59 protein-coding genes, 2 pseudogenes and 1 riboswitch (2 of these 62 cut by a window edge) are annotated in these 54,582 nt (G+C 69.9%); of the genes and pseudogenes, 44 read left to right on the top strand and 17 right to left on the bottom strand.

Going from position 1 to position 54,582, the window contains the following annotated elements:
* On the top strand, positions 1-74 hold the 3' end of the coding sequence (locus ABOD76_RS17085; protein WP_350243162.1) for a phosphotransferase enzyme family protein. Its footprint begins 892 nt before the window's first position; the window shows 74 of its 966 coding nt (coding positions 893-966); the start codon falls outside the window, past its left edge; it ends in the stop codon at positions 72-74.
* Here ABOD76_RS17085 and ABOD76_RS17080 read toward each other — a convergent pair.
* Positions 71-301, bottom strand: a complete 231-nt coding sequence (locus tag ABOD76_RS17080; protein ID WP_350243161.1) for a hypothetical protein — start codon at positions 299-301, stop codon at positions 71-73. The two genes, ABOD76_RS17085 and ABOD76_RS17080, sit on opposite strands and share 4 nt — an antisense overlap.
* Positions 302-446: 145 nt before the next feature.
* On the bottom strand, positions 447-1,595 hold the full coding sequence (locus ABOD76_RS17075; RefSeq protein ID WP_350243160.1) for a MalY/PatB family protein: 1,149 nt from the start codon (positions 1,593-1,595) through the stop codon (positions 447-449).
* Between the two features lie 47 nt (positions 1,596-1,642).
* Here ABOD76_RS17075 and ABOD76_RS17070 point away from each other — a divergent pair, with 47 nt between their 5' ends.
* The 7 genes and pseudogenes from ABOD76_RS17070 to ABOD76_RS17040 all read left to right on the top strand — a co-directional run bounded on the left by ABOD76_RS17070 (position 1,643) and on the right by ABOD76_RS17040 (position 7,123).
* Entirely contained in the window at positions 1,643-2,317 is a 675-nt protein-coding gene (locus ABOD76_RS17070) for an HAD family hydrolase (protein WP_350243159.1), read from the top strand.
* Positions 2,314-3,309 (top strand): dipeptidase, encoded by a 996-nt coding sequence (locus tag ABOD76_RS17065; protein WP_350243158.1) that lies wholly within the window; start codon positions 2,314-2,316, stop codon positions 3,307-3,309. Before ABOD76_RS17070 ends, ABOD76_RS17065 begins: the two co-directional genes overlap by 4 nt.
* Positions 3,306-4,196 (top strand): SH3 domain-containing protein, encoded by an 891-nt coding sequence (locus ABOD76_RS17060; protein WP_350243157.1) that lies wholly within the window; start codon positions 3,306-3,308, stop codon positions 4,194-4,196. Before ABOD76_RS17065 ends, ABOD76_RS17060 begins: the two co-directional genes overlap by 4 nt.
* Positions 4,193-5,218, top strand: a complete 1,026-nt coding sequence (locus ABOD76_RS17055; protein ID WP_350243156.1) for a dipeptide epimerase — start codon at positions 4,193-4,195, stop codon at positions 5,216-5,218. Before ABOD76_RS17060 ends, ABOD76_RS17055 begins: the two co-directional genes overlap by 4 nt.
* Positions 5,215-6,477, top strand: a complete 1,263-nt coding sequence (locus ABOD76_RS17050; RefSeq protein ID WP_350243155.1) for a Gfo/Idh/MocA family protein — start codon at positions 5,215-5,217, stop codon at positions 6,475-6,477. Before ABOD76_RS17055 ends, ABOD76_RS17050 begins: the two co-directional genes overlap by 4 nt.
* A gap of 9 nt (positions 6,478-6,486) precedes the next feature.
* Positions 6,487-6,909 (top strand): annotated as a pseudogene (locus tag ABOD76_RS17045) (NAD(P)H-binding protein); the annotation flags it as partial.
* 76 nt (positions 6,910-6,985) lie between these two features.
* Positions 6,986-7,123, top strand: coding sequence for a hypothetical protein (locus ABOD76_RS17040; protein ID WP_350243154.1), 138 nt, complete (start codon positions 6,986-6,988; stop codon positions 7,121-7,123).
* Between the two features lie 6 nt (positions 7,124-7,129).
* Here ABOD76_RS17040 and ABOD76_RS17035 read toward each other — a convergent pair whose 3' ends face one another.
* Together ABOD76_RS17035 and ABOD76_RS17030 are read right to left on the bottom strand one after the other, a co-directional pair.
* A complete protein-coding gene (locus tag ABOD76_RS17035) occupies positions 7,130-7,876 on the bottom strand; it encodes a hypothetical protein (protein WP_350243153.1) in 747 nt (248 codons plus the stop codon).
* 128 nt (positions 7,877-8,004) lie between these two features.
* Positions 8,005-9,603, bottom strand: a complete 1,599-nt coding sequence (locus ABOD76_RS17030) for a S8 family peptidase (RefSeq protein ID WP_380129698.1) — start codon at positions 9,601-9,603, stop codon at positions 8,005-8,007.
* A gap of 390 nt (positions 9,604-9,993) precedes the next feature.
* On the opposite strand from ABOD76_RS17030, the gene hisB reads away from it, so the two are divergent.
* From hisB to ABOD76_RS17005, 5 genes are all read left to right on the top strand, one after another.
* A complete protein-coding gene (gene hisB, locus ABOD76_RS17025; RefSeq protein ID WP_350243152.1) occupies positions 9,994-10,620 on the top strand; it encodes an imidazoleglycerol-phosphate dehydratase HisB in 627 nt (208 codons plus the stop codon).
* Entirely contained in the window at positions 10,617-11,276 is a 660-nt protein-coding gene (hisH, locus tag ABOD76_RS17020) for an imidazole glycerol phosphate synthase subunit HisH (protein ID WP_350243151.1), read from the top strand. The genes hisB and hisH overlap by 4 nt, the downstream gene beginning before the upstream one ends.
* A gap of 58 nt (positions 11,277-11,334) precedes the next feature.
* Positions 11,335-13,206, top strand: coding sequence for a 1,4-alpha-glucan branching protein GlgB (glgB, locus tag ABOD76_RS17015; protein WP_350243150.1), 1,872 nt, complete (start codon positions 11,335-11,337; stop codon positions 13,204-13,206).
* Complete coding sequence (locus ABOD76_RS17010; protein WP_350243149.1) at positions 13,203-13,472, top strand: hypothetical protein; 270 nt, start codon at positions 13,203-13,205, stop codon at positions 13,470-13,472. Before glgB ends, ABOD76_RS17010 begins: the two co-directional genes overlap by 4 nt.
* A 254-nt stretch (positions 13,473-13,726) precedes the next feature.
* Positions 13,727-13,921: a hypothetical protein gene (locus tag ABOD76_RS17005; protein ID WP_350243148.1), complete on the top strand. Its 195-nt coding sequence runs from the start codon at positions 13,727-13,729 to the stop codon at positions 13,919-13,921.
* Positions 13,922-14,370: 449 nt separating this feature from the next.
* Here ABOD76_RS17005 and ABOD76_RS17000 read toward each other — a convergent pair whose 3' ends face one another.
* On the bottom strand, positions 14,371-16,011 hold the full coding sequence (locus ABOD76_RS17000) for a PQQ-binding-like beta-propeller repeat protein (RefSeq protein WP_350243147.1): 1,641 nt from the start codon (positions 16,009-16,011) through the stop codon (positions 14,371-14,373).
* A gap of 164 nt (positions 16,012-16,175) precedes the next feature.
* On the opposite strand from ABOD76_RS17000, the gene ABOD76_RS16995 reads away from it, so the two are divergent.
* The 3 genes from ABOD76_RS16995 to ABOD76_RS16985 all read left to right on the top strand — a co-directional run bounded on the left by ABOD76_RS16995 (position 16,176) and on the right by ABOD76_RS16985 (position 18,665).
* Positions 16,176-16,988, top strand: a complete 813-nt coding sequence (locus tag ABOD76_RS16995) for a hypothetical protein (protein WP_350243146.1) — start codon at positions 16,176-16,178, stop codon at positions 16,986-16,988.
* 258 nt (positions 16,989-17,246) lie between these two features.
* Positions 17,247-17,456, top strand: a complete 210-nt coding sequence (locus tag ABOD76_RS16990; RefSeq protein WP_350243145.1) for a hypothetical protein — start codon at positions 17,247-17,249, stop codon at positions 17,454-17,456.
* A gap of 171 nt (positions 17,457-17,627) precedes the next feature.
* Positions 17,628-18,665, top strand: a complete 1,038-nt coding sequence (locus tag ABOD76_RS16985; protein WP_350243144.1) for an aspartate-semialdehyde dehydrogenase — start codon at positions 17,628-17,630, stop codon at positions 18,663-18,665.
* A gap of 1 nt (position 18,666) precedes the next feature.
* Here ABOD76_RS16985 and ABOD76_RS16980 read toward each other — a convergent pair whose 3' ends face one another.
* The 5 genes from ABOD76_RS16980 to ABOD76_RS16960 all read right to left on the bottom strand — a co-directional run bounded on the left by ABOD76_RS16980 (position 18,667) and on the right by ABOD76_RS16960 (position 23,420).
* Positions 18,667-19,320, bottom strand: coding sequence for a VOC family protein (locus ABOD76_RS16980; RefSeq protein ID WP_350243143.1), 654 nt, complete (start codon positions 19,318-19,320; stop codon positions 18,667-18,669).
* A 63-nt stretch (positions 19,321-19,383) separates the two neighbouring features.
* Positions 19,384-20,646, bottom strand: a complete 1,263-nt coding sequence (locus tag ABOD76_RS16975; RefSeq protein WP_350243142.1) for an NAD(P)/FAD-dependent oxidoreductase — start codon at positions 20,644-20,646, stop codon at positions 19,384-19,386.
* Between the two features lie 175 nt (positions 20,647-20,821).
* Entirely contained in the window at positions 20,822-22,462 is a 1,641-nt protein-coding gene (locus tag ABOD76_RS16970) for an MDR family MFS transporter (RefSeq protein WP_350243141.1), read from the bottom strand.
* Complete coding sequence (locus ABOD76_RS16965; protein WP_350243140.1) at positions 22,459-22,950, bottom strand: MarR family winged helix-turn-helix transcriptional regulator; 492 nt, start codon at positions 22,948-22,950, stop codon at positions 22,459-22,461. Before ABOD76_RS16965 ends, ABOD76_RS16970 begins: the two co-directional genes overlap by 4 nt.
* Positions 22,951-22,979: 29 nt before the next feature.
* Entirely contained in the window at positions 22,980-23,420 is a 441-nt protein-coding gene (locus tag ABOD76_RS16960; RefSeq protein ID WP_350243139.1) for an NUDIX domain-containing protein, read from the bottom strand.
* A gap of 61 nt (positions 23,421-23,481) precedes the next feature.
* Positions 23,482-23,580, top strand: a riboswitch (TPP riboswitch).
* Positions 23,581-23,633: 53 nt separating this feature from the next.
* Here ABOD76_RS16960 and ABOD76_RS16955 point away from each other — a divergent pair.
* From ABOD76_RS16955 to ABOD76_RS16920, 8 genes are read left to right on the top strand one after another with little or no spacing between them, the layout of a single operon-like run.
* Entirely contained in the window at positions 23,634-24,644 is a 1,011-nt protein-coding gene (locus ABOD76_RS16955; RefSeq protein ID WP_380129697.1) for a thiamine ABC transporter substrate-binding protein, read from the top strand.
* On the top strand, positions 24,641-26,188 hold the full coding sequence (locus ABOD76_RS16950) for an ABC transporter permease (protein ID WP_350243137.1): 1,548 nt from the start codon (positions 24,641-24,643) through the stop codon (positions 26,186-26,188). Before ABOD76_RS16955 ends, ABOD76_RS16950 begins: the two co-directional genes overlap by 4 nt.
* A complete protein-coding gene (locus ABOD76_RS16945) occupies positions 26,185-27,156 on the top strand; it encodes an ABC transporter ATP-binding protein (protein WP_350243136.1) in 972 nt (323 codons plus the stop codon). The genes ABOD76_RS16950 and ABOD76_RS16945 overlap by 4 nt, the downstream gene beginning before the upstream one ends.
* Positions 27,153-27,812: a thiamine diphosphokinase gene (locus tag ABOD76_RS16940; protein ID WP_350243135.1), complete on the top strand. Its 660-nt coding sequence runs from the start codon at positions 27,153-27,155 to the stop codon at positions 27,810-27,812. The genes ABOD76_RS16945 and ABOD76_RS16940 overlap by 4 nt, the downstream gene beginning before the upstream one ends.
* Positions 27,809-28,435 carry a hypothetical protein gene (locus ABOD76_RS16935; RefSeq protein WP_350243134.1) on the top strand — a complete coding sequence of 209 codons (627 nt, stop codon included), beginning with the start codon at positions 27,809-27,811 and terminating at the stop codon, positions 28,433-28,435. The genes ABOD76_RS16940 and ABOD76_RS16935 overlap by 4 nt, the downstream gene beginning before the upstream one ends.
* A 26-nt stretch (positions 28,436-28,461) precedes the next feature.
* On the top strand, positions 28,462-30,342 hold the full coding sequence (locus tag ABOD76_RS16930) for a chorismate-binding protein (protein ID WP_350245298.1): 1,881 nt from the start codon (positions 28,462-28,464) through the stop codon (positions 30,340-30,342).
* Positions 30,339-31,061, top strand: a complete 723-nt coding sequence (locus ABOD76_RS16925; protein WP_350243133.1) for an aminotransferase class IV — start codon at positions 30,339-30,341, stop codon at positions 31,059-31,061. Before ABOD76_RS16930 ends, ABOD76_RS16925 begins: the two co-directional genes overlap by 4 nt.
* Positions 31,062-31,083: 22 nt before the next feature.
* Positions 31,084-32,073, top strand: a complete 990-nt coding sequence (locus ABOD76_RS16920) for a polyprenyl synthetase family protein (protein ID WP_350243132.1) — start codon at positions 31,084-31,086, stop codon at positions 32,071-32,073.
* 59 nt (positions 32,074-32,132) lie between these two features.
* Here ABOD76_RS16920 and ABOD76_RS16915 read toward each other — a convergent pair whose 3' ends face one another.
* Positions 32,133-32,609 (bottom strand): GreA/GreB family elongation factor, encoded by a 477-nt coding sequence (locus ABOD76_RS16915; protein ID WP_350243131.1) that lies wholly within the window; start codon positions 32,607-32,609, stop codon positions 32,133-32,135.
* Between the two features lie 69 nt (positions 32,610-32,678).
* Positions 32,679-33,812, bottom strand: coding sequence for an MFS transporter (locus ABOD76_RS16910; RefSeq protein ID WP_350243130.1), 1,134 nt, complete (start codon positions 33,810-33,812; stop codon positions 32,679-32,681).
* A 79-nt stretch (positions 33,813-33,891) separates the two neighbouring features.
* Between ABOD76_RS16910 and ABOD76_RS16905 the strand changes: the two genes are divergently transcribed.
* Together ABOD76_RS16905 and ABOD76_RS16900 are read left to right on the top strand one after the other, a co-directional pair.
* Positions 33,892-34,056 (top strand): hypothetical protein, encoded by a 165-nt coding sequence (locus tag ABOD76_RS16905; RefSeq protein ID WP_350243129.1) that lies wholly within the window; start codon positions 33,892-33,894, stop codon positions 34,054-34,056.
* A gap of 56 nt (positions 34,057-34,112) precedes the next feature.
* Positions 34,113-34,436, top strand: a complete 324-nt coding sequence (locus ABOD76_RS16900; RefSeq protein ID WP_350243128.1) for a hypothetical protein — start codon at positions 34,113-34,115, stop codon at positions 34,434-34,436.
* A gap of 61 nt (positions 34,437-34,497) precedes the next feature.
* On the opposite strand, the gene ABOD76_RS16895 is transcribed toward ABOD76_RS16900, so the two are convergent.
* Complete coding sequence (locus ABOD76_RS16895) at positions 34,498-35,490, bottom strand: aldo/keto reductase (protein ID WP_350243127.1); 993 nt, start codon at positions 35,488-35,490, stop codon at positions 34,498-34,500.
* Between the two features lie 185 nt (positions 35,491-35,675).
* Here ABOD76_RS16895 and lysS point away from each other — a divergent pair.
* The 9 genes and pseudogenes from lysS (at position 35,676) to argC (ending at position 43,485) form a co-directional block, all read left to right on the top strand.
* Positions 35,676-36,828: pseudogene (lysS, locus tag ABOD76_RS16890) on the top strand (homocitrate synthase).
* A 36-nt stretch (positions 36,829-36,864) separates the two neighbouring features.
* Positions 36,865-37,737 carry a PhzF family phenazine biosynthesis protein gene (locus ABOD76_RS16885; RefSeq protein ID WP_350243126.1) on the top strand — a complete coding sequence of 291 codons (873 nt, stop codon included), beginning with the start codon at positions 36,865-36,867 and terminating at the stop codon, positions 37,735-37,737.
* On the top strand, positions 37,734-38,927 hold the full coding sequence (locus ABOD76_RS16880) for a benzoate/H(+) symporter BenE family transporter (RefSeq protein ID WP_350243125.1): 1,194 nt from the start codon (positions 37,734-37,736) through the stop codon (positions 38,925-38,927). Before ABOD76_RS16885 ends, ABOD76_RS16880 begins: the two co-directional genes overlap by 4 nt.
* 53 nt (positions 38,928-38,980) lie before the next feature.
* The gene (locus tag ABOD76_RS16875) at positions 38,981-40,261 is read left to right on the top strand and encodes a homoaconitate hydratase family protein (protein ID WP_350243124.1); all 1,281 of its coding nucleotides are present in this window, start codon (positions 38,981-38,983) and stop codon (positions 40,259-40,261) included.
* A gap of 19 nt (positions 40,262-40,280) precedes the next feature.
* Positions 40,281-40,784 carry a homoaconitate hydratase gene (locus ABOD76_RS16870; protein ID WP_350243123.1) on the top strand — a complete coding sequence of 168 codons (504 nt, stop codon included), beginning with the start codon at positions 40,281-40,283 and terminating at the stop codon, positions 40,782-40,784.
* 36 nt (positions 40,785-40,820) lie between these two features.
* Positions 40,821-41,132 carry a hypothetical protein gene (locus ABOD76_RS16865; protein ID WP_350243122.1) on the top strand — a complete coding sequence of 104 codons (312 nt, stop codon included), beginning with the start codon at positions 40,821-40,823 and terminating at the stop codon, positions 41,130-41,132.
* Positions 41,133-41,185: 53 nt separating this feature from the next.
* Positions 41,186-41,368 (top strand): lysine biosynthesis protein LysW, encoded by a 183-nt coding sequence (gene lysW, locus ABOD76_RS16860; RefSeq protein ID WP_350243121.1) that lies wholly within the window; start codon positions 41,186-41,188, stop codon positions 41,366-41,368.
* Positions 41,369-41,437: 69 nt separating this feature from the next.
* Positions 41,438-42,307, top strand: a complete 870-nt coding sequence (lysX, locus tag ABOD76_RS16855) for a lysine biosynthesis protein LysX (protein ID WP_350243120.1) — start codon at positions 41,438-41,440, stop codon at positions 42,305-42,307.
* 128 nt (positions 42,308-42,435) lie between these two features.
* Complete coding sequence (argC, locus tag ABOD76_RS16850; protein ID WP_350243119.1) at positions 42,436-43,485, top strand: N-acetyl-gamma-glutamyl-phosphate reductase; 1,050 nt, start codon at positions 42,436-42,438, stop codon at positions 43,483-43,485.
* Positions 43,486-43,493: 8 nt separating this feature from the next.
* Here the strand turns inward: argC and ABOD76_RS16845 are convergent, their stop codons facing one another.
* Positions 43,494-43,826, bottom strand: a complete 333-nt coding sequence (locus ABOD76_RS16845; RefSeq protein WP_350243118.1) for a response regulator — start codon at positions 43,824-43,826, stop codon at positions 43,494-43,496.
* Between the two features lie 207 nt (positions 43,827-44,033).
* Here ABOD76_RS16845 and yjjX point away from each other — a divergent pair, with 207 nt between their 5' ends.
* From yjjX to ABOD76_RS16830, 3 genes are read left to right on the top strand one after another with little or no spacing between them, the layout of a single operon-like run.
* On the top strand, positions 44,034-44,555 hold the full coding sequence (gene yjjX / locus ABOD76_RS16840) for an inosine/xanthosine triphosphatase (protein WP_350243117.1): 522 nt from the start codon (positions 44,034-44,036) through the stop codon (positions 44,553-44,555).
* Positions 44,552-44,863 carry a DUF1294 domain-containing protein gene (locus ABOD76_RS16835; protein WP_350243116.1) on the top strand — a complete coding sequence of 104 codons (312 nt, stop codon included), beginning with the start codon at positions 44,552-44,554 and terminating at the stop codon, positions 44,861-44,863. The genes yjjX and ABOD76_RS16835 overlap by 4 nt, the downstream gene beginning before the upstream one ends.
* 23 nt (positions 44,864-44,886) lie before the next feature.
* Positions 44,887-45,690 carry a [LysW]-aminoadipate kinase gene (locus tag ABOD76_RS16830; RefSeq protein ID WP_350245296.1) on the top strand — a complete coding sequence of 268 codons (804 nt, stop codon included), beginning with the start codon at positions 44,887-44,889 and terminating at the stop codon, positions 45,688-45,690.
* On the opposite strand, the gene ABOD76_RS16825 is transcribed toward ABOD76_RS16830, so the two are convergent.
* A complete protein-coding gene (locus ABOD76_RS16825; RefSeq protein ID WP_350243115.1) occupies positions 45,683-46,459 on the bottom strand; it encodes a phosphotransferase enzyme family protein in 777 nt (258 codons plus the stop codon). The genes ABOD76_RS16830 and ABOD76_RS16825 overlap by 8 nt on opposite strands.
* Positions 46,460-46,490: 31 nt before the next feature.
* On the opposite strand from ABOD76_RS16825, the gene ABOD76_RS16820 reads away from it, so the two are divergent.
* Both ABOD76_RS16820 and ABOD76_RS16815 read left to right on the top strand, forming a co-directional pair.
* A complete protein-coding gene (locus ABOD76_RS16820; RefSeq protein WP_350243114.1) occupies positions 46,491-46,805 on the top strand; it encodes a hypothetical protein in 315 nt (104 codons plus the stop codon).
* 36 nt (positions 46,806-46,841) lie between these two features.
* Positions 46,842-47,423 (top strand): GNAT family N-acetyltransferase, encoded by a 582-nt coding sequence (locus tag ABOD76_RS16815; RefSeq protein WP_350243113.1) that lies wholly within the window; start codon positions 46,842-46,844, stop codon positions 47,421-47,423.
* Positions 47,424-47,475: 52 nt separating this feature from the next.
* Here ABOD76_RS16815 and ABOD76_RS16810 read toward each other — a convergent pair whose 3' ends face one another.
* On the bottom strand, positions 47,476-48,588 hold the full coding sequence (locus tag ABOD76_RS16810) for a BMP family lipoprotein (RefSeq protein WP_417323547.1): 1,113 nt from the start codon (positions 48,586-48,588) through the stop codon (positions 47,476-47,478).
* A 232-nt stretch (positions 48,589-48,820) separates the two neighbouring features.
* On the opposite strand from ABOD76_RS16810, the gene uvrA reads away from it, so the two are divergent.
* The 4 genes from uvrA to ABOD76_RS16790 are packed head-to-tail and all read left to right on the top strand — an operon-like array spanning position 48,821 to position 53,637.
* Positions 48,821-51,832 (top strand): excinuclease ABC subunit UvrA, encoded by a 3,012-nt coding sequence (uvrA, locus tag ABOD76_RS16805; RefSeq protein WP_350245295.1) that lies wholly within the window; start codon positions 48,821-48,823, stop codon positions 51,830-51,832.
* A 60-nt stretch (positions 51,833-51,892) separates the two neighbouring features.
* A complete protein-coding gene (locus tag ABOD76_RS16800) occupies positions 51,893-52,483 on the top strand; it encodes a hypothetical protein (RefSeq protein ID WP_350243111.1) in 591 nt (196 codons plus the stop codon).
* 43 nt (positions 52,484-52,526) lie between these two features.
* On the top strand, positions 52,527-53,195 hold the full coding sequence (locus ABOD76_RS16795; RefSeq protein ID WP_350243110.1) for a DsbA family protein: 669 nt from the start codon (positions 52,527-52,529) through the stop codon (positions 53,193-53,195).
* 1 nt (position 53,196) lies between these two features.
* Positions 53,197-53,637: a disulfide bond formation protein B gene (locus ABOD76_RS16790; protein WP_350243109.1), complete on the top strand. Its 441-nt coding sequence runs from the start codon at positions 53,197-53,199 to the stop codon at positions 53,635-53,637.
* 61 nt (positions 53,638-53,698) lie between these two features.
* Here ABOD76_RS16790 and ABOD76_RS16785 read toward each other — a convergent pair whose 3' ends face one another.
* Positions 53,699-54,582 carry the 3' portion of a carbohydrate kinase family protein gene (locus tag ABOD76_RS16785; RefSeq protein ID WP_350243108.1) on the bottom strand. Its footprint extends 46 nt past the window's final position, so the window shows 884 of its 930 coding nt (coding positions 47-930); the start codon falls outside the window, past its right edge; the stop codon is at positions 53,699-53,701.

The following is a 54,582-nucleotide window of genomic DNA, read 5'->3' as shown; positions in this document are numbered from 1 at the left end:
GTGCGGTGGTGTCGGTGGACCGGCTGGTCCAGCGGCTGGAGCGCTGGCTGACCGGGTCGCCGGACCGGGCCTAGGCGGCCTTCACTTCCTTGTCCTCAAGGTCGGCTGCCGCGCTGTACTTGTTGGCCAGCACGAAGAAGGTGGGCGCCCACAGCCCCACAAAGATGCCGAAACGCTCGCCGTGCGCCTGACGGTCCGGGTCGGCGTCCTGCCCGCCGCTGGCCGCCCAGATGCCGATGGAAGCGAAAATCGAGCTGAATCCCAGCACGGTCAGCAGGTTGGAAAGGGTCCGGTTGTTCATGTGCAGCTCCCTCGCCCGTGACCGCGCCGGCGCGTGCCCGCTGCACGCGCCCGCCGGCCTGCCGGGTCTGGAGTCAGGGTGACCTGCCCGCTGGAACAACTCTGAATGGTTCGCTACCGTGTGCGTCCAAAGAGCAGCCCAGCCCTCATTCCTGCGCCAGCGCCCGCCCGATGCGCGTGAGCGCCTCCTCCAGAATCTCGGGGCTGGTCGCGAAATTCAGGCGCACGAACCCCTGATACCCGTCTCCAAAGGGCGGCCCGTCGTTGAGCGCCACCTTCGCCTCGCTCAGCAGGAAGGCCTGCATGTCGGCGGCGCGCGGATGGCGGGTCAGGTCCAGCCACGCCAGATAGGTCGCCTCCGGCGGGCTGTAGCGCAGCAGCGGCACGGTGGCGGCCCAGGCGGTCACCCGGTCGCGGTTCTGACGCAGCTGATCCAGCACCGCCGCCAGCCAGGCGCCGTCGTCCTGCAGGGCGGCCCGCCACATCGTGACGCTCATCGCCGAGGGGTGGCCCATCACGCCCGCCGAGGCCTGCGTGACCCGGTCCAGCAGCGCCAGGTTGTGGCTGTACATCGCGCCGATGCCCAGCCCCGCCGTGTTGTACGCCTTGCACGGCCCGGTCACGGTCAGCGTGCGCTGCTCCAGCTCCGGGCTGATGGTCACGAACGGCGTGTGCGGGCCCTGGAACGACAGGTCGGCGTGCAGCTCATCCGAGACCACCCACAGCCGGTGACGCAGCGCGAAGGCCGCCAGCCCGGCCAGTTCCTCGCGGGTCCAGACCCGCCCGGTGGGGTTGTGCGGGTGGCACAGCATCAGCAGCCGGGTGGCCGGCGTGACCGCCTGCTCCAGCGCCGCCCAGTCGATGTCCCAGCCGAGCTCGCCCTGCAGGAGCGGCACCGTCCGGGCGGTGCGCCCGTGGTCACGGATGGCCGACAGGAACGGCGGATAGATCGGGGTGAAGCTCAGCACGTCGTCGCCCGGCGCGGTCAGGCCCAGCACCGCCGCGTACAGCCCCGGCACCACGCCCGGCAGGAAACGCATGCCGCCTTCCGGCAGTGGCGGCACGCCCTGCTGCTCCAGCCGCGCCCCCAGCAGCCGGGTCAGGTCCGGGTCGCCGCGCAGCAGGTGATAACCCAGACCGTGTTCCAGCCGGTCTTTCAGGGCCGCCACGATGGACGGCGCCGGCGCGAAGTCCATGTCGGCCACCCACAGCGGCAGCACCTCCTGCGGGTAGAGCGTCCATTTGTAGCTGTCGGGGTGGCGCAGCACCTCGGGCGTCAGCGTGAAGGAGGTCATGGCGGCAGTCTAAACCGGCGCCGCCGGACGGGGGTACCATGGGGCCCATGCCCATCCGAGCTGTGCTGTTTGACCGAGATGACACCATCGCCGTGACCGACCGCGGCGTCTTCCGCGAGGCGGCGCAGTGGACCGCCCAGCGCGTGGGGCAGGACCCGCGCGAGGTGGGCGAGGCGCTGCAGCAGCTGTGGGCCGACACGCCCAGCTGGTGGGACCTGCGCACTGAAGCCGACGAGACGCGCTACTGGCAGGCCTACCTGGAGCGGCTGGCCCAGCAGCTGAACGTGCCGGTCTCGCGGCTGGACGGCTACCTGGACGCCTGGCCGTATCACCGCTACTTCCGCCCGGTCCCGGAGGCCCGCGAGGTGCTCACGGCCCTGAGACGGCGCGGCCTGAAGACCGGGGTGCTGAGCAACACCTTTCCGTCCATCCGGGCCTCGCTGGAGGCCACGCAGCTGGACGACCTGATCGACGTGGCCATCAGCACCTGCGCGGCGGGCGTTCACAAGCCGGAGGCCGGGGCCTTCCTGTACGCGGCGGCCCAGCTGCAGCTGCCCCCGGCCGACATCCTGTTCATCGACGACCGGCTGGAGAACGTGGAAGCGGCCCGGCAGGTGGGCATGGCGGCCGAGCTGATCGACCTGAAGCGGCAGACGCCCGGCGCGCTGCACCAGCTGAGCGACGTGCTGCAGGTTGTCGAGACGGAGCTGGCCGGCGCATGAGGGTCTTCGACGCGCATCTGGATCTGGCGTACAACGCGGGGCTGGGCCGCGACCTGACGCTCAGCCTCTCCGACCTGCGGGCCCAGGACCCGGTGGCGGGTGAAACGGCCTGCGTCACCTTTTCGGAACTGCAGCGTGCGGGCGTGGCCGCCTGCTTCGCCACCCTGTTCGCCGCGCCCGCCGGCCCCGAGACCCCACTCGGCTACGAAACGTGGCAGGGCGCGCGGCGGCAGGCGGTGGCGCAGCTGGACCAGTACCGGCGCTGGGAGGACCAGGGCCATGTGCGGCTGCTGCGCTCCGGCACCGAGGTGCGCGAGCACGTGCGCGACTGGGACGACACCCGGCCGCTGGGCGTGGTGCTGCTGATGGAGGGCGCCGATCCGCTGCGCGACGCGGGCGACCTGCCGGAGTGGGTGGACGCGGGCGTGCGGCTGATCGGCCCGGCGTGGCGGCGCACCCGCTACGCCGGCGGCACCGACGAGCCCGGACCGCTGACCGACCGGGGCGAGGACCTGCTAGTGGCGATGCGTGAACTGGGGGTGGCGCTGGACGCCTCGCACCTGGACGACGCGTCGTTCTGGCAGGCCATCGAACTGCAGCCGCTGGTGATGGCCAGCCACAGCAACAGCCGGGCGCTGGTGCCGGGCAACCGCCACCTCTCGGACGACATGGCCCGCGCCATCTTCGAGCGCGGGGGGGTGGTGGGGCTGGTGGCGCCGAGCATGTTCATCCGGGCCGGCTGGGCCGTGGGCGACACGCGGGCCAGCGCGTCAGAGTGGGCCGCCCACGCCGAACACTACGCGCAGCTCGGCTCGTGGCGGCAGGTGGGGCTGGGCACCGACCTGGACGGCGGCTTCGGCATCGAGAAGGGGCCTGACTTCCTGAACCGCTACGCCGACGTGCTGAACGTGCTGGACGCCCTGCCTGAAGCGGAGCGGCCGAGGGTGGCCGGGGGCAACTGGCTGCGCTGGATCGAGAGGAACCTGAAATGACCGACACCGTCTCCCCCCTGGACCGACGAATTCATGCCCATCATCCGGAGCGCCGCACCGCCGACGCGGCCCTGATTCCGCAGCTGGAGGGCGAGTGGACCGCCCTGTCTCCCACGCCCGCTTGGGCGGACGACCTGCTGAGCCTGCGTGCCTCACCCGACGAGACCGCCGCTCAGGTGAGCGAGGCGCTGCCCGGCGAGCGCATGGAACTGCTGGAAGTGCTGCCGGGCGGCTGGAGCTGGGTGCGGACCACCCACGACAGCTACCTGGGCTATGCCCGCAGCAGCGGCCTGAGCACCACCCCGCCGACGCTGAGCGTGCCGGTCACGGTGCTGCGCGGCCACGTGTACGCCGCGCCGCGTATTCAGGCGCAGGTGCTGGGCCGGCTCGGGTACGGCGCGGTGCTCTCGGTGCAGCAGCCGGAGCCGGAGCAGCACGGCGCGTACCGCTGGTGGCGGGTGCGGTACGGCGGCACGGACGGCTATGTCCGCACCAGTGTCACCGAGCCGCAGCAGACGCCGGGCGCGGACCTGCTGCACAAGTTCCTGGGCGTGCCGTACCTGTGGGGCGGGCGCAGCGCCTGGGGCATCGACTGCAGCGGCCTGATGCAGCTGGCCAGCGGCTACCCGCTCCCCCGCGACGCCGACCAGCAGCAGGCGTACCTGAGCCCGGTGGACACCCCGCAGGCCGGCGATCTGGTGTTCTTTCCCGGGCACGTGGGCTACATGCTGGATGAGCGCCGGGTGCTGCACGCCAACGCCACGCACATGGCCGTGAGCATCGAGACGCTGGGCGAGGGCGAGTACGGTCGGCAGCTGGCTGACTCCGTCTCCGGCTACGGCCGCATGACGCCGGAGCTGTGGGCCGCGCAGCTGGAGCAGGCATGACCCTCCACACCGAGACGCTGGAACTGCACACCCGGCAGCCGTTCGGCATCGCGCGCTGGACCCACAGCGCCTACCCGCGCACCTTCGTGACGTTTGAACAGGACGGCCTGACCGGGCGCGGCGAGGCGGCGCCCAACGCCTTCTACGGCGAGACCCGCACCACACTTGAAGCGGTGCTACCGTCCCTGACTGCCGCGCTCACCGACCCCTGGGACTGGGACGGCCTGAAGGCCCGCATGGACGCCACCTTTCCCCACGATCACCCCAGCGCCAAGTGCGCGGTCTCGATGGCGGCGCTGGAGTGGTGCGCGCGGGCGTCGGGCGTCCCGGTCTGGCGACTGCTGGGCCTGTCGCCCAGCCGGGTGCCGGAGAGCAGCTACACCGTCAGCCTCGCGGAGCTGCCGGACATGCGCCAGCAGGCCCGAGACGCGGTGGAGCGCGGGCACCGCGTGCTGAAGGTCAAGCTCGGCACCGACCGGGACGTGCAGATCATCGAGGCGCTGCGCGAGGAGGCGCCCGGCACGGCCCTCCGGGTGGACGCCAACGCCGCCTGGACCCGGCCGCAGGCGCGCCGGATGCTGGCGGTGCTGGACGCGGCGGGCGTGGAGCTGGTGGAGCAGCCGCTGGCCGCCCACGACCTGGAGGGCCACCGGGAGCTGCGCCGGCACAGCCGGGTGCCGATCATGGCCGACGAGAGCCTGCATCACGTCTCGGACGTGCCGGCGCTGGCCGAGTGCTTCGACGCCGTGAACCTGAAGCTGGCCAAGCTGGGCGGCCCGCTGCGGACCCTGGAGGCGCTACGCACCGCCCGCGCGCTGGGCATGAGCGTGATGATGGGCTGCATGATCGAGAGCAGCCTGGGCATCGCGGCGGGGGTGGCGCTGGCGGGCCTGTGCGACTGGGCTGACCTGGACGGCGCGCTGCTGCTGGCCGACGATCCGTATCACGGCCTGCACTGGGAAGCCGGACACGTGACGCGGCCCCAGGCCCCCGGCTGGGGCGTCGAGCGGACCGGCGCGTGACCCGCCCGCGCCCGGAGGTGGCCATCCTGGGCGCCGGCAACCGGGGCGGCCAGGTCTACGCCCAGCACATCACGGCACTGGGGGGGCAGGTCCGCTACCTGGTGGAGCCGGACAAGGCGCGCCGGGAGCAGATCGCGGCGCGGTACGGCGTGCCGGCCGACCAGTGCCTGAGCGACTGGACCCGCTTCTTTGCCCTGGGTCGGGTGGCCGACGCGGTGGTGATCGCCACCCCCGACACCCAGCATGTGGAGCCGGCGCTGCTGGCGCTGGCGCTCGGCTACCACGTGCTGCTGGAAAAACCCATCGCCCTGAGCGAGCCGGACCTGGACCGGCTGCTGGACGCCGAGCGGCACTCCAGCGGCTCGGTGACGGTCTGTCACGTGCTGCGCCACACGCCGTTTTTTCAGACGGTGCGGATGGTGCTGGACTCGGGCCGGCTCGGTCAGCTGGTGGGCATCACCCACGCCGAGAACGTGGCGCACTGGCACTACGCGCACAGCTTCGTGCGCGGCAACTGGCGCAGTTCGCCGCCGTCCGCGCCGTTCATTCTGGCCAAGAGCAGCCATGACCTGGACCTGCTGTGCTGGTTCGCCGGGGCCGCCCCAGCCTGGATCATGTCGGACGGGGCGCTGCATCATTTCCGGCCAGAGCATCGCCCGGAGAACGCGACCGACCGCTGCGTGGACTGCCCGGTGATGGCCTGTCCGTCGGACGCGCGGCTAATCTATCTGAAGCGCCCGGCCAATACCTGGCCCAACACGGCTGTCAGCCACCGCGGCGACATGCTGGGCGTGCTGAACGCCCTGCGTGAAGGCCCGTACGGCGAATGCGCCTACCTGGGCCGCAACAACCAGCCGGACCATCAGACGGCCTTGATTCACTTCCACAACGGGGTACAGGCCAGCCTGACGGTCAGCGCCTTCACCCACAACAACACCCGCACCCTGAAGCTGCTGGGCAGCAAGGGCGAGCTGCGCGGCCAGATGGAACTGGGCGAGCTGGAGTTTCACGACTTCGGCACCGGGACGGTCCAGCAGCTGTCGGCCAGCGCGGAGGGAAACCACGGCGGCGGCGACCTGGGACTGGTGGAACGCTGGCTGGCCTTCGTGCGCGGCGCGGCGGCGCAGCCCACGCCGCTGGCCGAGTCGCTGGCGTCCCACCGGCTGGCCTTCGCCGCCGAGCGCTCCCGGCTCAGCGCCACGGTGCAGCACCTGGGCCCTGAGGGAAGCCCGACAGTTGGTGCAGGGACTGGCCGGTAGCCTGAAGGCATGAACATCGCGGTGATCGGGGCGGCCGGCGGGGTGGGCCGGCTGGTGGTGCAACAGCTGGTGGAGCAGGGCCACGGCGTTCGCGCGCTGGTCCGGCGCCCAGAGCAGGGGGCCGACCTGTCCCAACTGGGCGCCGTCAGCGTGCCGGGCGACCTGACCGGCGAGTGGCGTGCCGTTCTGGACGGCACCGACGCGGTGGTGTGGGCTGCCGGGGCCGGCACCTCCGGCGACTTCCGGCGCATCGACAACGAGGCGCTGGTGCAGCTGGTTCGGCAGCTGGAAGCGGACGGTCCCGTGCGGCTGGTGGTGGTCAGCAGCATGGGCGTGGACCGCCCGGAGCAGATGCCGCCCTTTCTGCTGGAGGTGCTGCGCGCCAAGGCGGTTTCGGACGCGGCCGTGCAGGCCAGCCGGCTCGCGTTCACCATCGTGCGGCCGGGCGGCCTGAACAACGAGCCGGCCAGCGGCCGACGTCACGGTCGCGGCGCAGGCGCCGCGCGGCATGATTTCGCGCACGGACGTGGCCGCCGTGGTGGTGGCGTGCCTGCACCAGCCGGGGACCGTGGGCCACACCTTCGAGGTGGTGGCGGGCGAGACGCCGGTGGCCCAGGCGGTGGACCAGCTCACCACTCAGTCCTGAGCCGGGCTAGCGCTGGCGACTCGCCCAGGCATCCCGCTGGGTCATGGCCTGCTGCCGGGCCGCGTCCCAGAAGGTCGCCTCTGCCCGGCTCAGCATCTGCACCTGAGCCGCCCTGGTCTCCAGCGGCGTCAAGGGCCGGGGGGACGCTCTCTCCAGCCTCAGCAGCAAGGGGCGGTCTGCACCGGCCAGCGCCAACAGGACCTCACTGGCCCGGCTGTTCAGGAAGGCCTCGACCAGCTGGCCATAGCGGTGGCCCAGCTGCTGCAGCTCCGCCACGCTGGCCGCATAGACCCACGCCCCGGACGCACCCAGGCGACCCAGAAAGCCGCTCCACTCGCTGCTGAACACCGCCTCCAGCAGCTCCTCCGGGCGGCCCGGTGGGAGCCAAGGTCGGGCCGCGCGCAGGTCCGGCACCAGCTCCTCTTCCCGCGACAGCAACCGGGCGAGCGCGGCGACGTCGGCCGACCGGCCCACGTCGTGCAGCTCGGCCAGGCCGGCCAGCGCGGCGTAGGACGTGGCCTTGCCCGGCTCGGGAGCCGGACCGGGGAGGCCCAGCACGGTCCAGGCCAGCGCGTGCAACTCCGGGACCGGGCGGTCTGCTCCAGCCTGCCTCAGCACCTCCTGCAGGGCGAGCAGCGGCTGATCTGTCCTGACCGCCTCCACCAGCCGCGGTTGAAGCGCAGGGGGAAAGTCCTGCAGCGAGGTCGGTGCCGGGCTCACCGGGTGGTCCCGGCGCCGTCGTCGGGCGGCCATGCCCTGACCGGGCCGCTGTTGTTCTGCCAGCTCTCCATGGCAAGATCATGCCGCAGGAAACCGCGCCAGTGCACCACAGGAAAGCGGGCCGGAGTCTCCCCCGGCCCGCCTGCCCGCTTCCGCTTCGCTTATCTGGTTTCGGTCAGCGAGTAGCTGCCGCTGCCACTGTAGCTGTAGACCTGCCAGCGGTAGGTGCCGCTGCCGGCGGCGTAGCTGATGCTCTCGCTGCTGGTGCTGCTCTCGCTGGCCGCCACATCGTTCCAGCTGCTGCCGGAGAGCTTCTGGAGGTACAGGTCGAAGTCCGCGCCGCTGGGGCCGCTCAGCACCCCCTTGAGGGTGCCGCCCGCGTAGCTGAAGCCGGCGCTGCCCGGCTTGTACGCCGCGTAGCCGCTGCCGCTCAGGCTGCCGCTGTAGGTGGTGGAGGTGCCGGTGCCGCCGCCGCTGGGCAGGCTGAGCGCCTGGGTGTACAGCAGGCGGTTGGGGCTGCCGGTGCCGGCGCTGGTGACCTTGCCGGTGGTGGCGTTGCCGGTGAGGGTGGTGGCCACCTGGGCGGGCGTGTAGCTGGGATTGGCGCCCAGCACCAGCGCCGCCGCGCCGGCCACGTGCGGCGTGGCCATGCTGGTGCCGCTGATGGTGTTGGTGGCGGTGGTGCTGCCGATCCAGTCACTGGTGATGTTCTGCCCCGGCGCGAAGATGTCGAGGCAGCTGCCGTAGTTGCTGAAGCTGGCGCGCGCGTCGGTGTTGGTGGTGGCGCCCACCGTGATCGCCGCCGCCGCACGGGCCGGGCTGCTGTTGCAGGCGTTGGCGTTGTCGTTGCCGCCCGCCACCGCGAAGGTCACGCCCTTGTTGACGGCGGCCGTGACCGCGTCGTCCAGCGCCTGACTTGCCCCGCCGCCCAGGCTCATGTTGGCCACCGCCGGCTTGACGGCGTTGGTGGCCACCCAGTTCACCCCGGCGATCACGCCGCTGTTGCTGCCGCTGCCGCTGCAGTCCAGCACCCGCACCGCCACCAGCCGCACGCTCTTGGCCACGCCGTACTTGCTGCCGCCCACCGTGCCGGCCACGTGGGTGCCGTGTCCGTTACAGTCGATGCCGTTCTGGCCGTCGCCGATCTGGTCGTTGCCCACCGTGGCCCGGCCCCCGAAGTCGGTGTTGCTGGTGTTGATGCCGGTGTCCACGATGTAAGCGGTCACGTTACTGGCGGTGTTCAGGTAGGTGTAGCTGCTGTCCAGCGGCAGGTTGCGCTGATCCACGCGGTCCAGGCCCCAGGTCGGACCGCTCTGGACAGCGGAGAGCTTCACCACCTGATCCTGCTCGATGTACTTCACCCGGCTGTCGGCCCGCAGCTGCGCCAAGTTCTGGGCGCTCAGCTGCGCCGCGAAGCCGGTCAGGGCCGTGCCGTACACCTGCTTCATGGTCACACCCTGGGGGTTCAGGCCCAGCACGCTGATCACCCGTTCCGCCTGGCTCTGCAGGCTCAGGGTGTTGATATTGCTGCCCAGGGTGCCCTTGTTCAGCACCACGATGTACTGGCCAGGAATGGCGCGGGCCGGGTCCACGGGGAGCAACTTATCCGCCAGCGCCGGGCGGGCGGAGGCCACCGCATCGGCATCCGTGGACGGAGACTGGGCGACGGGTGCCGTGGCGGGGGTCTGGGCGGTGTTCTGTCCACAGGCGGCGAGCAGCAGGGCCAGACCAAGTGCAGCAAAGACGGGGCGGGTCATCATCGTGTTCCTCCAACGAAAGCAGAGATACGAAACGTTCTGATCTCCTGCGCCGTAAGCGTAGAAAGACCACCGGGGGTCCAGCCACCTGGGGGGGTCAAGTGCTGACCTGTGAATAACACAGCCCTGATTGCCCGTCCTTAAAATCTGTCTAGTCAGGTTGAATTCATGAATCTTAACCGGCCTTTTGATGCAAAATTCGATCTGTTTTCTATCATTTGTTTTAGATTTTGACATCTTACTTTTCAATTGTGCGGTGTGAAAAAGTGCATAGAATTTAGGCCAACCTGCATAAATGGGTACAGTCACCTTCCTTACCCGGAAGACAGGCCCACCTTTCTCCTGAGACCAGCGTTTCACTCCCTCCCGGCGCAGCGGTTTACACTCAGGCGGATGGACAGCTCCCCTCCCGCACCCGACCGCTCCGCTCCGCCCCCCCGCCGGGCCGAGCTGCAGCGCCGCACCAACGAGACAGAGGTCGCCGTGACCCTCGACCTGGACCACCTTGTGGAGGGCGGCCTGCACACCGGCCACGCCTTCCTGGACCACATGCTGGATCAGCTGGCCCGGCATGGACGCCTGGGTTTAAGTGTGCAGGCCAGCGGCGATCTGGAGGTGGAGGTGCATCACCTCGCAGAAGACACCGGCATCACGCTGGGGCAGGCGCTGAACCGGGCGCTGGGGGACCGGCGCGGCATCGAGCGGTACGGCAGCAGCTTCGTGCCGATGGATGAGACGCTGGCGCACGTGGTGGTGGACCTGTCGGGCCGCGCCCACCTCGCGTTCGAGCCGGAGCGGCTGGACGTGTGGGGCACCGCCGGAACCTTCAGCCATTACCACCTGCGCGAGTTCCTGCGCGGCCTGTGCAACCACGCGGGCGTCACACTGCACGTGCGGCTGCTGGCTGGTCGTGAGGCGCACCACGTCATTGAGGCGGTCATGAAGGCCTTTGCCCGCGCCCTGCGTGACGCGGTGGCCGTCACGTCCGAGCGGCTGCCCAGCACCAAGGGGTTGCTGTGAGCGCCCCGCAAGTGGCCCTGCTGGATTACGGCGGCGGCAACGTCCGCAGCGCCCACAAGGCGCTGGTGCGGGCCGGCATTCCGGTGCAGGTGGTGAGCACCCCGGAGCAGCTGCACGGCATGAGCGGCATTGTGGTGCCGGGTCAGGGGCACTTCCGGCAGGTGATGGAAGCCTTCGACGATAGTGGCTTCCGCGCTCCGATCATGGAGGCGGCGTCGAAGGGCACCCCAATCCTGGGCATCTGTGTGGGCATGCAGATGCTGCTGGACGGCTCGGAGGAGGCGCCGGGGGTGCGCGGACTGGGGCTGCTGCCGGGCGTGTCCCAGCGCTTCACTCCGGCTCCGGGCGCCCAGAAGGTGCCGCACATGGGCTGGAACAGCATCGACAAGGTGGGCGACTCGCCGCTGCTGCATCAGCTGTACTGCCCGGCCTACGCGTACTTCGTGCACAGCTACTACGTGCCGCTGACGGTGGAGGTGGACAGCGGCGCCATCACCGAGTACGGCGTGCCGTTCTGGTCGGTGCTGAGCCAGGGCAACCTGCACGCCACCCAGTTCCACCCGGAAAAGAGCGGGGAGGTGGGGCTGGCCATCCTGCGCCGCTTCCGCGAGCAGGTGCTGGAGCCGCACGGGGCCGCCAGCGGCACGCCCAGGTAAAGCGCACCTCAAGGCCGTTGAATGAGAAGGCGGCGTTCCGGTCCACTAAGCTGGATTCATGAGCCACACGCTGCCGCTGACCGATGACCACCTGCACAAGCTGAATGCGGCCGATCTGGTGCGCCCGGACCATCTGCTGGGCGCCCACGTCACCGAGCAGGACGGGGTGGCCGGCGTCCGGTTCGCCGTCTGGGCGCCCAACGCCCACTTCATCTCGGTGGTGGGCGACTTCAACTACTGGAATGCCCTGGAACACCCGATGCAGCGCCTTTCCGGTGGATTCTGGGGCGTGTTCGTGCCGGGCGCCCACCACGGGCAGACCTACAAGTACGCCGTGACCGGACAGAATGGACACACCGTCTGGAAGGCCGACCCCTACGCCAAGACCGCCGAACTTCGGCCCAAGACGGCCAGCGTGATCTGGGAGGACCAGCCCTACCTGTGGGGCGACGATGCCTGGATGGGCGACCGCGACCAGTCCGATACCCGGCCCATCAGCATCTATGAGGTGCACCTCGGCTCGTGGATGCGCCGCGAGGACGGCTGGTTCATGAACTACCGCGATCTCGCGCCCCGGCTGGCCGAGTACGCCAGCGGCATGGGCTACACCCACGTGGAGCTGATGGGCGTGATGGAGCACCCCTTCGATGGCTCCTGGGGCTATCAGGTCACCAGTTATTACGCGCCCAGCTGCCGTTTCGGGACGCCGGAGGACTTCAAGTTCATGGTGGACACCCTGCACCAGGCGGGGCTGGGCGTGCTGCTCGACTGGGTGCCGGGCCACTTCCCCACCGACGAGATCGGGCTGGCGCAGTGGGACGGCGGCGCGCTCTACGAGTACGCCGATCCGCGCAAGGGCTTTCACCCGGACTGGAACACCTACGTCTTCGACTACGGTCGCCACGAGGTGCAGATGTTCCTGATCGGCTCGGCGCTGAAGTGGGTCGAGGACTTCCACGTGGACGGCCTGCGGGTGGACGCGGTGGCCTCGATGCTGTATCTGGACTTCTCGCGCACCGAGTGGATTCCCAACATCTACGGCGGGCGCGAGAACCTGGAAGTGATCGCGTTCCTCAAGCGGCTCAACGACGTGGTGCATCATCACGCGCCGGGCGCCATCGTGGTGGCCGAGGAGAGCACCAGCTTTCCCGGCGTCACGGCGCCCACCCCGCACGGCCTGGGCTTCGACTACAAGTGGGCGATGGGCTGGATGAACGACACGCTCGCCTACTTTGAGACCGACCCGATCTACCGCCAGTGGAGCCACCACAAGCTGACCTTCTTCAACGTGTACCGCGCCACCGAAACGTTCGTGCTGGCGGTCTCGCACGACGAGGTGGTGCACCTCAAGAAGAGCCTCGTGGACAAGATGCCCGGCGACTGGTACGCCCAACGCGCCGGCCTGCGCGCCTTCCTGGGCATACAGTGGACCACCCCCGGCAAGAAACTGCTGTTCATGGGCCAGGACTTCGCCCAACGCGACGAATGGAACTACAACGTCTCGCTTCCCTGGTACGTGCTGGACTACCCGGAACACCAGGGGGTGAACCGCTGGGTGCGCGACCTCAACCGGCTGTACGTGAGCCATCCGGCGCTGCACCGGGGCGACCACCGCGAGGCGGGCCAGTACTGGATCAACCCGGACGACGCCGAGAACAGCATCTACAGCTTCGTGCGCCGCAATCCGGACGGCCCCGAGTGGGTGCTGGTGGTAGCGAATCTGACCCCGGTGTATCGGGAAGGCTACTGGGTCGGCGTGCCGGAGCCGGGCCGCTATCAGGTGCTGCTCGACAGTGACGCCGGCGAGTACGGGGGCTTCGGCACCCAGCAGTCGGAGCTGCGGACCCAGCCGGAGCCGCTGAACGGCCAGCAGCAGCATCTGCAGCTGAACCTGGCGCCCAACAGCGTCCTGGTGCTGGAGCGCCATTGACCCGCCCCGACCGGCCACCGCCGGACCGGCTGACGCTGCTGAGCCTGGGTCTGCTGGCGGTGCTGGCGGTCCTGCTGCTGCTGCCGCTGTTAGGAGTGGCACGGCCGCCGGTATGGCTGTTCGCTGCCCTGCTGCTGGTCCGGCTGGGCATACAGGTGCTGCGGGCCCGCCAGGACCCCCGACTGCGCCGTCCAGCGTCATGGGTGCTGGACATCGCGCTGATCGGGCTGCTGTTGTGGGTCAGTCAGCACCCCGCTGGCTCATAGGCTGGCTGCACCTGAGTGAATCTCCACCTCTCCAGCCTGCCTGAAGGGGCACATTGGAGGTGACCCCGCCCGATGCCACGCCTGCCCGGCCGTCTCCCCTCCACGGATTGCAGCTGGGCACCATCTCTGTCTCCGTCACGGACCTGGCGCGCAGCGTGGCCTATATGCCAGCGCCATCGGACTGCAGGTGCTGGACCACAGCCGGCACCGGGCCCGGCTGAGGACCGACGTGCCGCTGCTGGAGTGGACAGCCGGTGGCGGCCCAGCCGTCCAGGCCCCGGCATACCGGCCAGGACCCCATCGCGCTGCTGCTGCCCGGCCGCGCCGACCTCGGCCGGTTCGTGCAACACCTGATCGAGGCACAGGTGCCGGTGTCGGGCGCGTCAACCCATCTGGTGAGCGGAGCGATGTACCTGCAGGACCCGGAACATCAAGGGATCGAGGTCTAAGCCGACCGGGCTCCGGCCAGCTGGACCTGGGACCAGGGCAGCGTGCGGATGGACACCCTGGCCTCCGATTTCGCCAGCATCGTGGCCGCCGCCGAGGACCTGACGTGGCGAGGGATACCGGACGGCACTCTGGTCGGGCACGTCCATCTGCGGGTGAGCGATCTGACCAAGACCCGGCGGTTCTCCCAGGACCTGCTGGGCCCGAACGTGATGGTGGACGCCTTCCCCGGCCCAGGAAGCGCAGCTGCAGGGCTTCAAGCTGCTCCTGCCCGCCGAGGCGCTGCGTGCCCTGCCTCGCCCGGATCAGGTCGCCCGCGAAGGCTTTGACCTGAGCGACCCCGCCGGCAACCGGCTGTTGTTCGGGTGCTGGGCTGAAGGAAAGGAACAGCAGGCGCCCACCCGGCAGCCTCAGCGGGTGGGCGCATCTGTTTCACCTGCTCAGCGACAGGTCAGGAGCGACTGTTGCCGGTCTGCTGGTATTCCGGGGGCCGGACCGGAATCAGCAGGGCCGGCAGGTTCAGCGGCAGGTTCAGCAGCGTGCGGCTGCCCACCGACAGCTGATACATGCGGCTGGCCGGCCGGTACGCGGCACTGGAGCCGGGAACGGCCGTCAGCGCCGCGAGCGACACGTACGGCTGCCCGCCCAGCTGTCGCACGCTGACGGTGGTCGGGGCCGTGACACCCGGCACCAGCAGGGTGGCCGTCAGGTTGTTCCGCACCCCGATGCGCGCCTGCATCGCCACGCTGAGCGGCTCCAGTGGCACATAGATCTGGCCGTCCTGCACCCGCGCCGAGCTGCTGATGGTCCGGACAGCCTGCGCGGCCAGCTGGGCCGGAGTCAGGGCCGGCACCACCGGGACGGACGGCGTGGAGGGCACCGTGGCCACCGGCGGAGTGGCGGGGGGCCGGGTCGTGGCGCCCCCCGTACCCGTGGCCGGGACCGACGGTTTGGTGCTGCCGGTGGCCGGCGGCTGGCTCGCCACCGGGGCCGGAGTAAGTGGCCGGGTGGCCGCCAGCTGGGTGGCCTTCAGCCGGGCCGCCTGCTCCGGGGCGCTCAGGCTGCGGCCCCAGCCGGACGGCACGCTGCGGTAGTAACTCCACGGCCCGCTCGCCAGCGGGCGCTGGCCCGGCAGGCTGGTCATCAGGCCGTCGCCCACCGAGAAGTAGAGGGTGCCGGCGTCACTGACCGCCACGCTGGTGTCGATTTTCTTGCCGGCCTTGAGCGTCCACAGCAGGTCACCGCTGCGGTCGACGGCGTGCAGGGTGCCGTTCAGGTCGCCCACCACCAGGGTGCCGTCACTCAGCTCGGCCACGGGGGCCGCGATGGGTGCGCCGGCCTTGTAGGTCCAGGCCAGCGTGCCGTCCAGCCGCAGCGCATACACGCTGCCGTCATAGCTGCCGGCCACCACCATGCCGGCGGTGGTCACGATCGGGCTGGCGTTCACGAACAGGTTGGTCTGATAGTGCCAGCGCTCGTGGCCGTCCGGGGCCAGCGAATAGATGCGCCGGTCCGCCGAGCCGAAGTACACGTTGCCCTCCGCGTCCAGGGCCGGGCTGGAGAAGATGGACGAGGGGGCCTGGAACACCCAGCGCCGCTGACCGCTGGCGCTCAGGGCGGTCAGGCGGCCCAGCTGCGAGCCGAAGTACAGGCTGCCATCGGCCGCCATCACCGGACTGCTGTAGATCGGTCCGCCCAGCTTGTAGGTCCACAGCACCTTGCCGGCCGCGTCCACGGCGTACACCGAGCCGCCGGCGGTGGCCGCCACCACGCTGCCGTCCGGCCGCAGCACCGGGCTGGCGAAGATGTCGCCGTCCAGTTTGGTGCGCCACAGCAGCTTGCCGGAGGAGTCCAGGCTGTAGAGCGCGTCGTCGTAGCTGCCCACGATCACGCCGCCGGAGGGCAGCACCACCGGCTGCGACCGGCCGATGTCGCCGATGGCGTAGTTCCAGAGTTCCACGCCTTTGGCGTCCGTGTGATGCAGCCGGGCATCGGTGCCGATGTAATAGAGGTCGCCGCCCGGGGCGACCGTCACGGCCCCGATGACCTTCAGGTCTTTGGTCCAGTCCACCCGGGGAGCCGCCTGAGCCATACCAAAAAGCGTGAGCAACCCAGTGAATTGAAAGATTCTAATGCTGGCAATGCTGTTCCTTCTCATGCCCGTTAATTCTCCTTTACGCTCTCTTATGAGAGCCAGTTGTGCCGTCACTGAAGAGTGGACGCTTGTCACAGTACCGTCCTAAGATGCGAATCGATATGAAAAACATTCTCATGATCACGCTGTTCGCGCTCGGAAGCCTGGCCGCTGCTCAGGACACCACGACGCCGTCCACGCCGTCGGCTCCAGCGGACACCACCACGCCGTCCGCTCCGGCCGACACCACGACTCCGTCGGCCCCGGCAGACACCACCACTCCGTCGGCCCCCGCCGACACCACCACGCCCGTAGATACCACCACGCCGTCCACCCCGACCGACACGACCACGCCGGCCGACACGACCACCCCTTCGACTCCGGACGACACGACCACGCCGTCCACGCCGGACGACACCACGGCTCCGGCCGACACCACGACCCCGTCGGCCCCGGCAGACACGACCGCGCCGGCCGATACCACCACCCCTTCGGCCCCGACCGATGCTGCCCCGACCGTGACGACGCAGAGCACCACCGCGATGTCGCCAGCGGACGCGTTCGCCAAGGCCCAGGAGTACGCCACCCAGGCGGACGTGGCCTACCCGATCCCCTTCTATGACCGCACGCTCTGGAAGGCCGCGGTGGACAGCGCCTACATGGCCTCGACGGGCGAGAGCACCAACCGCGACTACATGTCGTACCTGGGCCAGCTCTACACCAAGACCCAGTGGTGGATCAACGCCTACAACGTGTGGAGCAAGATGACCGACCTGAACGACACCGAGAAGGACTGGGCGGCCCTGAGTGCGGCCAAGCTGGCCTACATCGCGCTGCAGCGTGGCGATACCAACACTGCCCGCACCTACGTGACGCAGGGCATGACCTGGAAGAACACGGCCAGCCTGCAGGCGATTCAGTCGCGCCTGCCCTGAGCCCAACCGAGCTCTCTGGAACGCCCCGGCCTAAGCCGGGGCGTTCTGCTGTCTGCACCTTCATGAGGTGAATCTGACGCGGCCGTGCGGTATGCTGCCAGCGGATCAACCAACATCTGCTGTATGGGGACGGCCTGACGGTCGGCCCGCTCCTGGAGTCCTATGCCTGCACGCATCCGCATCTATGGACAGGAAGCCACCTTTCAGCAAGGCTGCTGGGATTGCCCGGACGACAGCCTCCAGGCCATGCTTCAGAGCATGGCAGACCCCCGCGCCCTCTCGCAGCAGGCCGAAGATGAGCACGCGCTGTACTGCGCCGGCCGGCTCGGCGGGCACATCCTGACGGCCACCGGCTGGCTGGCCGCGCCGCACCCGGAAGCCGAGATCCGGCTGGAAGACCTGATGCCGGCCCCGCGCCAGAAAAGCCAGCGGGCCGGCCTGTTCGGCTTTCTGAAACGCCACGCCTGAGCTGCACGCCCTGCTATACAGGGACTTGACCCGCCGCCCGCCGGGCGGGTAGTGTGCCGCTATGCCCTGCACCATCACCACCAGTTAGGCGGCCCGCGTTCTGCGAGAGCCGCCCGCCGCGCTTGGCGGGTTTTTTGTTGGGATGGAGCAGCCGGGGTTCAGGAGGAACGCATGAAGATTGCCATTGTGGGAGCGACCGGAGCGGTGGGTCACGAACTGCTGCAGGTGCTGGAACGCAGCAGCCTGAGGTTCGACGAGTTGCAGCTGTATGCCAGCCCGCGCAGTGCCGGCAGCACCCTGCCGTTCCGTGGCCAGGACCTGACGGTGCAGGTGACGCCCGAGGGCGCCATCCCCGCCGATCTGATTCTGGCGTCCGCGGGGGGCAGCGTCAGCAAGGCGCTGGCACCGGCCTGGGTGGCGGGCGGGGCGCTGGTGATCGACAACAGCAGCGCCTTCCGTTACGACGAGGGCGTCCCGCTGGTCATCCCGGAGGTGAACGGGGAGGCCGCGCTCTCGCACCAGGGCATCATCGCCAACCCCAACTGCACCACGGCGATCCTGGCGGTGGCGGTCTGGCCGCTGCACCGCGCCTTCGGGGTCCGGCGCATGATCGTGAGCACCTATCAGGCCACCAGCGGCGCCGGCGCCAAGGGCATGCAGGAACTGGAGGAGCAGACCCGCCGCGTGCTGAACGGCGAGCCGGCCCAGGCGGAGGTGTTCGCCCACCCGATTCCGTTCAACCTGATTCCTCACATCGACAGCTTCCAGGACAACGGGTACACCAAGGAAGAGATGAAGGTGGTGTGGGAAACCCGCAAGATTTTCGGGGACGAGCGGCTGCAGATCAGCTGCACGGCCGTGCGGATTCCAACCATGCGCGCCCACAGCGAGGCCATCACGCTGGAGCTGGAGCGCCCCGCCACACCGGAGCAGGCCCGTGAGCTGCTCGGGCAGGCGCCCGGCGTGAAGGTGGTGGACGACCCGCAAGCGAAGCGCTACCCGATGCCGCTGAATGCCAGCGGCGAGTACGACGTGGAGGTGGGGCGCATCCGCCAGTCGCTGGTGTTCGAGGGCGGTCTGGACCTGTTCGTCAGCGGCGATCAGCTGCTCAAGGGCGCGGCGCTCAACGCGGTGCAGATCGCGGAGTACCTGCAGCAGCACGGCGCCCTGAAGGCGGCCGAGCCGGCCCGGACCACGGTGCCGCGTTGAGTTAGAGGACCACCACCCCGCCTGGAGTCTGCAGGGTCGCCCGGAGCCGGGTCGGCCCTGCTTCCACTTCCAGCGGGACCCCCTCCAGCCGCAGCGGGTCCAGGGCTCGGGTCAGCCGCTCCGGGTCAGGGGTGGACAGCTGCAGGCAACTCAGGCGCACGCCACGGTCTTCCAGCCGCGCGGTGGGCGCCAGGCTCTCCCATTCGATCAGGCTCGGCATCACGCCGCCGAACGGCAGCGACCCGTCGCGCGGCACGCTCAGCAGCCAGCGGTTCATGCCGCGCGACAGCGGCGTGACCTCGCCCAAGGCTTCAGGGATCTGCCGCAGTGCCGTCCACAGGTCCGGCACACCCACCACCCAGTGGATCAGCTGCGGCTCCTGCGCCAGTCGCGCCTGCATCTCCGGAGTGTCCAGTTCGAACCAGCGCGGCCGTTCCGGTGCCGGAGCCTGCGGGTTGATGGCGATCAGTTCCAGGTAGGCATTCCCCAGCCCCACCAGGGCGTTGTGGGTACCGAACAGGTGATGCTCTCCCCCGTCCTGGAGCTCCACGCCCAGCCGGTCCTGCAGCCATCGCCGGCCCTGCGCGAGGTCGGCGGTGGCCAGAACGAGGTGGTCCAGCAGGGCAGCGGCGGCAGGCGAGTCAGATGGCGTCACAACCGCCTGAGTGTAGCAGCGAAGCGTCTGCTCCCCTGCCCACATTGTCTGGAGGGAGACCGGCTAGGCTCCCCTGGGCCGGCTCTGCGTCTCCAGGTCGCCCAGCAGGATGGCCGCCGCACGCTCGCCGCTCTCCATCGCCCCCTGGATGCCGCTCATGCTGGTGGCCTCCGAGGCCAGCACCACGCCCGGAATGCGGGTGGCGTGGCCCGCCAGGGTGGCCGCGAATTCCGGTGGCTGGGCAAACTGGGCGTGCGGCAGGCGCTGAATCCGTAGGGTCCGCAGGCGCGCGGCGCCATCCGGGTACCAGCGACTCAACTCGCCCCGGACATGGGCGTCAAGCGCAGCGTCGTCCAGCGGCGAGATGCCCAGCACCGACACCGCCAGCAGGGACTGCCCGGCCGGCGCTCGTCCCGGCACCGCGTTGCTCAGCCAGTGGGCATTGTTGATCAGGCCGTCCTCGGCGTTCAACAGCAGGCGGGGCTGCTCATCCAGCGGCTCCGAGCTGGCGTAGTACAGGTAGGTGCTGCCCACGCTGCCGTGAGTGACCGGCTCGCCCAGCAGCTGAGCGGCCGTCCAGGGGTCGGTGGCCAGCACCACCTGAGCCGCCTGCAGTTCGCCGGCCCCCGTCAGCACGCTGACCCCGCCGCCCCTGGCCTCCAGCCGCTCCACCCGCACGTTCAGGCTGATGTCCAGCTCGCGGGCCAGCTGCTCCGGAATGCGGTCCATGCCCTCGCGCGGCAGGGCGACGGCTCCGTCCATCAGCATCCGGAAGTAGTAGCGGAACAGCCGGGCGCTGGTAGACAGGTCGCGCTTCAGGAAAATGCCGCCGAAAAACGGGGCAAAGAAACTCTGGATGCTGCGTTCGCCGAAGCCCTGACGCTTCAGGTAGGCGCGGGTCGTCTCGTCCGGGCCGCTCAGCAGCGTGTGGGGTGCTCCGACCTTCAGCCGGGCCGCCAGCCGGGTCAGCCGCAGCTTGTCCGGCAGCGGCATGCTCCCGGCCACCAGCGTCCGCGGCAGGCTGGCCGGGTCGCGAATTGGGTCACCCAGGACCTCGACCTGCGGGCCGCGCCGCACCACCGCCGCCGGCGGAATCGAGACCAGGTCCAGGGCGGCCAGATCCAGCTGCCGCTGCACCGCCGGGTAGGCCGTGAACAGCACCTGATACCCGGACTCGAAGGTGAAGCCGTCCTGACGGTGGGTCGCGAGCCGGCCCCCCGATCGCCCGGCCGCCTCCAGCACCCGCACCCGGCGTCCGGCCCGCGTCAGCGTGCGGGCGGCCACCAGCCCCGCCAGACCCGCCCCGACCACGATGATGTCTTGCATGCGGCGAGTCTACAGGAAGCGGCCTGGGCTGGGCGGAGCGTAGGGGTGGCGGCCCGTCCAGCAGCGGAGGTGTTCGTCCTCTGGAGGCACAGGGCCTGACGTGGCACCAGCGACCAGCAATGAAACGCGCCCCAGGCACATGGCTGGGGCGCTTGTCTGCATTCACCTCAGTTCTTCAGTCGGCGGCCTGTGCCTTGCTGCCCTGATCCTGGCCCGCGCGGGTGCCGCTGGTCTGACGCCCTTGGAGCGACAGGTCCGGCAGCACGAAGGCCGCCACCACCGCCACCACCATCAGGGCCGCCGAGATCAGGAACACGTTGTCGATGGCGCCCACCATCACCCGCCGCAGCGCTCCCACGATGCCGGCGAACAGCTCCGGATGGCCGAGCTTCACCAGCGCGCCCTGCACCTGCGCCGACGCTTCCGGGCTGCTGAGCAGCTGCGGGCTGTTGACGGCGGCCTGCAACGGGGCTGGGAGTGTCCGGGCCGCCGCTGGCAGCTGCTGACCGAGCTGGGCCGCCAGATGCGCGTTGACCACCGCGCCGAACAGGCTGACGGCCAGCGTGCCGCCGATGTTGCGGAAGAACTGGCTGGCGCTGGTGGCCATGCCCAGGATGGTGCGCGGCACGGCGTTCTGGACCGCCAGCGTCAGCAGGCTGTTGACCGGGCCCAGGCCCAGGCCCATCAGCACCATCAGGGCCGTCGCCTCCCAGACCTGGCTCTCCAGCCGCAGCCGGCTGGTGAGGAACAGCGCCAGAAGCGTCACCACCGAGCCGCCCGCAATCAGCCACTTGTAGCGTCCGTTGCGGCTGACCCACTGCCCCGCCAGGGTGCTGGCCGCGATCAGGCCCAGCATCAGCGGGGTCAGCACCGCGCCGCTGCCGCTGGCGCTGCTGCCCTTGACGCCCTGCATGTACAGCGGCAGGTACAGGATAGCCGCGTACATCCCGGCCGACACCATGAATCCGCAGATGGCCGCCACGGTGAAGGTGCGGTCCCGGAACATCTTCAGGCTCAGGATCGGGTTCTCCTGCCGCGCCTGCCAGAAGCCGTAGACCACCCCCAGCACCACGCTCAGGGCCGCCAGCCCCAGGATCCGGGGGGACGTCCAGGCGTAGGTCCCGCCGCCCCAGGAGAAGACCAGCATCAGCGGCACGACCGTGGCGGCCAGCAGCAGCGCCCCGACCGCGTCGAAGTGCCGGGACGCGCCGGGCAGCGGCTTCATCCGCAGGAAGCGCGCGATAAAGTAGGCGGCCAGCAGCGCGAACGGCAGGTTCACGAAGAACACGCTGCGCCAGCCCAGGTGGTCGGTCAGGAAGCCGCCCACCACCGGGCCCACCACGCTGCTTACGCCCCAGACGGCGCCGGTGTAGCCTTGGTAGCGTCCCCGCTCCAGCGGGGTGAAGATGTCCGCAATGGCGGTGAAGGCCATCGCCATCAGGGTGCCGCCGCCAATGCCCTGCACCGCCCGGAAGATGATCAGCTGCTCCATGCTCTGGGCCAGCCCGATCAGCACCGCGCCCACTGCAAACACGGCGATGCCGAACAGCATCAGGGGGCGGCGGCCGTAGGTGTCGCTGAGCGTGCCCACAATCGGAATGCTGATGGTGGTGGTGAGCGAGTAGGCGGTGAAGGCCCAGGCGTACAGCGAGAAGCCGCCCAGCTCGCTGATGACGCGCGGCATGGCGGTGCCCACCACCGTTAGGTTCAGGCTCGACAGGAACAGCACCAGCAGCACGCCGCTGAAGGCCAGCAGCTTCTCGCGCTGGGTCAGCGGGGCGGGTTCGGCGTGCGCGACCGGCTGCGGCGCGGTCATGCGCTCACCTCCGCGGCGAGGTCGGAGGTGGCCAGCGGCGCGGCCACCCGACCCATCTCGGCGTCCAGCGCCCGGATGGCCTGCAGCGCCACCTCCACCTGATCCGCCGGCAGGTGCCCGAAGCGCTGGTACAGCACCTCACTCACCGTTTGCCGGTTGCGCTCGCGGGTGCTGCGGCCCAGCTCGGTCAGCTGCAGGCGGCAGCGGCGCAGGTCGTGGCTTTCCGTGATGCGTTCCACCAGCCCCAGCTCCACCAGCCGGCTGACCAGCCGGGTCACGGTGGGGGCCGGCAGGTGCTGCCGCGCCGCGATCTCGCCCGGGCTCGACGCGCCGTCCATCAGGGTGGCCAGAATCATCATCTCTTTGGTGTTCATGCCGAGCAGCTGCTCCAGCGGCTCGTCCAGGGCCGCGTGCAGCCTGCGCGCCAGCCGCAGCGTCTGGCTCACCAGCGCGTGCACCTGCTGCATATCGGGCTTCGTGTCTTCCATTCTTTCATTTGAAACCTTTTCAGATGGAATTACAAGGTTGGCAGAGCTTCATGGTCCAGAGTCTCCGAGTACCACTCGCCGGCCAGCAGCCGCGTCAGCAGACCGGGTAGCCACGGCAGCGTGTCGTGGGGCAGCTGGTCCGGTGCAAACCAGCCGACCTCGGAGCATTCGGACCGGGGGTGCGCCTCACCGTCCCACTGGGCCGTGCGGAAGAAGAAATCCGCCCCCTCCGTCCCCCCGTCCACGTACCTCGACACCCCGATCGGCTGCAGTTCGCCCGGGTCCACCGTCAAGCCCACCTCCTCGGCGGTTTCCCGGGCGGCGGCCTGGGCCAGCATTTCGCGCGGCTCCACATGGCCGCCCGGCAGGCCCCACAGCCCCTCGCCGTAGCTCACGCCGGAACGCCGGGCCAGCAGCACCCGCCCGTCCGGCGACTGCGCCACCAGCCACGCCACCAGGTGAAAGGTCATGGCCGCAGTGTGCCACGCGGAGGGGTGCCGGCACCGCCGTCCCGGATACGCTACAGTGACGGCGCGTCACCGGGGGTGCCGACCATACGGCCGGCTGAGATCACACCCCAGGAACCTGAACCGGGTCATACCGGCGGAGGGAGCGTGACCCCGCAGCCAGCCCCTGGCCGCTGCGGACGTTGTGCCCCCCTTTTGTAGACGCGAAGGGGAAGAATGCGGAACCTGATGACGTTGGCCCTGCTGAGCGCCTCCCTGGCCTCGGCCCAGACCACCCTGACGGTGGTCACCCACGACAGCTTCGATGTGGACAAGAAGCTGGTGGCACAGTTCGAGGCGACCAACCACGCGCGGGTGCGCTTCGTGAAGGCGGGCGACGCGGGCGAGATGCTCAACCGCCTGATCCTGACGCGCGCGGCCCCCATCGGCGACGTGGTGTATGGCCTGGACAACACCCTGCTGCCGCGCGCCCAGGCGGCCGGCATCCTGACCCCCTACCGCTCGCCGCTGGCGAGCAACATTCCGGCCGCCCACCGGCTGGGCGACGGCACCCTGCTGAACACGGTGGACCTGGGCTACGTGGCGCTGAACTACGACAAGGCCGCCTTCCAGAAGTCCGGGCTGGCGCTGCCCACCTCGCTGGCGCAGCTGAGCGAGCCGGCGTATGCCCGCCTGACGGTGGTGGAATCCCCGGCCACCAGCAGCACCGGGCTGGCCTTCCTGCTGGCGCTCAACCATCAGCTGGGGGCGCAGGGGGCCATCCAGTGGTACCGCACGGCCCGCCAGAACGGCATGAAGGTGACGCGCGGCTGGTCCGAGGCCTACGACAAGGAGTTCTCGCTGTACGGCGGCAAGTACCCGATCGTGCTGAGCTACGCCAGCAGCCCGGCCGCCGAGGTGTTCTACAGCGAGGGCAAGCTCAAGGACGCGCCCACCGCCAACCTGTTGCTGCCGGGCAGCACCTTCCTGCAGCTGGAAGGCGTGGGGGTGCTGAAGGGCACGAAGCAGCCGGCCCTGGCCCGCAGGTTCGTGGACTTCATGCTGAGCGCCCCGGTACAGCGTGACTTCCCCAACCGGATGTGGGTGTACCCCAGCATCCCCGGCACGCCGCTGAGCGACGTCTGGAAGTTTGCCCAGAAGCCGGACGTGACCGCTCCCAGCACGGCTGAGCTGCAGCAGGGGCAGGCCCTGACCGACACCTGGGTGCAGCAGGTGCTGCGGCGGTGAATCCCCGGCGGCGCTCCGGGCTGCTGCTCGCCCTGCCGGCGCTGCTGTTCCTGGCCGCCTTCCTGCTGCTCCCGCTGCTGCGGGTGCTGCGGGAGGGCGGCCTGCGTCTGGGCGTCTGGGCCGACCCCTATTTCCTGGGGCGGCTCGGCTGGACCCTGACCCAGGCGCTGCTCACCACCGTGCTGGCCGCCGTGCTGGGCGGGCCACTGGCGTATCTGCTGTCGCGCTACCGGCTGCCGGGCCAGGACCTGTTGCTGCGGGTGCTGCTGCTGCCGTTCGTGACGCCCACCCTGGTGGCCGCGCTGGGGCTGAGCAGCCTGTTCGGGCCGCATGGCCTGACCCACCTGGACCTGTCCGACACGCCGGCCCTGCTGATCCTGGGCAACCTGTTCTTCAATCTGCCGCTGATGGTGCGCCTGGCCCACGCAGGGTTCGTGCGGGTGCCGCCGATGCTGGTCGGGGCGGCCCGCAGTCTGGGCGCCAGCGGAGCGCGGGCCGCCTGGGAAGTGGCGGTGCCGCTGGCCCTGCCGGGCGTCCTGGCGGGCATGGTGCTGGTGTTCCTGTACAGCGCCCTGAGCTTCGGGCTGCCGCTGGTGCTGGGCGGCGAGCGCTACGGCACGCTGGAGGTGGAAATCTACACCCTGACCGCCTATGAGCTGCGGCTCCCGGAGGCCAGCGCCCTGATCCTGGGTCAGCTGGTGTTCACGGTGGCGGCCATCCTGCTGTACACCCGGCTGAACCGGGCAGTGAGCGGCGTGGCCCTGGCGCGGGCGCTGCCCCGGCCGCGCGGCGGCCCGGCGCTCACGCTGTACCTCCTGACCGCCGTGACGCTGCTGATCTGTTTCGGGCCGCTGCTGGCGGTGGCGCTCCGCAGCGTGCTGGGGCCGGCGGGCCTGACCACCGGCTTCTGGAGCGGCCTGCTGGACCCGGACAGCGATCCGAGCCTGGGCCTGATGCTGGGCAACACGCTGCGCTTCGGGCTGTACACGCTGGCGGCGGCCCTGCTGGTGGGCGGCCTTCACGCGCTGGGGGCCGCCCGCGCCCGGGGCCGGACCCTGGACGTGCTGAGCCTGCTGCCGCTGATGGTCTCGCCCATCAGCCTGTCGGTGGGGTACCTGCTGCTGTATCCGGCGCTGCGGGCCGAGGTGCCGCTGCTGATTGCCGCCTACACGCTGCTGGCCTACCCGCTGATCACGCGCAGCCTGCTGCCGGCGCTGCGTGCGGTGCCGCCCCGCCTGCTGGAAGCCAGCCGCAGCCTGGGCGCCAGCGGCCTGGAGGCGTGGCGGACCGTCACGCTGCCGCTGGTGCTGCCGGCCCTGCGCGGCGGGGCGGCGCTGGCGCTGGCCACCGTGCTTGGCGAGTTTGCGGCCACCCTGGTGCTCACCCGCCCCGAGTGGAGTACCCTCAGCACCGGCATCTACGAGCGGCTGGGGCGGCCCGGCGCCCAGAACCTGGGCGAGGCGTGCGCGCTGGCCACCCTGTTGATGCTGCTGGCACTGCTGTGCTTCACGGTGCTGGACGGCGGCAAGGGGGAGGTGACATGACGGCGGAGGTGCAGCTGAGCGTGCAGGGCCTCTGGAAGCGCTACGGGGCGGTGGCGGCGGTGCAGGACGTATCGCTGCAGCTGCCGCTGGGACAGACGCTGGCGCTGCTGGGGCCGTCCGGCTGCGGCAAGAGCACCCTGCTGCGGGTGATCGCCGGGCTGGAGCGTCCGGACGCCGGAACCGTCCGGCCGGGCGGCCAGGACCTCACCCACGCGCCGCCGGAGCAGCGCGGTGTGGGGCTGGTATTCCAGGACTACGCGCTGTTTCCGCACCTGAGCGTGCTGGACAACGTGGCCTACGGCCTGCGGCGGCGCGGCCTGCCCGGCCCGCAGGCCCGCGCCCGGGCGCACGAGACGTTGGAACAGGTGGGGCTCGGAACGCTGGCAGGCCGGCGCACCACCGAGCTGTCGGGCGGACAGCAGCAGCGGGTGGCCCTGGCCCGTGCCCTCGCTCCCCAGCCGCAGCTGCTGCTGCTGGACGAACCGCTCAGCAACCTGGACGAGCAGCTGCGCTCAACGCTGCGGTCCGAACTGCGCGAGCTGTTTGCCCAGCTGAACACGGCGGTGCTGCTGGTCACGCACGACCAGCGCGAGGCCCAGGCGCTGGCCGACACGGTGGCGCTGATGCGGGCCGGCGCACTGGTCCAGACCGGGCCCGTGGCAGAGGTCTTCGAGCGGCCGGCGACCGCCTGGGCGGCGAGGTTCCTGGGCCAGCCGAACCTGTATCCACTGCCGGACGGCCGTGTGCGGCTGGTGCCGGAGAGTGCGGTGCAGCTGGGCCAGGGGCCGGCGTGGCCGGTGGTGGGCCGGCAGCCGCTGGAACACGGCCTGCGGGTGACGCTGGCGCACGACCTGGGGCCGCTGGTGCTGCACCTGAGCCCCCGCGAGGCGGCTGGCCTGGGCGACACGCTGCGGGCCGCCGTTCAGCCGGACGGGTGCCTGACCCTGCCGGAGGAGCCGGCGGCATGACCTCCGCCTGGATTCTGGTGGGCGGCCGGCTGGTCCCGGGACCGGCGCTGGCCGCCCTGCCGCACCCCGATCTGGTGATCGCGGCGGACGGAGGGGCGCGGCACGCCACCACCCTGGGGGTTCCGGTCGACCTGTGGGTGGGCGACTTCGACAGCTCGGATGGCCTGACCCTCGACGTCCCCAGAGACGTGCATCCGCGAGCCAAGGACAGCACCGACGCGGAGCTGGCCATCCGGCTGGCGCGTGAACGCGGGTCCACCTCGCTGGCCATCCTGGGCGCCTTCGGGGGCCGCTTCGACCACGCCTTCGCGCTGGCGCTGGGGGCGGTCCGGCTGGCGCAGGAGGGCCTGGACGTGCTGCTGCACAGCGGGGACGAATCCGGCCACCCGCTGCGCCCCGGCGAACCGCTGCACCTGACCCTGGCCGCCGGGCAGACCTTCAGTGTGCTGGCCGCCGGCCCGCTGCACCGGCTGAGCATCGTGGGCGCGCGCTGGCCACTGCAGGCCGCCGAGGTGCCGTCCGGCAGCGGCCATACCCTCAGCAACGAGGCCGCCGGGGGTGAGCTGGTGGTGCAGTTGACGCGCGGCACCGCGCTGGTCACGGTGCTGCACCCGGCGGGAACTCTGCTCGCGGGCGATCCGTACTCTGTCTCATGAACCGGAACCGTTTCGGCTGCGGCTGCTTTGGCTGCCTGGGCAGCGGCGTGCTGATCCTGGGCGTGCTGCTGGTGCTCGGCTATGTCCTGATCTACAAGCCGGTCCAGAATTTTCTGGCCGGCTTCGGCACGCCGCCGGCGCAGACGCAGCCGCAGAGCGGCGGCGCCACGACCGCCCCGGCCCAGACGGCCCTGACCGCCAGCGACGTGCAGCGCTTCGTGCGGGTGCGCCGGGATGTGCGGCAGGCGATGGGCAGCAGCTTCTCTGGCGTGGAGCGGGTGTTCACGCAGATGCAGCAGGGCCAGACGCCCAACCTGCTGACCGTGGCGGGCGTGCTGAAGGACGCGTCCGGCAGCATCGGTCAGGCGCGGGCCGCGCAGCAGAGGGCCCTGACCCGCGAGCGTCTGAGCGCCGCCCGCTACACCTACGTACGCGGAGAGGTGAACAAGGCGCTGGGGGTGCCGGACATCAACTTTGCGGCGGTGGCCGGGGCCATTCAGAAGGGGCAGCTGCCGGATCTGAACGCCAACGTCGAGACCGCGAGCGCCCGCACCCGGGGGCTGGTGGCCCCGTTCCGCTCGGAGCTGAGTGTGACGGCCCCGCTGGGCCTGCTGGGGCTGTAGACGCGGCTATACTCGGGGCCGTGACGATGCTGCCCCGGCTCAGCCCACGCCAGGTCCTGCTGCGGCTGCGGGCCGCCGGCGTGCCGGGCATCGTGCTGCTGGAGTCGCTGGGGCCGGTCACGCCCACCTCGCGCTACACCCTGCTGAGCGCCGCGCCGGTGCAACTCATCCACGACCTGCCGCCGCGCCCGGACGGTGAAGCGTTCTTTCCGGCGTGGCTGGGCGGCCTGCAGTACGAGGCCGCCGCCGGCTGGGGCCTGCCCACCCACCCGCCAACCGGACCGGCCCAGCACTGGGGCTGGCATCCCAGCGGGCTGATCTGGGACCGGCAGACCGACTCGCTGACGCTGATGGGCGAGGCGCACCTGGACTGGGTGGCACTTCTAGGTGGGCCAGAGGCACCGGACCCGGAGCTGACGGTCGGGGCCTTTTCCCCGGACGACCTGGACTACCCGGCGGGCGTGGCGGCGGTCCAGCAGCTGATCCTGGCGGGCGAGGTGTATCAGGTCAACCTGTCGCGCGGGGTGCGGGCCAGCGCGCAGGGCGATCCGCTGGCCGCCTACCTGCGGCTGCGCGACAACAACCCCAGCCCGTACATGGCCTACGCCGAGCTGGGTGACGGCGTGGTGGTGTCCTGCAGTCCCGAGCAGCTGACCCGCTGGGAAGGCCACCGGGTGACGGCGCGGCCCATCGCCGGGACCCATCCGCGCGGCGAAACTCCCCCGCAGGACGAGCGGCTGGAACGGGAGCTGCGGGCCAGCCCGAAGGAGCAGGCCGAGCACCTGATGCTGGTGGACCTGATCCGCCACGACCTCGGCTGGGTGTCGGCGCCGGGGACGGTGCAGGTGCCGGACCTGATGCTGGTGGAGCGCTACAGCCACGTGATGCATCTGGTGAGCGAGGTGGAGGGCGTGGCCCGCCCCGATCTGGATGTGGCAGGGCTGCTGCAGGCCACCTTTCCGGGCGGCACCATCACCGGGGCGCCCAAACGCCGGGTGATGCAGGCGATCCGTGAGCTGGAGCCGGGGCCGCGCGGCTGGTACACCGGCAGCGTGGGTGTGGTCAGCGGGAAGCGAGCCGAGCTGAACATCCTGATCCGCACGGCGGCCTTCGCGCCGGCTCCGGGCGGCTGGATCGTGGAGGTGCGCGCGGGTGGCGGCATCGTGATGGACTCCGCCGGCGGGCCGGAGACACAGGAGACGGTCCATAAGGCCCAGGCGCTCCTGAACGTGCTGGCGGGAACGCAGCGCCCCGGCCAGCCGCCCGCCGCGCCGCGTCCAGGGGTGGGGTGGCGGCCTCCCCCAGCGCCGGGCCAGCACCCCATGCGCGTGCTGCTCCTCGACAACTTCGATTCGTTCACGCAGAATCTGGCGCACGATCTGGCCGCGCTGGGCGCCGAGGTGCTGCTGCGGGATCACACGGCCCGTCTGGACGACCTGCTGGCGCTGCGGCCGGACGCCGTGCTCATCGGTCCGGGCCCCGGCACCCCGCAGACCTCCGGCGTCACGCTGCCCTTGACCCGCCGCTGCCTGGACCTGGGCCTGCCGCTGCTGGGCGTGTGCCTGGGGCATCAGGCGCTGGGCGAGGCGCTGGGCGGCACCGTCACCCGGGCGCCAGCGGCCATCCACGGCAAGCCGGAGCGGGTGCGGCACGCCGGCACCGGGCTGTTCGAGGGCGTTGCGCCGGACGCCGAGTTCACCCGCTACCACTCGCTGATCGTGGAGCGGCTCCCGGCCCCGGCCCGCGTCACGGCCACGTCGGCCACCGGCGAGATCATGGCGCTGGAGGCGGCCCATGCGCCGGCCTGGGGGGTGCAGTTTCATCCGGAAAGCGTGCTGAGCCGCCCGGGACGGCAGCTGCTGCACAACTGGCTGACGCTGGCCCGCGCCGCCGTGGCGGCCCGGTGAGCCGGCCGCTGCCGGCAGAGCTGAACCACCCGGCCTGGCTGCACGGGCACAGCGCTTTCACCACCGTCCGCACCCGGCAGGGAGAGCCATTGCTGTGGGAGCGGCACCTGGCGCGGCTGGAGTCCACTTGCGCCCTGCTGGGTCTGCCGGCGCCGGACCCGGCCCTGCCGCCGCTGGACCCGCTGCCCTGGGGCCTGCTGCGCCTGACCGTGACGGAGCAGGGCCAGTTCTGGTCGCACCGGCCGCTGGTGCCGGAACCGGTGCCATACACCGGCCTGAGCGTCTACCTGAGTGGCGTGCAGGTGCATCCGCACCTGGGGCAGCACAAGACCGGCAACTATCTCCCCTACCGGCTGGCGGCGCGTGAGGCCGCGGCCCACGGCGCCCAGGAAGCGCTGCTGCAGGACGCGGGCGGCGCCTGGGTGGACGGCTCGCGCAGCGGGCTGCTGCTGCACAGCGGCGGGCAGTGGTGGGTGCCGGCGGGCGGCCTGCCGAGCGTTACGCGGGCCGCGTGGCTGGATGAATTGGGCGTGCAGGCGGAAGCAGTGAACGTGACCCTGGAGGTGGTGCAGAACATGGAGCACCTGTGGCTGTGCGGTGCAGGCCTGGGGGTAGCGCCGGTGGGCCGGCTGTCCGGCCCGGCCCTGAACCGGACCCTTCGGGCTGAGTGGCCGGCCACCCATCACCCGGCGCTGCGCTGCCTGGGCGCCCCCGGCTGACGGCCGCGCTACACTTCCCCCGATGCGCCCCGACCTGTTGAAGCGCGTGGAGGCCCTGCTGCCCGGCACCCACCAGCGACCCGAAGTCCAGCTGCTCTACCGCATGATGCGCGACTACCCGCAGCGCGGGGGCAAGGGCGTGCGCTCGGAACTGCTGCTGCTGTCGGCGCAGGCGCACGGGGTGCAGCCGGGCAGCGCGGCCTGGGAATCGGCGCTGTGGCTGGCGACGGCCCTGGAACTGTTTCAGAACTGGGTGCTGATCCACGACGACATCGCCGACGACTCGGAGGACCGGCGCGGCCAGCCGGCCCTGCACCGGCTGCACGGCATGCCGCTGGCGCTGAACGCCGGCGACGCGCTCCACGCCTACATGTGGGCCGCGGTGCAGCAGGCGGGGGTGCCGGGGGCCTTCAGCGAGGTGCTGGACATGATCCACCGCACCGCCGAGGGGCAGCACGTGGACCTGGCGTGGGTGGAGCACCGCGAGTGGCAGCTGCATCCGGACGATTACCTGGAGATGGTGCGGCTCAAGACCGGCTACTACACCGTGGTGGTGCCGCTGCGGCTTGGCGCGGTGGTGGCGGGCCGCACGCCGGACCCGCGCTTCGAGGCGGCGGGCGTGGCGCTGGGCGCGGCCTTCCAGATCCGCGACGACGTGCTGAACCTGATTGGAGACGCGGCGCTCTACGGCAAGGAGATCGGCGGCGACCTGCTGGAGGGCAAGCGGACCCTGATCGTGCTGCACTGGCTGGACCACGCCCCGGCAGACCAGCGCGCCACCTTCCTGGCGCAGATGGCCCGGACCCGCAGTGACAAAGACCCGCAGCAGATCCTGACGCTGCTGGAGTGGCTGCGCGAAAGCGGCTCGGTGCAGTACGCGCAGGAGGTGGCCAACCGGCTGGGCGACGAGGGGCTGACGCTGCTGTCTGCGGCCCTGGCTGGCCTGCCGGGCCAGGACGCCGCTGGCCAGATCCTGACGCTGGCCGAACAGCTGACCCGGCGCGAGGCCTGAGGCGGGCAAGACACAGGCGGGCCACTCCAACTAGAGTGGCCCGCCTCTTCGTAACCGCGTTACTCGATGCCCGAGACCCGGTACTTGACCTGCTTGCCGTTGTCGAGGTTGACCACGAAGGTCTCGCCGGCGCGGCGGCCCAGCAACTGGGTGCCCACCGGGCTGTCCTCGCTGATGCGCGGCAGCGAGCCGCCCAGCACGGCCGCTTCCGGGGCGCTGACCAGCTGCACGCGCATCTCCTTGCTGGTGGTCTCGTTCTGCAGCACCACCACGGTGCCCAGGCTGACCCGGTCGGTGTCGGCGTGGCCGTCCAGCAGGGTGGCGCGGGCCAGGGTGTCCTCAAGTTCCTCGATGCGGGTCTCGATGTTCAGCTTCTCGCGTTTGGCGTCTTCCAGCCCGGTATCCTCAAAGTCGGCCGAGGCCTCCATCTGCTCCTGAAGAATCCGGGTCGCCTCTTCCAGGCGGGCCCGCTCGTTGTTGAGGGTCTGTTCGAGTCTGCTGAAACCCTCGCGGGTCAACTTGATTTCACGTGCCATGCCGCCTCCACTTGACGTGCCTTCACCGAAAATGAACGCAGGCATTGTGTCATACGCCCGGCCCCCCGTCTACAAACTCTGTTGCGGTTGGCGGGGGCGTGAGCTGCCCGCCTGACGCCGGATCAACAGCACCAGCGCCAGCAGCAGGGCCGCTACCGCCGCGCTGGTCAGCGGGATGCTCACCATCCCGAACTGGCGGGACAGCAGGCCGCTCAGGGCCGGCAGCACCGCGCCGCCCAGGCTGCCCACCGTCAGGGCATACGGCGCCAGCGTCGAGGGCAGCACGCGGGTCAGCCACGACAGCAGCGTGGCGAACAGCGGCGCCACACAGAACCCCGCCAGTACGAACGCCACCGGCGCGGCGACCGGCAGGGCGGCGGCCAGGGCACACAGCGCTGCCCCCGCCGACCCGAACAGCAGCGTGGCGAACATGGACACGCGGCTGCCCAGAAACGCGAAGACGAACCGCCCCACCGTGAGGGCCAGCCAGTACAGGCTGGTGATCAGTTCCGGCCTGGGGGAGCGCTGGGCCTGCAGATACGCGGTGATCCAGCTGCCCAGCCCGGTCTCGATGCCCACATACAGAAAAAAGGCCAGCAGAAACAGCGCCAGCAGGGGCCGCGACCACCCGTCGGCGCCCTGTTCCTGCGCCGCCTGCACCGGACGGGGCCGCAGCACCCGCACCCCCGGCACCAGCACCGCCGCCAGCACCCCGATCATCCAGAAGGGCGGGGCATGAGCCTGCTGGCCAGCCGCCAGCACCAGCAGCGGCGACACCACCGACCCCACCCCGAACACCCCGTTGACCAGGTTGGCCGGCCCCGGCCCCAGCTCGGCAAACACCAGGTTGAAGCCCGCCGACAGCATCCCGAACCCCAGTCCGCCCAGCAGCGCTGCCGCCAGCAGCAGCGGCCAGCTGGACGCGAGCGCCACCCCCGCCACCCCCAGCACCAGCAGCAACGAGCCCAGCCCCAGCCCGTTGCGCAGGCTGAGGCGGGTCAGCAGCACGCCCAGCAGCAGCGGGCCGCTGGCCGACCCGAAGAAATGCAGGCTGGTCACGAATGCCACGCGGTCCAGGGTGAGCTGGAACTCGCGCGCCAGGGTGGGATAGCTGGGCCCGTAGCCGGCCTGCAACAGCCCCATGGTGAAGAAGGCCAGGAACCCCACGGCATACAGCGGCCATTGGCCACGCGGGAGGGTCAAGTCGGCACCGTACCGTTCACGGTCTGGACGCTAGCACACCCGGCCGGCTGCCCGGGCGCGGTCCTGTAGGCTGGGGCCTATGACTGACCCGCGCACCCATCAGGAGCAGGACGCCGACGCCCAGCGCCACCCGGAGGGCAACGCCCCGGACCTCATCGAGGACCCCCAGCTTGGCCTGCCGGTACCGGACGGGGTGCCGGAAGCAGACCGGGAAGTGCAGGACGAGGCGGCGGAGCAAGCCTAAATCATTCCACAGGACCCTCAGATGTAGACCGGAGCTTCGCCGCTTAGCCTGGGAACATGACACCCGAACGAGATGACGAGAATCAGGCCCTGATCGGCGAGGTGGTGGACGAGGGCGCTCCGCCGGATCTGCTGGCCGACATGGTGTCGGATGACCAGTCCAGGCGCCATCAGGACGCCGACGACCAGAAGAACGTCAATGACCAGCCGAGCTTCGACGATGGCCGCCTGGTGAGCTACGACTTCGAAGGAGACCGGCCTGGGGACCCCAACGGCGCCACCGGCAGCGACCTGGGCGGCGAGGAGGAGGGTGGCGAGGGCGCCGAGCGCAGCGGCGGCTTCGACGGCGGCCCCAAACGCGACCGCCCGCTGCCGCGTTAAAGACAGAGAACAGGGCGGGCCAGGATCCGGATCCTGGCCCGCCCTTTCCCTTTCCTGTCCCTCAGACCGGCTGATACCAGTTGCGGTCCCAGCGCTGGGTGTACAGCTGCCTCACCTGGGCGTCCGGCAGCCCGCGCCCGTCGGCCAGGGTGATGTTGCGTTCCACGTTGCGCACGCTGCGCATACCCACAATGACGGTGCTGACCGCCGGGTGGCTCAGCACGAAGCGCAGGGCTGTCTCGGGCAGCTGTTCGGTCGTGATGCCCAGCGTCTGCTCGATGGAACGCAGGTGCTCCTGCAGCTCCTGCTTGCGGTTGCCGCCAAAATAGCTGCTGCGGAAGTCCCCCTTGTCGAAGGTGGTGTCGGGGGTGATGTGACCGGTCAGCGCCCCCTCGTCGAGCGCCACCCGCACGATCACGCCCACCCCGTGCATCCGGCAGGCGTCCAGCAGCCGGTCCTGCGGCGTCTGGTCGAAGACGTTGTAGATCACCTGTACCGTCTCCACCACGCCCTGCTCGACCGCTTTCACCGCGTTGTTCGGCTGATGGTCGTTGATGCTGATGCCAAAGTGCCGGATTTTGCCGTCGCGCTTCAGCTGGGTCACGGCGTCCTGCCAGCTGCCCTCGCCCAGCCAGCTGTCATTCCAGACGTGAAACTGCTGCACGTCGATGGCGTCCGTGCCCAGCCGCTCCAGGCTGGCCTCGGTCATCTGAATGACGTACTCGGCGGGAAACGCCTCGTCGGCGGTGGTGCCGGGTGCCGCCGGCCACTGCCGGTTCTTGGGGCTGACCTTGGTGGCGACCAGCGTGCCGGGGTTGTCGCGGGCCACCTGACCCACCAGCCGCTCGCTGTGGCCGTTGCCGTACCCCATGGCCGTGTCGATGAAGTTGCCGCCCAGTTCGATGTAGCGCCGCAGCGCGGACAGGCTCTCGTCATCCTGCGCGCCCTTCCAGGCATCCGCGCCGATGCCCCAGGCTCCGTAGCCGATCTCCGCGACCAGCAGTCCAGTCTTGCCGAGGGGACGCTGGTGGACGGTTTTTCCTGTGGTGGTCATGGTTCCACTGTGAGCGCTGCCTGCCCAAAGTGGCGTGAGTCCCGGCCCAAGGCGCCTGAAGATCACCGTACGGGACGAAAACATTACAAGTGATAAGTATTCTGGCCCTTACAGTTGACGATTGAAAGACTTGGCGCTACAGTGGCGCACGCTGGGCCCTGAGCCGTACGGCGCGAGGAGTGACCATGACCGAAGCCGCCCCCCTGATTCCAGCCCACAGCTGGGCCATCATCGATTCCACGCTGCGCGAGGGTGAGCAGTTCGCGCGCGGCAACTTCAAAACCGACGACAAGATCGAGATCGCGCGGGCGCTGGACGCCTTCGGAGCAGAATTCATCGAGCTGACCACTCCGATGGTCAGCGCTCAGACGGTGGCCGACACGAAGAAGCTCGTGGGGCTGGGGCTGCGGCCGCGCATCCTGACGCATGTGCGCTGCAACATGGAGGACGCCCGGCGGGCGGTGGACACCGGCGTGCACGGCCTGGACCTGCTGTTCGGCACCAGCAGCTTCCTGCGCGAGTTCTCGCACGGCAAGAGCATTGAGCAGATCATCGAGACCGCCCGCGAGGTGGTGGGCTGGGTCAAGAGCCAGGGCGTGCAGGTACGCTTCAGCGCCGAGGACACCTTCCGCAGCGAGGAGGCCGATCTGCTGCAGGTGTACCGCGCGGTGGACGAGATCGGGGTGGACCGCGTGGGCCTGGCCGACACGGTGGGCGTGGCCACGCCCCGGCAGGTGTACGCGCTGGTGCGGGAGGTCAGGAAGGCGGTCCGCTGCGACATCGAGTTCCACGGCCACAACGACACCGGCTGCGCGGTCAGCAACGCCTACGAGGCCATCGAGGCGGGCGCCACCCACATTGACACCACCATCCTGGGCATCGGGGAGCGCAACGGCATCACGCCGCTGGGCGGCTTCCTGGCGCGGATGTTCACCTTCGACCCGCAGGGCCTGATCGAGAAGTACAACCTGGAGATGCTGCCGGAACTGGACCGCATGATCGCGCGGATGGTGGGCCTGCCGATTCCCTGGAACAACTACCTGACCGGCGAATTTGCCTACAACCACAAGGCCGGCATGCACCTGAAGGCCATCTATCTGAACCCCGGCGCCTACGAGGCGATTCCGCCGGGCGTGTTCGGTGTGGGCCGGCGCATTCAGGCGGCCAGCAAGGTGACCGGCAAGCACGCCATTGCGTACAAGGCGCGCGAGCTGGGCCTGCACTACGGCGAGGATGCGCTGCGCCGACGTCACCGACCACATCAAGGCGCTGGCCGAGCATGACGAGCTGGACGACGCCCACCTGGAAAAGGTGCTGCGTGAGTGGGTGAGCGCCTGAGTGGGCGCCCCGCTCACGGGGTGTCAGGATGAACCGATGACCGAACCCACTTCCCTTCACCTCTACCGCGTGTACGCCCAGCCGGGCACCGAGGGCGGCAAGCTGATCGCGCTGCACCCGGGCGCCGAACGTCTGGACGACCTGGAAATGCAGGCCATGGCCGCCACCTCCGGGGCGCCGGTCAGCATGTTTGTCACGGACCTGAACGACAGCGGTATCTCCCTGCGCGCCTTCACGCCCGAGCGGGAAAAGGGCGAGAGCGACAGCGGCGCGCTGGCGGCCCTGGCGTGGCTGTTCGGGCAGGGCCGCATTGCCGACGTCAGCAGCGTCTGGATGAAGGGCCAGGAATTCCCGGCCCAGCTGTGCGGCGGCGAGTGGATGCTGCGGCAGGGGGATGCTACCGCTGAAGTGCTGGCCACGACGCCCTCAGCCGACGCCCTGGCCTATGCCGTCGGCCTGACCCCCGATCAGCTGGACACGGCTTTACCGGTGCTGATCGCCAGCGCCGGACGGCCCAACCTGCTGCTGGCGGTGCAGGACGGTGAGGCGCTGGACGCCATCCACCCGGACCGCGAGGCCATCGCGGCGCTGGGGCACGCGACCGGGACCACCGGGCTGCTGGCCTACACCACCCGCGCCGCCCGGGGCCTGCACGCCGACTTCCGCTACTTTGCGCCACTGAAGGGCTTTCTGGAGGACAATGCCAGCAGCAACACCTACGCCTCGCTGGTGGCGGGCCTGAGCCTGCTGGGCCACGTCAGCGCGCAGGACACCCTGATCCGGGCCAGCCAGGGGCGCGCCACCGGCCGCCCGTCACGCCTGAGCGCCCAGGCGGACCTGAACGGCGCCACGGCCCGCAGCGTCTGGGTGGGCGGCCCGGCCGAGCCGCTGCGGACGCCTCGCCCATGACCGCCCTGCCTGCCCAGCTGCAGTCGCTGCGCCGCGACAGTTCCTTTTCCGCCATCCTGGCGGGCTTCGTGGCGGTGCTGGTGGGCTTCTCCAGCAGCATCGGCCTGGTGTTCCAGGCGGCGCAGCTGGCCCACCTCAGTCCGGCCCAGACCACCAGCTGGGTCTGGAGCGTGTATGTGGGCATCGCCGTGCCGGGGGCGCTGCTCAGCTGGCGGTACCGGGCGCCGATCGTCACCGCCTGGAGCACGCCGGGGCTGGCGCTGATCGTGTCGGAGGCGGGCCGGCTCAGCTACCCGGAGATGATCGGCAGCTACCTGATCAGCGCGGCCATCATCACCGCGCTGGGGCTCAGTGGCCTGTTCGAGCGGCTGGTGCGCCGCATTCCGGCGCCGCTGGCCGCCGGGCTGCTGGCGGGCCTGCTGCTCCCCTTCGCGCTGAATGCCTTCCGGGTGCTGCCCACCCAGCCGGTCACGGTGGGCAGCATGCTGCTGGCCTACCTGCTGGGCCGCGTCTGGCTGCCGCGCTACGCGGTGCTGCTGGCGCTGGTGACCGGGGTGGCGGCGGCCCTGGCGGCGGGTCAGGTGCAGCTGGGGAGCGGCAGCGGCGTCTTCGGCTTTCCGCACTTCACGGCGCCCGCCTTCACCGTGGCGGGCCTGCTGGTGCTGGCGCTTCCCATGACGCTGGTCACGCTGGCGTCCCAGAACCTGCCGGGCGCGGCCAACCTGAAGGCGAGCGGGTACGGACAGGTGCCGGTCTCGCCGCTGATCACCAGCACCGGGCTGTCGTCGTTTCTGGCCGCCCCGTTCGGGAGCCATACCGTCACGCTGGCCGCCATCACGGCCGCCATCTGCACCGGCCCCGAGGCGCATCCGGACCCGCAGCGGCGCTACGTGGCGGGGCTGGCCAACGCCTTCTTCTATCTGTTGCTGGGCGTCTTTGCCGGGCTGGTCTCGGGGGCCATCGCGGCGCTGCCGGTCAGCCTGATCACGGCGCTGGCCGGGCTGGCGCTGATCGGCACCATCATCGCCAGCACGGTGGACGCCCTCTCGGACCCGCGCTGGCGCGAAGCCGCCGCCCTGACCCTGATCGTGACCGCGTCGGGCCTCAGCTTGCTGGGGCTGGGGAGCCCCTTCTGGGGCATCGTGCTGGGCGGGCTGGTCGGCTGGGCCATGAACCGCCGCCCCCGCTGAGCACCAAGGCCCAGATGCCAGTTCCCCCTCTCAAGTCGCAGGAGAATAGACCCATGAGCAGCCCAGACACAGCCTTCCCCCAGCCACACCGGCCCCAGACCATGGCCGAGAAGATCCTGTCGCGGCGCGGCCGGCAGACGGTGTACGCCGGCGACCTCGCGGTGGTGGAGGTGGATCAGGTGATGGTGGTGGACAGCATCGCGCAGAGCTTCATCCAGCGGATGCAGCAGGACCTGAACGCCGTCCCGAAGTACCCGGAGCGGGTGAGCATCGTGGTGGATCATGTGGCGCCCGCCAGCACCGTCAGCGTGGCGCAGGCGCAGAAGGAGGCCCGCGAGTACGCTGCGGCCACCGGCGTGCGGCTCTTCGACGTGGGGCGCGGCATCTGCCATCAGGTGCTGATGGAGGAAGGCCTGGCCCGGCCCGGCTGGATCGTGCTGGGCAGCGACAGCCACAGCACCACCTACGGCGCGGTGGCGGCCTTCGGCACCGGCATGGGCGCCACCGACATCGCCCTGGCGGCCGCCAGCGGCAAGACCTGGCTGCGGGTGCCGGAAAGCGTCAAGGTGACCTTCACCGGTGAGCTGCGCCCCGGCGTGAGCGCCAAGGACGCGGCGCTGGAGATGATCCGGCAGCTCGGGGCCGACGGGGCCACCTACATGAGCATCGAGATGCACGCCGGAGACCGCTTCACGCGCGGCGAGCGCATGACGCTGGCCAACCTGTGCGTGGAGGCCGGGGCCAAGACCGGGCTGGTGGTGCCGGGCGGCGAGATTCTGGACCTGTACGACGTTCCGGCGTGGGTCTACCCGGACGAGGGGGCCACCTACGTCCGCGAGGTCGTGCTGGATCTGTCCTCGCTTGCCCCGCGCATGAGCGCCCCCAGCGAGGTGGACAACGTGCACGACGTGGCGGACCTGCGCGGATTGAGGGTGGATCAGGTGTTCATCGGCACCTGCACCAACGGGCGCATCGAGGACCTGCACGCCGCCGCCGAGGTGCTGCGCGGCCAGCGGGTCGCGGCGCACACCCGCCTGCTGGTGATTCCGGCCAGCAGTCAGGTGATGGAGTCGGCCCTGCAGGACGGCACCCTGCTGACGCTGATGCAGGCGGGCGCGGTGCTGGGCACCCCCGGCTGCGGGCCCTGCATGGGCCGCCACCAAGGGGTGCTGGCTCCCGGCGAGGTCTGCGTCAGCACCTCGAACCGCAACTTCATTGGCCGCATGGGCGACAAGGACGCCAGGATCTACCTGGCCTCCCCCGCCGTGGCCGCCGCCACCGCCATCCGGGGCGAGATCGCGCTGCCGGAAGATGTCCGGCCAGTCAGCGCCTGAGCCCGCAAAGGAACCCTGTATGCCCCGTATCTGGAAATTTGGAGACAGCGTCAACACCGACGACATCCTGCCCGGCAAGTTCGCCCCCTTCATGGCCGGCGAGGATCTCTTTCAGACGTTCGCCTTCCATTACATCCGCCCGGAGTTTGCCGCCGAGGTTCAGGAGGGGGACGTGCTGATCGGGGGGCGCAACTGGGGCCTGGGCAGCAGCCGCGAGTATGCCCCGCAGGCGCTCAAGAAGCTGCGCATCGGGGGCATCATCGCGCCCAGCTTCGCGCGGATTCACTACCGCAACCTGCTGAACCTGGGCATCCCGGCCTTCGAGGCGGACCTGACCGGCGTGCTGCACGACGGCGACGAGGTGAGCCTGGATGTGGAGAGCGGCCGCCTGACGCGCGGGGAGGAGGTCTTTCAGCTGACGCCGCCGCCCGAGTTCCTGCGGGAAGCGCTGCGCGAGGGCAGCATCCTGGCCTTCTATCGCAAATACCAGCGCTTTCCCGGCGAGCAGGAGGCGGACCCGTGAACCGCTGACCCGCGCTTCCCGCCTTAGAATGGCGGCATGAGCATCCTGGAGATCGTCTGCCCCATCTGCGATGAGGTGCTGGAGCTGACCGAGCAGGACCGTGCGGAGCTGCAGCTCGGAGACGCGGTGGTCTGTGACAACTGCAACGCCGAACTGGAACTCACCCGCAAGGAAGGCGACGAACTGGACTTCGTGCTGCTGGGCATCCTGACCACCTGCCCGAACTGCGGCGAGGAATTTGACGTTACCGAGGACATGATCGAGGACTCGGCGGTGGTGGAGTGCCCCCACTGCCACGCCCAGATCGAGCTGGAATTCGAGGAAGACGGCACCCACCCGCAGGCCTAAGCCTAGACCCCTGTGCCCCCACGGGCCCCCCATCTGATATCAGGAGCGTTGACATGACGAACTTGGACCTGACCGGCTTTGAATGCCCCGAATGCGGCAACCCCATCAACCTGAACACCCCGGAGCTCGGCGAACTGGTGATCTGCGACAGCTGCGGCAGCGAGCTGGAAGTCACCAACCTGAATCCCAACACCCTCAGCCTGGCCCCCCAGGAAGCCGAGGACTGGGGCGAGTAAGCAGGCAGGGCGGCTGCACCCGGCACCCCCAGCGGGGCCGGGCCGGCCGCCCGCTGCTGAAAGGGTGCTATGGCCAACCTCGCCATCATCTATGACCGGATCCGCCCCGACGAGCGGATGCTCTTCGAAGCCCTGGATGCTCTGGGCGTCCCCTACGACAAGGTGTACGCGCCGCAGCTGACGCTGACCTTCGATGCGGCCGGCGCCGCGCAGGTGCCGTGGAAGGTGGCGCTGGAGCGCTGCGTGTCGCAGAGCCGGGGCCACGCGGTCACGCGGGCGCTGGAAGCCTTCGGCGTGCACGTGATCAACCCGGCCCACGTCATCGAGCTGTGCGGCGACAAGCTGGCCACCAACGCGCGGCTGTACGCCGCCGGCCTGCCCACCCCGCGTACCGGCGTGGCCGTGGACGGCGAGGCCGCGCTCCAGCTGTGCGAGCAGCTCGGCTACCCGGTGGTCATCAAGCCCACGGTGGGCAGCTGGGGCCGGATGGTCAGCCGGGTCAACGACCGTGACGTGGCCGAGGCCATCATTGAGCACAAGGAGGTGCTGGGCGGACCGCAGCACGGCATCTTCTACATTCAGGAGCTGATCCGCAAGCCGGAGCGCGACATCCGCGCCTTCGTGATCGGCGGCGAGTGCATCGGCGCGATCTACCGCACCAGCGAGCACTGGATCACCAACACGGCGCGCGGCGCCAAGGCCAGCAACTGCCCGGTCACGCCAGACATTGCCGAGCTGAGCGTGCGGGCGGCGGCAGCGGTGCAGGGCGAGATCGTGGCGATTGATCTGGTGGAGGACCCGGAGCGTGGCCTGCTGATCATCGAGATCAACCACACCATGGAGTTCAAGAACTCGGTGAGCACCACCGGCGTCAACATTCCCGGCCGGATGGCCGAATACGCGCGGAGCCTGCTGGGCCAGCCCCAGCCGACGACCTGAAGACAGAGGGGACCCAGCGGGCGGATAGCCTCTGGGTCCTGTTCTTTGCCGACGTTGCTTTTCATTTGACACCTTTTTATGTAGATCACTTTCCATTCGTTGCCTGCACATGTGCTTTACTGGAACTGATGAGCACGACTGACCGTCTTTCCGTCGCCATCGTGGGCGCCTCCGGCTATGCCGGCGGTGAGTTCCTGCGGCTGGCCCTGGCCCACCCTCACCTCAACGTTACCCAGGTCACCAGCGAGCGCAACGCCGGCAGCCCGGTGCATTTCGTGCACCCGAACCTGCGCGGGGTCAGCAACCTCAAGTTCCGCAAAATGGCTGAACTGGAGGCCGCCGACGTGATCGTGCTGGCCCTGCCGCACGGGAGCGCCGCCAAGCGCATTGAGCAGTTCGAGGCGCTGGGCCGCACCATCATTGACTTGTCGGCCGATTTCCGCATCAAGGACCCGGAGCTGTACCGCAAGTACTACGGCGAGGACCACCCGGCCCCCGAGCGGCTGCAGGCATGGGTGTACGGCAATCCGGAGCTGCACCGCGAGCAGCTGAAGGGGGCCACCCGGATTGCCTGCGCCGGGTGTTTCGCCACCAGCGTGATCCTGGCGCTGTATCCGCTGCTGGAGCTGGGCGTCATCAGCGGCAAGGACATCGTGGCCACCGGGCTGGTGGGCAGCAGCGCGGCGGGCGCCAGCGCCACCGAGGCTTCACACCATCCGGAGCGCGAGGGCTCGCTGCGGGTGTACAAGCCGGTCGGCCACCGCCATCTCGCCGAGGCGATCCAGGAACTGCCGGGACGCTTCCCGCTGCACCTGACGGCCATCAGCACGCCGCGGGTGCGCGGCATCCTGACCACCGCCCATGTGTGGGTACCGGACGGCTACTCGGAACGTGACGTGTGGGGCGCCTACCGCGAGGTGTACGGCCAGGAGCCATTCATCCGGATCGTCAAGGTCAACAAGGGCATCCACCGCTACCCGGACCCCAAGCTGCTGGACGGCACCAACTACTGCGACATCGGCTTCGAGATGGACCAGGAGACCGGGCGGGTGGTGCTGATGTCGGCCATCGACAATCTGGTCAAGGGCACCGCCGGTCACGCCATTCAGAGCCTCAACATCGCTCAGGGCTGGCGCGAGACCACCGGCCTGGAGTTTGCCGGCCTGCACCCCGCCTGACCCTCACTTCAGGGTTTGAGCTGCTGCCACGCGGCCGCCAGTTCCCCGGCATCAATCGGCTTGAGCAGGTACCCGCAGGAAGCGGGCAGCGGCGTCAGGTGGTCCTGATCGCTCCACGAGGACAGCAGCACCAGCACCGGAATCCGCCGGAGGGTGCCGTCCTGTTCCAGCTGAGTCAGCACCTCCAGGCCGTCCAGGCGCGGCAGGTGCAGGCTCAGCAGCACCAGCGCCGGGTCCGGACAGCTGCGGTACGGCGTTTCGTGGCGCAGATAGCTGAGCGCCTCCACTCCGTCATGCACCACCTGCAGGCCCTGGCTCAGCCCGGCGTCATCGAAGGTCATCTGCGTCAGCAGAATGTCCGCTTCGCTGTCCTCAACGAGCAGGATGGATGGGGGGGGTGACGGCTGCTGGATCATTGTGGGGTCGGCGTGCCTCCTGAGCATTCAGTGTGGTGATCGTGCGTGGCGCGCGCCGGAGCGCTGCATGAAGAACTGTAGGTTCAACCTTTCCGGTTCCTTCAAGGAGCCGGCGGCTCTATCATCCCGGACGTGACTGTCTTTGTCGGAAGCCTCAACCCCGCCAAGCTGCGCCCGGTGCAGCTCGTGTTCGCCCAGACCTTTCCTGAGCTGCCGGTCCAGGGCTGCCCGGCGGCCTCCGGCGTCCCGGATCAACCGATCGGCGTGGAGCAGACCACCCGGGGCGCGGTTCAGCGGGCCATTGCCGCCAGCCAGCAGCCGGACGCCCGCTGGGGCGTGGGGCTGGAGGGCGGCGTGCGCTTCGACGAGGCCGGCGCGTGGCTGTTCGGGGTGGTGGCGGTGGTGCGCGGCCCGCAGCTGGAACTGGCGCGCACCGCCGAGCTGCGGCTGCCTCCGCAGGTGGCGGCCCGGGTGCTGGCCGGGGAGGAACTGGGGCCGGTAATGGACGGGCTCAGCGGCGTTCATAACATCAAGCAGAAGGCCGGCACGGTCGGCTGGCTGACCGACGGCCTGCTGTCGCGCGCCGACGTGTGGCAGCAGGCGCTCAGCCTCTCGCTGGCGCCCTTCCTGCACCCGGAGCTGTACCGGCCTTGACGCTGCTGCGGCTGCTGGCGGTGCTGTACATCGCCATGAGCCTGGTGGCCTTCGTGGCCGTGTGGCAGGACAAGCAATTGGCCCGGGGCGGCCATCAGCGCATTCCGGAGCGGCAGCTGCACCGCCTGGAGGCGTGGTTCGGCTGGCCCGGCTCGCTGCTCGCCCAGCAAGTGTTCCGCCACAAGACGCGCAAGGTCAGCTACCAGCGGGTCTTCCGGCGGGTGGTGGCGCTGCACCTGGGCGGGTTGGCCGTTCTGCTTGTCATCTGGTATGTGTCAGGCCGTTATAACTTTCATGTGCTAGGATGACCGGCGTGAATTCGCAGGATGGGCTGGTGGTGGTGAAGGTCGGCGGCAGTGCCGGCATCGATTACGACGCGGTGTGCGCCGATGTGGCGGCCCTATGGAAGGAAGGCCGGCGGCTGATCGTGGTGCACGGCGGCAGCGGGGAAACCAACCGGGTGGCCGAGGCGCTGGGGCATCCGCCGCGCTTCGTGACCAGTCCCAGCGGCTACACCTCGCGCTTCACCGACCGCCAGACGCTGGAAATCTTTGAGATGGTGTACTGCGGCAAGATGAACAAGGGCATCGTGGAGCGGTTGCAACGCCACGGGGTGAACGCGGTGGGGCTCAGCGGCCTGGACGGCCGCATCTTCGAGGGCCGCCACAAGGATTCGGTGCGGGCCGTGGAGAACGGCAAGGTCAAGGTGCTGCGCGGCGACCACACCGGCACGGTGGAGCGGGTGAACACCGGCCTGATTGAGCTGCTGCTCTCGGGCGGCTATCTGCCGGTCCTGACCCCGCCCGGCGCCAGCTACGAGGGCGTGGCGATCAACGTGGACGGGGACCGGGCCGCCGCTGCCCTGGCCGCCGCCCTGGGGGCCGACGCCCTGCTGCTGCTCTCGAACGTGCCGGGCCTGCTGCGCGATTTCCCGGATGAACGCAGCCTGATCCGCGAGATTCCGGCGAACGAGGTGGAAGCGTATCTGGACTTCGCCCAGGACCGCATGAAGAAGAAGGTGCTGGGCGCCGCAGAAGCGGTGGCCGGTGGGGTGCGCCGGGTGATCTTCGGAGACGCCCGCGCCGGAGCCCCGGTGAGCGCGGCGCTGGCCGGGGCCGGCACCGTGGTCAGCTGACCGCGCTGCTCAGGAGCCCGGTCAGGGTCGCGGTGCTCTGCTCATAGCCGGCCCGGTCGGTGTGCTCGGCACACCACACCGCCAGGGCGAGCGCGTCGAAACAACGCACCGCGCGCAGAAGCGCGTGCTCTTCTGCCGTCCACCCGCGCCCGTAGCCGCTCTGGAACGCCTGGGCCAGCGCCGGGTCCGGCAGAGCGTTCAGCAGTTTGGCGGTGTCCAGAACTGCCGGACCGGGGCGGGCATGCTCCACGTCGATGACCGTCAGGCGCGAGCCGTCCCACAGCCAGTTCCGGGCGGTGTAGTCGCCGTGCCGCAGCACCACCGCCGGAAACGGTCCGGAGAGCGCCGCCCGGGTCATGGCCTCCACCCGCTGTACCTGGGCCGGGTCTATCCAGCTTGCAGCGCGCGGAACAAATGCGTTCATCAGCCGCTCCAGATCGTGCCGCCCGGTGTCGAAAGGAATGGCGAGCGGCGCGGCATCGTGCAGGACCCGCAGCGCGGCGCCGGCCGCCCAGTACAGGTCAGGCGTCGGCGAGACCAGCAGGGCGCACTCACCGGGTCTGCGCTCCAGGACCAGCTCCAGCCGCTCGGGAACGCTGTGCAGCAGCTGGGGCAGGTGAGCGGGCCAGGTCCGGTAGCCGTACAGCTCCCGGGCAAACTTGTGCGGCTGGCGGTGCCGCTTCAGGACGGCCGGACGCCCCTGCCAGCAGGCCGCATACACCTGCGCCTCGCCGTGGTCCCAGCCGATGTGTTCACCCACTTCGAGCATCCGGCAAGTTTAGCAAGTACACTCTGGCCTGATGACTGCGCGTGCTGGCCGGAAATACAAGCTGTCCGCGCCGCCACCCGGGGCACTGGCGGCGGCCACGGTGCTGACGCTGCTGCAGCGCCAGGGCGGGCGCGAGTACCTCACCACGCTGTATTTCGGGGCCGAAGCCCGGGGCGAGTACCGCCTCACCGCACGCGGCGAGCGTGTGCGGGCCCAGGGACCGTCTGGCACGGTCAGCGAACTGGACGCGGCCCGCTTCAGCGAGGTGTTCGGACGCTACCACTTTGCGGAGCTGCGGCCCTCCGGCCTGTTGACCGACCTGGGACCGCTGTTCAGCCCGGCCTGAGTCGCGCAGGGACCAGTTCTGGCCTACGCTGAAGGCATGACCCTCCACCCTGTCATCGTGGGCGACGACGTCGTGCTGGCCCGGCTGCGCGCCGAGGATGTGCCGGCCATCGCCCGCTACTTCCAGAACCTGGAACTCACCACCTACCTGTCGGGCAGCGGCATGAGCTACAGCCTGGAGGACGAGCAGGCCTGGTTCGCCGAGATCAGCCGCAGCCGCGCGGACCGGATCATCTTCGGCATCTACGAACCGGAGGGCCGGATCGTGGGCGCGGTGGAACTGCGCGACATCCGCCAGCCACACGGCACGGCTGAACTGGGCATCGCCCTGTACGACCCGCACGTCTGGGGGCGCGGCTATGGCTCGCAGGCGGTGCAGCTGATCGCCGCCTACGGGATGTTCCACCTCAACCTGCACAACATCCTGCTGAAGGTGTACGCCTTCAACGAGCGGGGCATCCGCGCCTACCGCCGGGTGGGCTTCCAGGAGATCGGGCGACGCCGGGGCGCGGTGCTGCTGGGCGGCCAGCGCCACGATCAGGTGTTCATGGAACTGCTGGCCGAACAGGTGGACGTGAGCCGCCTGCGGGCCCAGATTCAGCAGCTGAACGTCCGGTAACGCGAACGGGGGCGGGGCCGCCCGGCCACCCCGCCCCACGCAGACCACCCGTTTACTGGGTCGGCACCCGCACGGTGCCGGAAATCACCAGCTGCTTGACCTGACTCAGGGCGGCTTCCATCTTCTTGTCGATCAGGGCGCGGTTGTACACGTCGAGCGCGTAGCCCACGCCGTCGTTCTGCAGGCCGAAGCCCCGGTCGCCGGAGCGCCACGGCCGGCCCTGCGCGACCTCCTGGATGATGGTGTACACGGCATTGTCCACCCGCTTGACCATGCTGGTCAGGCCGTGGTTGAGGGTGGCGGGGTTCTTGTCGGTGTCGCCCAGGTAGTTCTGGTCGCTGTCCACCCCGATGAAGAAGGCCGGGCGGGTGTCGCCGGCGCACCGCTTCTGGTAGTCGGCCCCCTTCGGCACGCTGGCGTAGCGGTCTGGGGCGAACTTCACCCCCTTGGGCAGGCTGCTGGCCTTCAGGCACTGCACCGCGTTCACCTGGGCCACCACGCCGGTGCCGCTGCCGCCCGCCGCCGCAAAGATCACGTCCGCGCCCTGCGCCTGCATGCTGGCCGCGAGCTGCCGCGCCTTGGCCGGGTCATTCCAGGCGGCCGGCGTGGTGCCGGTGTAGGCGCTGACCACCTTGCAGCTGGGGCAGATGAACCGGACGCCCGCCGTATAGCCGGCCTGGAACTTGTGGATCAGCGGCACGTCCATGCCCCCCACGAAGCCCACCACGCCGGTGCTGCTGGCGCGGGCCGCGATGTAGCCCACCAGGAAGGACCCCTCCTGCTCCCGGAAGCGCAGGCCGGCGGTGTTGCTCCCCTTGGGCAGGTCGTCCACCACCGCGAAGTGCGTCTGCGGGAACCGGCTGGACGCGGCCTCAATGCTGTCCTTGTTCGCAAAGCCCACCCCGATCACCAATCCAGCGCCGGACTTGGCGAGCGGCTCCGCTCCCCGGGACACGTTGCCCTTCGCGTCCTCTTTCGGTTCGAACAGCTGGACCTTGACGCCCAGCTTCCTGGCGGCCCGCTGCGCGCCTTCCCAGGCGGCCTGGTTGAAGGAGCGGTCGTTCTTGCCGCCGGAATCCAGGGCGATGCCCACCCGGAGCGGCTGGGCTATGCCCAGGGCGAGGGGGAGACTGAAACCGAGAAGCAGCAGGGCGGCGCGGGTCATCTTCATGGAGCCTTATGGTCCGCCACACGGCCAGATCCTGCGATGTGTTTCTTTACAGGCTGCCGCCGAGGCCCGAGTGATCTGAAAGAACACCGTAACCTCCGTGCCTTGCGGGGCTGGGCCGTGGTGTTAGAATGTCATGTTTGGCCAAGAAGGACAGCCGCCGAATCTGCCAAGTACAGAAGATCTGCTGTCCCAGACCTGCCGTGAACTGCACCTCACAAGGAGCCTGATTTTGCAGAACCTGATCGTACGCGGGGCGCGGGAACACAACCTCAAGAACGTGACCGTGGAGCTGCCGCGCAATAAGTTCGTGGTGATCACCGGGGTGTCGGGCAGCGGCAAGAGCACGCTGGCCTTCGACACCATCTACGCCGAGGGCCAGCGCCGCTATGTGGAGAGCCTCTCGGCGTACGCCCGGCAGTTCCTGGGGCTGATGGAGAAGCCGGACGTCGAGAGCATCGAGGGCCTGTCCCCGGCCATCAGCATCGACCAGAAGACCACCAGCCACAACCCGCGCAGCACGGTGGGCACCGTCACCGAGATCCACGACTACCTGCGTCTGCTGTACGCCCGGGTGGGCACGCCCTACTGCCCGATCTGCGGCCGCAAGATCGAGCGTCAGAGCCCGTCCGAGATCACCGACAAGCTGCTCAGCGGCTACGAGGGGCAGCGGGCCATCCTGCTGGCCCCGATCGTGCGTGGGCGAAAGGGCGAGTACCGCAAGCTGTTCGGAGAGCTGCGGCGCGAGGGCTTTGCCCGCGTGCGGGTGGACGGCACCATCTACGAGATGGACGACGCCGAGAAGCTGAAGCTGGAGAAGTTCGAGAAGCACGACGTGGACGTGGTGATCGACCGCATCAGCGTGCGTGACAGCGACCGCTCGCGCATCGCCGAGAGCGTGGAGCTGGGCCTGCGGCGCGGCGAGAGCCTGCTGCGGGTGCTGTTCCCGGACAGCGGCGCAGAGGAGCTGTACAGCGAGAAGTTCGCCTGCCCTGAGCACGGCAGCGTGCTGGAGGAGCTGGAACCGCGCAGCTTCAGCTTCAACAACCCCTACGGTGCCTGCCCCGACTGCACCGGCCTGGGCTTCAAGAACGAGTTCTCCGCCGATCTGGTGGTGGACCCCAAGCTGAGCCTCGCCGAGGGCGCCATCCTGCCGTGGAGCAAGAAGGGCACCGGCGGCGGCGTATACTACTGGGACAAGATCAAGGCGCTGGCCGAGCACATGGGCTTTGACACCAAGACGCCGTGGGGTGAGCTGCCCAAGGAGGCCCAGCGCGCCATCCTGCACGGCCCCGGCCAGCCGTTCGAGGTGGTGTACCGGCGCGGCGGCAAGGAAACCATGCGCTTCATGACCGAGTTCGAGGGAGTGCTGCCGAACCTGGAGCGGCGCTACGCCGACACCGAGTCGGAGTTCATGCGCGAGAAGCTCGAGGAGATGATGGAGCTGTGCCCCTGCCCCACCTGCGGCGGCACCCGCTACAAGCCGGAGATCCTGGCGGTGCGGGTGGGCGGACTGAACATCGCGCAGGCCAGCCACATGAGCGTGCTGGACGCCGACCGCTACTTCCGCGAGCTGCAGGACGGGGCGCTGGACCATGAGCACATTGCGCCGTACCTGCACATGGGCCTGGGCGGCGCCCAGAAGGCGCACGCTCCGCTGCGCTACGACTACCGGCTGGGCGAGTTCGGGGCGCAGGTGTCGGCCCCGATCATCCGCGCGGTGCGCACCCGCCTGAAGTTCCTGGTGGACGTGGGCCTGGACTACCTCTCGCTGGACCGGGCCGCCAACACCCTGTCGGGCGGCGAGGCGCAGCGCATCCGCCTGGCGACCCAGGTGGGCAGCGGCCTGACCGGCGTGCTGTACGTGCTGGACGAGCCCAGCATCGGGCTGCATCCCAAGGACAACCACCGCCTGATCGGCACGCTGAAGCACCTGCGCGACCTGGGCAACACCCTGCTGGTGGTGGAGCACGACGAGGACACCATGATGGAGGCCGACCATCTGGTGGACATGGGCCCGGGAGCCGGCGTCCACGGCGGCAACGTGGTGGCGCAGGGCACGCCCGACGAGGTGCGCCAGGACCGCGACAGCCTGACCGGCAAGTACCTGCGCGGAGAGCTGAAGATCGAGGTGCCCGCCCAGCGCCGACGCGGCAACGGCAAGAAACTCAGCGTGCGCGGCGCGCGCGAGCACAACCTGCAGAACGTCTCCATCGACGTGCCGCTCGGCACCATGACGGTGGTCACCGGGCCCAGCGGCAGCGGCAAGAGCACCCTGATCCACGACATCCTGCACGCCACGCTGGCCCGCGACCTGAACGGCGCCAAGACCACCCCCGGCAAGGCCGACGCCATCGTGGGTGTGGAGTACCTGGACAAGGTCATCGAGATTGACCAGAGCCCCATCGGGCGCACCCCGCGCAGCAACCCGGCCACCTACACCGGGGTGTTCACCGAGGTCCGCGACCTGTTCACCCGCACCCCGGAAGCGCGGCGGCGCGGCTATCAGGCAGGCCGCTTCAGCTTCAACGTGAAGGGCGGGCGCTGCGAGAACTGCAAGGGCGACGGCGTCATGAAGATCGAGATGAACTTCCTGCCGGACATCTACGTGCCGTGCGAGGTCTGCAAGGGCGCGCGCTACAACCGCGAGACGCTGGAAGTGAAGTACAACGGCAAGAGCATCTCGGACGTGCTGGACATGACCGTGGAGGACGCCCGCGACTTCTTCGAGAACATTCCGGCCATCGAGCGCAAGATGCAGCTGCTGTGCGACGTGGGCCTGGGCTACATGCGCATCGGGCAGCCGAGCACCACCCTGTCGGGCGGCGAGGCGCAGCGCATCAAGCTGGCCTCGGAGCTGAGCAAGCGCGCCACCGGACGCACCATCTACATCCTGGACGAGCCCACGACCGGGCTGCACTTCGAGGACGTGCGCAAGCTGATGGAGGTGCTGCAGCGGCTGGTGGAGGGCGGCAACACCCTGCTGGTCATCGAGCACAACCTGGACGTGATGAAGTGCGCCGACCACATCATCGACCTGGGGCCGGAAGGTGGCGTGCGCGGCGGTCAGGTGGTGGCGGTGGGCACCCCGGAGGAGCTGGCGGCCCACCCGACCAGCCACACCGGCGCGTACCTGGCCCGGGTGCCGGGCATCGTGCCGACCGGCGCACCGGAACTGGTCGCGGCGGGCGACGCCAAGCCCAAGCGGGGCCGCAAAGCCAGCGCCGCCACTGGCAAGTAGAGGGCCCGCCGTGGCATATAGGGTACAGATGACCACCTTCCTGCCCCGACGAGGCCAGCCGTGAGCGCTCCTGAACCGGCGGCGAGCCCGGACACCGGCGCCCGCCCCTCGCTCTCCCCCGCCCGGCGCCGCCGCCTGCGCGCCCGCAACCTGATGCTGCTGCGGCTAGCCTGGGGCGCCGTGCTGCTGCTGGTGCTGGCCTGGAGCCTGTGGCAGCCGCTGCCGTGGCCCGAGCGGCTGGCGCTGTGGGTGCTGCTGACGGTGCTGGCCGACGAGGCGGGCCACTGGTACGGCTTTATCGGCGTACTGCTGGGCGCGCTGCCGTTCTTTGCGACGGCCGCGCCCCCTGCGCAGTGGTGGGCCATCCTGCCGCTGGTGGGCGGGGCGCTGCTGGCGCTGCTGGTGGTGAAGCATGCGGGCGGGCCGCTGGTGCTGCCGTTCGCGTGGGCAGTGTTCGCCGCCGCGATTCTGGGCGCGGCACGGCTGAGCCCCTCCATTGACGACACGCTGACGCTGCCGATGAACCACACCTTCCAGCGCACCTCGCTGCTGATGGCGGCGCTGGGGCTGGGGTTCAGCCTGCTGCGGCAGCTGACCGGTCTGTACCTGCGCCGCCGCGCCGAGCAGCTGCGCCCGGTGGTCGCCGGCTGAGCGTCTTCGGTTTCGGCTCATTTGGCCCGGCTAGACTGCACTCATGAGCCGACCCAACACCACCGCTCCTGCCCGCCAGAACCGGACCGTTCTGGTCATCGGAACCCTGATCGCCGCCGTGCTCATCGCACTGGCGGTGCTTGCTTTACGTCCGGGCGGCGCGCCCAGCGGCACCAAGACCTTCGACCTGGACGGTCAGCCGTTCCTGGGTCAGGCCTCCGCCCCAGTGACCCTGGTGGTGTTCGAGGACTACAAGTGCCCGAACTGCAAGAACTTCGAAGACAACACCATGCCCACCCTGCAGAGCAAGTACCTGGACACCGGCAAGATCAAGCTGTACCGCATCAACTTCCCGTTCATCGGGCCGGACAGCACCACCGCCGCCGAGGCCGCCGAGTGCGCCTACGACCAGAAGGGCAACGACGGCTACAACCAGCTCTCGACCCTGATCTTCCGGGCGCAGGGCGAGGAGACCGAGCAGTGGGCCACCAAGGACCGGCTGGTCACGCTGGCCGGGTACGTGGACGGCCTGGATGCCGACAAGCTGCGCAGCTGCCTGGACAGCGAGGCCACCAAGGACCGGGTCGCGGCCGACACCGCCCAGGCCAACAAGGCGGGCGTGACCGGCACCCCCAGCGTGTTCGTGAACGGCGTGCTGGTCAGCAACTACTCGGCCGACTCGGTGAGCGCGGCAATCGACAAGGCCAAGTGACGTGAACCGCGACAACCGGCTGTATCTGGCCTGGGTGGTGAGCATGGTGGCCACCATCGCCAGCCTGTATTTCAGCGAGGTGCGCCATTTCGTGCCGTGCGTGCTGTGCTGGTTCCAGCGCATCTGCATGTACCCGCTGGTGCTGGTGCTGGGCGCAGCCGCCCTGCGCAGCGACCTGGGCGGGCGCGTCTACGCGTTGCCGCTGGCGCTGGCGGGCTGGGTGATCGCGCTGATCCAGAACCTGGAAGCCTGGGGCGTGATCCAGACGCTCAAGGTATGCGGCGTGGGGCAGACCACGGTGGGCTGCGACGCCAAATGGCCGATCTTCGGCGACACGCTGACTTCGCTGTCGGACGTGATCACCATTCCGGTGCTGAGCCTGACAGCCTTCACCGTCATCATCGCCCTGCTGGCCTGGGGCCGGGGCCGCGCCCTGCCCTGAGCGGCGCGCACCTGCCCTTGAACGCCCGCCACACGGCGGGCGTTTGTGCTGGCTCGCCTGTTCAGGCCGTTGGAAACAGCTGGTCCACGTCGGCCTGGGTCGGGGCGTAGGCACCGGGGCGGGAGCAGGCCGCGGACGCCACCCGCAGCGCGAACGCCAGATGGTCCGGCCAGCGCTGCTGCGGCTGCCGGGTGGCGCTGACCAGCAGGCCGGCGCACAGCGCGTCACCGGCCCCCACCGTGTCGGCCACCGTCACCTTCGGGGCCGGCAGGCTGGCCGAGCCGCCCGCGTGGTACAGCGTCGCGCCGTCCGCGCCCCGGGTGATCACGATGGGCGCCTGGGCATTCAGCCCGCGCAGCACCCGCATCGCCCCGGCCTCGTCCAGCTCCGGAAAGAAGAAGCGCAGGTCCTCATCGCTGAACTTCAGCAGGTCGGCGCGGCGAATCACCCGCTCGAAGATCGGGCGGTAGGCGGGGTCGCGGTGCACGATGCGGGCGTTCGGGTCAAAGCTGATCTTGACTCCAGCCGCCTGCGCCTGCTCCATCATGGTCAACAGGGTGCCGGCCAGCGGCTGCCGCGCCAGGCTGACGCCGCCCAGGTGCAGCCAGCGGGCCGCTGCGGGCCAGCCGGCGGGCAGCTGAAGGGGGTCGAAGTGCAGGTCGGCGCTGTTCTCGCCCATAAAGCGGTAGGCCGGCGGCGACGCCTGATACACCACCGCCAGCAGCGTGGGCTGGGGCGAGCGCTGCAGAAAGCGCAGGTCCAGACCGCCACGCTGCGAGCTCTCCCAGATCTCGTCCCCGAAATTGTCGGCTCCGACCGTCCCCGCGAAGGCAGTTGGCACGCCCAGCGCGGCGCAGGCGCGCGCCACGTTCCAGCCGGCGCCGCCGGGATGGGCGCTCCAGCGGGAACCCCCCTCGGTGATCAGGTCGGTCAGCGCCTCGCCGG

Origin of the sequence: Deinococcus sonorensis KR-87, from assembly GCF_040256395.1 — a bacterium.
GTDB lineage: Bacteria > Deinococcota > Deinococci > Deinococcales > Deinococcaceae > Deinococcus > Deinococcus sonorensis.
Note: the sequence above shows the minus strand (reverse complement) of the source record. Positions and strands in the feature narration are given on the sequence as shown.

Coding starts and splice junctions, on each gene's coding strand:
- ABOD76_RS17035 (WP_350243153.1), bottom strand. CDS start 7,876: ATGGCCGCCCGACGACGGCGCCGGGACCACCCGGTGAGCCCGGCACCG.
- ABOD76_RS16990 (WP_350243145.1), top strand. CDS start 17,247: ATGGCAGACCCCCGCGCCCTCTCGCAGCAGGCCGAAGATGAGCACGCG.
- ABOD76_RS16810 (WP_417323547.1), bottom strand. CDS start 48,588: ATGACCCGCGCCGCCCTGCTGCTTCTCGGTTTCAGTCTCCCCCTCGCC.
- ABOD76_RS17075 (WP_350243160.1), bottom strand. CDS start 1,595: ATGACCTCCTTCACGCTGACGCCCGAGGTGCTGCGCCACCCCGACAGC.
- ABOD76_RS16970 (WP_350243141.1), bottom strand. CDS start 22,462: ATGACCGCGCCGCAGCCGGTCGCGCACGCCGAACCCGCCCCGCTGACC.
- ABOD76_RS16905 (WP_350243129.1), top strand. CDS start 33,892: ATGACTGACCCGCGCACCCATCAGGAGCAGGACGCCGACGCCCAGCGC.
- ABOD76_RS16900 (WP_350243128.1), top strand. CDS start 34,113: ATGACACCCGAACGAGATGACGAGAATCAGGCCCTGATCGGCGAGGTG.
- ABOD76_RS16895 (WP_350243127.1), bottom strand. CDS start 35,490: ATGACCACCACAGGAAAAACCGTCCACCAGCGTCCCCTCGGCAAGACT.
- ABOD76_RS16845 (WP_350243118.1), bottom strand. CDS start 43,826: ATGACCTTCGATGACGCCGGGCTGAGCCAGGGCCTGCAGGTGGTGCAT.
- ABOD76_RS16920 (WP_350243132.1), top strand. CDS start 31,084: ATGCGCCCCGACCTGTTGAAGCGCGTGGAGGCCCTGCTGCCCGGCACC.
- argC (WP_350243119.1), top strand. CDS start 42,436: ATGAGCACGACTGACCGTCTTTCCGTCGCCATCGTGGGCGCCTCCGGC.
- ABOD76_RS17030 (WP_380129698.1), bottom strand. CDS start 9,603: ATGATGACCCGCCCCGTCTTTGCTGCACTTGGTCTGGCCCTGCTGCTC.
- ABOD76_RS16965 (WP_350243140.1), bottom strand. CDS start 22,950: ATGGAAGACACGAAGCCCGATATGCAGCAGGTGCACGCGCTGGTGAGC.
- ABOD76_RS16930 (WP_350245298.1), top strand. CDS start 28,462: ATGCTGCCCCGGCTCAGCCCACGCCAGGTCCTGCTGCGGCTGCGGGCC.
- ABOD76_RS16875 (WP_350243124.1), top strand. CDS start 38,981: ATGAGCAGCCCAGACACAGCCTTCCCCCAGCCACACCGGCCCCAGACC.
- ABOD76_RS16985 (WP_350243144.1), top strand. CDS start 17,628: ATGAAGATTGCCATTGTGGGAGCGACCGGAGCGGTGGGTCACGAACTG.
- ABOD76_RS16825 (WP_350243115.1), bottom strand. CDS start 46,459: ATGCTCGAAGTGGGTGAACACATCGGCTGGGACCACGGCGAGGCGCAG.
- ABOD76_RS16880 (WP_350243125.1), top strand. CDS start 37,734: ATGACCGCCCTGCCTGCCCAGCTGCAGTCGCTGCGCCGCGACAGTTCC.
- ABOD76_RS16995 (WP_350243146.1), top strand. CDS start 16,176: ATGAAAAACATTCTCATGATCACGCTGTTCGCGCTCGGAAGCCTGGCC.
- ABOD76_RS16940 (WP_350243135.1), top strand. CDS start 27,153: ATGACCTCCGCCTGGATTCTGGTGGGCGGCCGGCTGGTCCCGGGACCG.
- ABOD76_RS16975 (WP_350243142.1), bottom strand. CDS start 20,646: ATGCAAGACATCATCGTGGTCGGGGCGGGTCTGGCGGGGCTGGTGGCC.
- ABOD76_RS16960 (WP_350243139.1), bottom strand. CDS start 23,420: ATGACCTTTCACCTGGTGGCGTGGCTGGTGGCGCAGTCGCCGGACGGG.
- ABOD76_RS16885 (WP_350243126.1), top strand. CDS start 36,865: ATGACCGAACCCACTTCCCTTCACCTCTACCGCGTGTACGCCCAGCCG.
- ABOD76_RS16815 (WP_350243113.1), top strand. CDS start 46,842: ATGACCCTCCACCCTGTCATCGTGGGCGACGACGTCGTGCTGGCCCGG.
- ABOD76_RS17080 (WP_350243161.1), bottom strand. CDS start 301: ATGAACAACCGGACCCTTTCCAACCTGCTGACCGTGCTGGGATTCAGC.
- ABOD76_RS17070 (WP_350243159.1), top strand. CDS start 1,643: ATGCCCATCCGAGCTGTGCTGTTTGACCGAGATGACACCATCGCCGTG.
- lysW (WP_350243121.1), top strand. CDS start 41,186: ATGACGAACTTGGACCTGACCGGCTTTGAATGCCCCGAATGCGGCAAC.
- ABOD76_RS16820 (WP_350243114.1), top strand. CDS start 46,491: ATGACTGCGCGTGCTGGCCGGAAATACAAGCTGTCCGCGCCGCCACCC.
- ABOD76_RS17055 (WP_350243156.1), top strand. CDS start 4,193: ATGACCCTCCACACCGAGACGCTGGAACTGCACACCCGGCAGCCGTTC.
- ABOD76_RS16870 (WP_350243123.1), top strand. CDS start 40,281: ATGCCCCGTATCTGGAAATTTGGAGACAGCGTCAACACCGACGACATC.
- glgB (WP_350243150.1), top strand. CDS start 11,335: ATGAGCCACACGCTGCCGCTGACCGATGACCACCTGCACAAGCTGAAT.
- ABOD76_RS17060 (WP_350243157.1), top strand. CDS start 3,306: ATGACCGACACCGTCTCCCCCCTGGACCGACGAATTCATGCCCATCAT.
- ABOD76_RS17065 (WP_350243158.1), top strand. CDS start 2,314: ATGAGGGTCTTCGACGCGCATCTGGATCTGGCGTACAACGCGGGGCTG.
- ABOD76_RS16935 (WP_350243134.1), top strand. CDS start 27,809: ATGAACCGGAACCGTTTCGGCTGCGGCTGCTTTGGCTGCCTGGGCAGC.
- ABOD76_RS17040 (WP_350243154.1), top strand. CDS start 6,986: ATGATTTCGCGCACGGACGTGGCCGCCGTGGTGGTGGCGTGCCTGCAC.
- lysX (WP_350243120.1), top strand. CDS start 41,438: ATGGCCAACCTCGCCATCATCTATGACCGGATCCGCCCCGACGAGCGG.
- ABOD76_RS16955 (WP_380129697.1), top strand. CDS start 23,634: ATGCGGAACCTGATGACGTTGGCCCTGCTGAGCGCCTCCCTGGCCTCG.
- ABOD76_RS16945 (WP_350243136.1), top strand. CDS start 26,185: ATGACGGCGGAGGTGCAGCTGAGCGTGCAGGGCCTCTGGAAGCGCTAC.
- ABOD76_RS16865 (WP_350243122.1), top strand. CDS start 40,821: ATGAGCATCCTGGAGATCGTCTGCCCCATCTGCGATGAGGTGCTGGAG.
- ABOD76_RS16915 (WP_350243131.1), bottom strand. CDS start 32,609: ATGGCACGTGAAATCAAGTTGACCCGCGAGGGTTTCAGCAGACTCGAA.
- ABOD76_RS17000 (WP_350243147.1), bottom strand. CDS start 16,011: ATGGCTCAGGCGGCTCCCCGGGTGGACTGGACCAAAGACCTGAAGGTC.
- ABOD76_RS16795 (WP_350243110.1), top strand. CDS start 52,527: ATGAGCCGACCCAACACCACCGCTCCTGCCCGCCAGAACCGGACCGTT.
- hisB (WP_350243152.1), top strand. CDS start 9,994: ATGGACAGCTCCCCTCCCGCACCCGACCGCTCCGCTCCGCCCCCCCGC.